Source organism: Cellulosimicrobium sp. GQ32 (assembly GCF_059758455.1).
This window is the reverse complement of sequence record NZ_JCAXEP010000004.1, coordinates 1-57671: the sequence shown is the minus strand read 5'-3', so window position 1 is coordinate 57671 and position 57671 is coordinate 1. Positions and strand designations below refer to the sequence as shown.

Here is a 57671-nt window from a genome sequence, read left to right as displayed (position 1 = left end):
GCGGGCTCGGCCCGTGGCCCGGCGGCGAGGGCGCGGACGTCCTGGAGGCGCAGCTCACGGTGCTCGGTGATCTCGCCGAGGTCCCGACGGGCGTGCGCGGCGTGCCGTTCCTCGTCCAGCTCCCGGGGCGCGGTCCCGGCGCGGACGCGACCGGGCGGACGGCCGCGCTGCTGCCCGGTCTCCCCGTCGAGCTGGGTCCCCACGGGTGGAAGCTCGCCGACCACGGGGGTGCGGACCTGCGCCGCGCCGAGGCCTACCTGCGCGAGGACCTCGAAGCGCTCGCCATCGCGGGCACGGCGTACTCGGGGCCGCTCGCCGTGACCGTCACCGGTCCCTGGACGCTCGCCGCGGACGTGTACCTCGCGCGCGGCGACCGCGTGCTGTCTGACGCGGGCGCGGTGCGCGAGGTCGTGCAGGCGCTCGCCGTGGCCGTCGGTGACCACGTCGCGCAAGTGCGCCGGCAGGTCCCCGGGGCGGACGTCGTCGTGCAGGTCGACGAGCCGCTGCTCGCCCAGGTCGGGGCGGGCGTGCTCCCGTCGTTCTCGGGCTACTCGCGCCTGCGCGCGGTCCCCGGCCCGGACCTCGTGGACGGGCTGCGGCCCGTGCTCGACGCCGCGCGCGCCGCGTCGGCGTCGACGGTCGTCCACGTGGGCCCGGCGTGGGTGGGCGTGGCGCCCGTCGTGCTCGCCGGCGCGGACGCCGTCGGCCTCGCTCTCGGCGCGTGGGACGAGCGGCTGTGGGAGACCGTCGCGCGTGCCGTCGAGCGGGGCGTCGGCCTCTGGGCCGCCCTCCCGCCCGCGACGGTGTCGCAGTGCGCCGGCCCCGCGCTGGGCGAGCTCGCCGACGCGGTGAGCGTGCCGTGGCGCCGCATCGGGCTCCCGCTCGCCGCGCTCGACGACGTGACGCTCCTGGGCGCCTCGCGCGCCGCCGGGGGAGGGCCGGGCCGCGGCGTCGCGGGCACCCCCGACGAGCACCGCGCGCTGCTCGCGAACCTCGGCCGCGTCGCCGACGTCCTGGCCGAGCGGGCCCACGCCTGAGCGCTGCCTGGGCGTCGGCTCGGCGGCTTCCCGCACACCGCTCGTCGTGCGTACGCTTGACCTCGCGCGGCGGTCACGACGGCGACGTGCGGACGGCCGCGCCCCGGCTCTCCGGACGGCGCGGACGTGGCCCGGCGCCGACCCCGTCCCCTCACCGCGAAGGACCCCCATGCCCTTGCTGCGAGCCGTGCTGTTCGACCTCGACGGCGTCCTCACGCCCACCGCCGAGCTCCACATGCGCGCCTGGGAACGGCTGTTCGCGCCCTACAGCGCCGCGCACGGCCTCGCCCCGTACACCGCCGCGGACTACTTCGCGTCGATCGACGGCAAGCCCCGGTACGACGGCGTCGCGACGTTCCTCGCGTCGCGCGGCGTCGAGCTGCCGCGCGGCGAGGTCACGGACGCGCCCGGCGAGGGGACGGTGTGCGCGCTCGGCAACCGCAAGGACGAGATCGTCAACCGCATGTTCGCCGACGAGGGCATCACGCCCTACCCGGGTTCGGTCCGCTTCCTCGACGCCGTGACCGGGGCGGGCGCCGCCGTCGCTGTCGTGTCGTCGTCGCGCAACACGCCCGCGGTCCTCGCGGCGGCGGGCCTGGCCGACCGGTTCGCGGTCGTCGTCGACGGGAACGTCGCGGCCCGCGAGCACATCGCCGGCAAGCCGGCCCCCGACACGTACCTCTATGCGGCGCAGCTCCTCGGCGTCCCCGCCGCGGAGGCGATCGTCGTGGAGGACGCGCTCTCGGGGGTCCAGGCGGGCGCCGCCGGGGACTTCGGGCTCGTGCTCGGCGTCGACCGCGGCGTGGGCGCGGACGCGCTGCGAGCCCACGGGGCCGACGTCGTCGTCACCGACCTGGGCGACCTGGACGCGACGGTCCTCGACCGCCCGCGCACCGCTGCGGCGTCGACCACGACCGCACGACCCGACGAGGAGAGCGCGTGATCCGCAAGACCGCCGACGAGCAGAGCACCGTGGACCGCCTGCGCTTCCCGGCCGAGCCGTGGCGGCTCGTCGAGTCGCAGTTCTCCGCCGAGGACCTCGGCGTGACCGAGACGCTCTTCGCCGTCGCGAACGGCTACCTCGGCATGCGCGGCAACGTCGAGGAGGGTCGGGAGTCCCACTCGCACGGCACGTTCGTCAACGGGTTCCACGAGACGTGGTCGATCCGGCACGCCGAGGAGGCGTACGGGTTCGCGCGCGTCGGGCAGACCATCGTCAACGTCCCCGACGCGAAGGTCATCCGGCTGTACGTCGACGACGAGCCGCTCCTGCTGCCCGTCGCAGACCTCGTCGACTACGAGCGGTCGCTCGACCTGCGCGACGGCGTCCTGCGCCGCGAGCTGCTGTGGCGCACGCCGTCGGGCAAGCGCGTGCAGATCCGCTCCGAGCGCATGGTGTCGTTCGTCGAGCGCCACCTGGCGATCATGACGTTCGAGGTCACGCTGCTCGACGCCGCGGCACCCGTCGCGATCTCGTCGCAGATCCTCAACCGGCAGGACGGCCAGGACGAGTACCACGTGCGCTCCGCGTCGCTCGGGGAAGGGTTCGACCCGCGCAAGACCGACCAGTTCTCCGGTCGGGTGCTCCAGCCGCAGTCCCAGTGGGGCGACGACGAGCGGCTCGTGCTCTCCTACCGCGCCACGAACTCGGGCATGACGCTCGCCGTCGCGGCGGACGACCTGCTCGAGACCGAGAACGAGTGGGACGTCCGGACGCAGGTGGACGAGGACCTCGCCAAGCACGTGTTCCGCGTCCACGCGGAGCCCGGCCGGCCCATCCGGCTCACCAAGCTCGTCGCGTACCACACCTCGCGCGGCGTGCCGTCGCGCGAGCTCGTCGACCGCTGCCGCCGCACGCTCGACCGCGCGCGCGAGACCGGCGTCGAGGGCCAGGTCGCCCTCCAGCGCGAGTGGCTCGACGACTTCTGGGCGCGCTCCGACGTCGAGGTCCCCGGCCAGCCCGGCATCCAGCAGGCCGTGCGCTGGAACCTGTTCCAGCTCGCCCAGGCGACCGCGCGCGCCGAGGGCAACGGGGTCCCCGCCAAGGGGCTCACCGGTTCCGGGTACAGCGGGCACTACTTCTGGGACACCGAGATCTACGTCCTGCCGTTCCTCACGTACACGAGCCCCCGGTACGCGCGCAACGCGCTGCGCTTCCGCTACCAGATGCTCGACGCCGCCCGACGGCGCGCGGCCGAGCTCTCGCAGAAGGGCGCGCTCTTCCCCTGGCGCACGATCAACGGCGAGGAGGCGTCCGCCTACTACGCGGCGGGCACCGCGCAGTACCACATCGACGCCGACGTCAGCTACGCGCTCGTGCAGTACGTGCGCGCGACGGGCGACGTGGACTTCCTGCGCCGCGAGGGCGTGGACATCCTGGTCGAGACCGCGCGCATGTGGGAGGACCTGGGGTTCTGGCGCGCGAACGGCGACGACAACTTCCACATCCACGGCGTGACCGGCCCCGACGAGTACACGACCGTCGTCAACGACAACCTCTTCACCAACGTCATGGCGCGGTTCAACCTTCGCGCGGCGGCGATCGTCGTCGAGCGCATGAAGGCCGAGCACCCCGAGGACTACGCGCTGCTCGTGGACCGGCTCGGGCTCGGCGCGTACGAGGCGGCGGAGTGGGTCCGTGCGGCCGACCACATGTCGATCCCGTACGCCGAGAGCATCGGCATCCACCCGCAGGACTCGCACTTCCTCGAGCGCGAGATCTGGGACCTCGCGCACACCCCCGCGAACAAGCGCCCCCTCCTGCTGCACTACCACCCGCTCGTCATCTACCGCTACCAGGTGCTCAAGCAGGCCGACGTGGTGCTCGCGCTGTTCCTCCAGGGCCAGCACTTCACCGCAGAGGAGAAGCTCGCCGACTTCGAGTACTACGACCCGTTGACCACGGGCGACTCGACGCTGTCCGGCGTCGTCCAGTCGATCGTCGCGGCGGAGGTCGGGTACCACGAGCTCGCGCTCGAGTACTTCGTGTCGTCGCTGTTCGTCGACCTCGCGAACCTCCACGCGAACGCGGCCGACGGCGTGCACGTCGCCTCCGCGGGCGGCACGTGGTCCGCGCTCGTGTGCGGGTTCGGCGGCATGCGCGACTCCGACGGCGAGCTGAGCTTCGACCCGCGCCTTCCCCAGGACTGGGAGTCGCTGACGTTCCGGGTCCAGTGGAACGGCTCGCGCCTGCGCGTCACCGTGCTCCCCGACGCGATCGAGCTGGACGCCGAGACCGGCGACGGCGCGCAGGTCACCGTGCGCGGCGAGCGTGTCAAGGTCGTCCCGGGCGAGGTCGCGCGCGTCGCGCTCGACGGCCAGGGCCCGGTGAGGCCCGGCCGCCCGAGCCTGCGCGCGCTCTCCGGCAACCGCCGCGACGACGGCACCCTCATCACCGCGACGGTCCCGCACTCCTGACCGCACGCCTGCCGAGGTGAGACCCGGGCCTGCCGAATTAGAGCCGTGGTCCGCCGAGGTAGAGCCGTGGTCCGCCGAGGTAGAGCCGTGGTCCGCCGAGGTAGAGCCGTGGTCCGCCGAGGTAGAGCCGTGGTTCTTGTGCCCGACGGCGCGTGGTCACCTTGGGTGGTCGGGGTGGGTGGTGGTGCCGCGTCTACCATCCGCCGCTCGTTCCTCGCGGCTCCCGCCAGGCCCGCCACGACGCGGCACCACCACCCACCCCGCCCTACGGCGTCTCGCCCTCGTCGTCGCTCACCCCGGGGCGACTGCCCGCAGTGTCGGTCAGCTTCGGGAGCCTCGCCGCTCCGGGCCTCGCCGAGGGACCAGGTCGCCATCCGCGACTCCGTCACCTCCGGGTGGCGACGCCGACGACGGCGGGTGTCCGACCGTCGTCGGGCACGAGCACGCTGGGCGGGGACGGCGGACAAGCGACGGATCGCCGTCAGGCACGGTGGCCACGGTTCTGTCTCGGCCGACCAGAGTCCGACCTCGGCGAACCATGGCTTACCTCGGCAGACCACGGCTCTACCTCGGCAGGACGGGGCAGGCGCGGGAATGTCGCGGAACCTCCGTCGCCCGGGGGCGTAGCGGGCCTACGGCGGTAGGTTGCCGACGGAGCGGGCAGTCGGACGATTCGGGGGGACGAGATGGGTGGTCGGACGAGGTACGCGCGTGTGGGGGCCGTCGTGGTCGCCGCCGTCTGCGTCGGGGCGCTGCTGTCGGCGTCGTGCGGGTGTCCGGGGACGAGGAGGTCGTGGACGGGCCGGTGTGCCCGGACGAGAAGATCGTGATCCACGCCGACGAGGTGGTGCTGGTCCCCGTCGACGTGGACGACGACTCCTGAGCAGACGTCAGCCGAGGCGCTCGGCGAGGAAGCGGTAGTGCACCGCGGCCATGTGCGCGGCCTGGGCGTTGTTCGCCGCGCCGCCGTGACCGCCCTCGATGTTCTCGTAGTAGGTGACGTCCTTGCCCTCGCCCAGCATCTTCGCGGCGAGCTTGCGCGCGTGGCCGGGGTGGACGCGGTCGTCCTTGGTCGACGTCGTGAAGAGCACGGGCGGGTACTCGCGCTCGGCGTCGAACAGGTGGTACGGCGAGAACGTGCGGAGGAACTCCCACTGCTCCGGGTCGTCCGGGTCGCCGTACTCCGCGGCCCACGACGCCCCGGCGAGGAGCTTCGTGTACCGGCGCATGTCGAGCAGGGGGACGCCGACGATCACGGCGCCGAAGAGCTCGGGGTACTGCGTGAGCATGTTGCCCGCGAGGAGGCCGCCGTTGGAGCGACCCTCCATGCCGAGGTGCTCGTGGGTCGTGATCCCGCGGGCCACGAGGTCGCGCGCGACGGCGGCGAAGTCCTCGTACGCCCGGTGCCGGTTCGCCTTGAGCGCGGCCTGGTGCCAGGCCGGACCGTACTCGCCGCCGCCGCGGATGTTCGCGACGACGTAGACGCCGCCCTGCGACAGCCACGCGCGGCCGAGCGCGCCGGAGTATGCGGGGGTCAACGAGATCTCGAAGCCGCCGTACCCGTACAGCAGGGTCGGTGCGGTCCCGGTGACGCCGTCGCCCGCGCCCTCGACGAGGTCCGCGCGACCCACGACGAAGTACGGCACGCGCGTGCCGTCGTCGGACGTGGCGAAGTGCTGGGCGACGGTCATGCCGTCGGCGTCGAAGAACGCGGGGTTGGACTTGACGACCTCGGGCGCGCCCGCGTCGCCCGGGTGCTCGCCGAGCGACAGGAGCGAGAGCGTCGTCGGCGTGAGGTAGTCGGTCGTGACGAGCCACAGGTCGTCGGTGTCGACGGGGTCGACCGCCCCGACGGCGACCGTGCCGAGCTCCGGCAGGCCCGGGATCTCGGAGCGCACCCATGGCGCGTCGGCGGTCTCCTGCCCGACGGCGGTCCCCGCGCCCCCGGGGGCAGAGGCGTCCGGAGGCGTCAGCACGTGCAGGCGGTTCTTCACGTCGTCGAGCACGTTGACCACGAGGTGGTGACGCGTCCACGTGGCGCCGGCGAGAGACGTCGTCGCTGTGGGCTCGAAGAGCACGGTGAAGCCGCGGTCGCCCGCGAGGAAGTCGTCGAACCGGGCCGCGAGGAGCGACCCGGCGCGGTACGTGGTGCCGCCGACCGTCCAGTCGTCGCGCAGCTCGACGAGCAGCCACTCGCGCCGCACGCCGACCTCGGCGGAGTCGGGCACGTCGATCTTCGTGAGGCGCTGCTCGGGCGTGCCGGTGCGCTCGGCGAGGTAGAGCTCGTCGGAGTAGAACGCCTTGGAGCGGTGGACGAAGTCGCGCTCGAACCCGGGCGTGTGGGAGCGCCAGGCGGAGATGTACATGTCCTCGTCGGTGCCCTCGTAGACGGGCACCGCGGCGTCGAGCGGGGTGCCGCGCGTCCAGCGCTTGACCACGCGCGGGTACCCGGACGGCGTGAGCGTGCCCTCGCCGAAGTCGGTGAAGACGTAGACGGTGTCGGCGTCGACCCAGCCGAGCGAGCCCTTGGCCTCGGCGCGGTGGAAGCCGCCGTCCTCCGGCGCGACGAACCGCTTCTCGACGAGGTCGAACTCGCGCGTGACGTCGGCGTCGGAGCCGCCGGGGGAGAGCTCGACGAGCGCGTGGCGCCACGGCGCGCCCGCGTCGAGCTGCTCGGGCGTCGGGCGCAGGACGCTCGCGCCGTGCCAGACCCACGACTCGCCCTCGGCCGCGGCGAGCGCGTCGAGGTCGAGCACGGTCTCCCACTCGGGGTCGTCCGTGCGGTAGGACTCGAGGGTCGTGCGGCGCCACACGCCGCGCTCGTGGTGCGCGTCGCGCCAGAAGTTGTAGTACCGGTCCCCGATCTTGGAGACCTCGGGGATCTTGGCGTCGGAGTCGAGCACCTCACGGATCGCGCGCTCGGTCGTGGCGAACTCGTCGGCGGCCTCGAGCGTGTCGGCGACCTCGGCGTTGCGCGCGCGGACCCAGGCGAGGGCCTCGTCGCCCTCGACGGCCTCGAGCCAGAGGTACGGGTCGTGGGGCGCGCCGTCGTCGGGGAGCGCGGTCTCGGCGGGGTTCTGTGGCGCGGGCGCAGGGCTCGTCGTCTGCTCGGCGGTCATGGTCCCCCACCCTACGGCGCGCGGGCGGTGGTGCGGAGGTCACCAGGGGGCCGGGACCTTGGGCCTCGAACGGTCGCCGGGCCTTGTCCGACCGGGTGCCTTGTGAAAACATTCACAAGTAGAGAGACCGCTGAAGGAGCCGGGGCAATCCGGCCCTGGCAGCACCCGCGGCCCGACGCCCGGCCCCGACCGGGCACCGGAGGGGACGCATGAGCGCGAAGAGCGCCGGCACGAAGGTCGAGAACCGCACCGAGGACACCCGCACGACGCAGGAGATCGACGTCCTCGTCGAGCGAGCCCGCAAGGCGCTCGACCAGTACATGAGCCTCACGCAGGAGGACGTCGACCGGATCGTCCTCAAGGCGTCCGTCGCGGGCCTGCACCAGCACGGCCACCTCGCGCAGATGGCCGTCGCCGAGACCGGGCGCGGCGTGTTCGAGGACAAGGCGACCAAGAACATCTTCGCGTGCGAGCACGTGCCCAACTCGATGGCGAACCTCAAGACGGTCGGCATCATCGGCCGTGACGAGCTCACGGGCGTCGTCGAGATCGCCGAGCCCGTCGGCGTGGTGTGCGCGGTGACGCCGGTGACCAACCCGACGTCGACCACGATCTTCAAGTCGCTCATCGCGCTCAAGACGCGCAACCCCGTCGTGTTCGCGTTCCACCCGAGCGCGCAGCGCTCGTCCGTCGAGGCGGCCCGCATCGTGCGCGACGCCGCGGTGGCGGCCGGCGCGCCCGAGGACTGCATCCAGTGGGTCGAGCACCCGTCGATCGAGGCGACCAACACGCTCATGCACCACCCGGGCGTCGCGCTCATCCTCGCGACGGGCGGCAACGGCATGGTCCGTGCGGCCTACTCGGCGGGCAAGCCCGCGCTCGGCGTCGGCGCGGGCAACGTGCCCGCCTACGTCGAGAAGAGCGCCGACCTCGGCCGTGCGATCAACGACGTCGTCATGTCGAAGGCGTTCGACAACGGCATGGTGTGCGCGTCGGAGCAGGCGCTCATCCTCGACGACGTGATCTACGACGACGCGATGCGCGAGCTGGCTCGCCTGCACGCCTACCGCGCGACGCCCGCGGAGAAGGCGATGCTCGAGCGCCTGATCTTCGGGGTCGAGGCGAACGGCACGAACTGCGCCGGTGCCAAGCTCAACCCGAAGGTCGTCGGCAAGTCGCCCGTGTGGATCGCGCGCGAGGCCGGCTTCGAGGTCCCCGACGACACGTCGATCATCCTCGCGGAGATCGACGACGTCGGCCCGGACGAGCCGCTGAGCCGCGAGAAGCTCACGCCCGTCCTCGCCGTGCTGCGCGCGCGCGACACCGAGCACGGCGTCCGCCTGGCGGAGCGCATGGTCGAGCTCGACGGCCTGGGCCACTCGGCCGCCATCCACACGGCCGACCAGGAGCTCGTCGAGCGCTACGGCTCGCGGGTCAAGGCCGTGCGCGTGCTGTGGAACAGCCCGACGTCGCTCGGCGGCATCGGCGACATCTACAACGCGCTGCTCCCGTCGCTCACGCTCGGGTGCGGCAGCTACGGCGCGAACTCGGTGTCGAACAACGTGTCGGCGGTCAACCTCATCAACGTCAAGCGGATCGGGCGGCGCAACAACAACATGCAGTGGTTCAAGGTGCCCGCCAAGACGTACTTCGAGCCGAACTCGATCCAGTACCTCGCGCAGATGCGCGACGTGCACCGCGTCACGATCGTCACCGACAAGGTCATGAGCCGCATCGGCGTCGTCGACCGCGTGCTCGACGTCCTCGCTCGCCGCGAGGAGAAGGTCGCGATCCAGATCATCGACGCGGTCGAGCCGGAGCCGAGCGTCGGCACCGTGAACCGCGGCGCCGAGTCGATGCGCGACTTCGAGCCCGACACGATCATCGCGATCGGCGGCGGCTCGCCCATGGATGCCGCCAAGGTCATGTGGCTGCGGTACGAGCACCCGGAGATCGAGTTCTCCGACATGCGCGAGAAGTTCTTCGACGTCCGCAAGCGCGCGTACAAGTTCCCCGAGCTCGGGGGCAGGGCGAAGCTCGTGTGCATCCCGACGTCGTCGGGCACCGGCGCGGAGGTGACGCCGTTCGCGGTCATCACCGACCCGGAGACGGGGTTCAAGTACCCGCTCGCGGACTACGCGCTGACCCCGACCGTCGCGATCGTCGACCCCGTCCTGACGGACACCATGCCCGCCAAGCTCGCGGCCGACTCGGGCTTCGACGCCCTCACGCACGCGACCGAGGCGTTCGTCTCCGTCTACGCGAACGACTTCACCGACGGGCTGTGCCTCCAGGCCATCAAGATGGTCTTCGAGCACATCGAGGACTCGGTCACGCAGGGGGCGGCGGCCCCGAAGGCGCGCGAGAAGATGCACAACGCGGCGACCATCGCGGGCATGGCGTTCGGCTCGGCGATGCTCGGCATCGTGCACGCCATGGCACACACCGTGGGCTCGACGTTCCACCTCGTGCACGGGCGCACCAACGCGGTGCTCCTGCCGCACGTGATCCGCTACAACGGACAGGTGCCCACCAAGCTCACGAGCTGGCCCAAGTACGAGCGCTACGTGGCGCCCGAGCGGTTCCAGGAGATCGCGAAGCACCTCGGTCTGCCGGCCGCCACCCCGGAGGAGGGCGTCGAGTCGTACGCGAAGGCGGTCGAGGAGCTGCGCGCCAAGGTGGGCATCGAGCCCACGTTCGCCGCACAGGGAGTCGACGAGACGGCGTTCCTGAGCCGCCTGGACGACCTCGCGCTCCGGTCGTTCGAGGACCAGTGCGCCCCCGCGAACCCGCGGATGCCCGTCCTGGAGGACATGCGCGACATCCTCGTCGCGGCCTACCGCGGCAGCAGCCGCGAGGTCGTGCGCGCGGAGCGTCTCGCGGCCCACGAGGCCGCGAGCGCCGAGGACCGGCAGGCGGCCGCCCCGCCTGCCAAGGACGGGCAGGCGGCGACCCCGCCTGCCGAGACCGTGGCGGCCGGCTGACCCTTCCCGGCCCCACGAACCCGGAGCCCGACGGCGCGAGTCCCCTTTCCGCCGTCGGGCTCCGTCGCGCTCGCGGCCGCTCGACATGTGCTATCTATAGGTAGCGTGAGGAGTCGTTCGGGAGCAGGTTGATACCCATAAGTCTGTAGACCGAGGAGTAGCGCTGGGCGACGGTTGCACGCGTGCAAGGAGATCTTCAGCGTGCGTTGGGTGAGAACCTGCGAGCCCTCCGGGTCCGCAGAGGGATGAGCCAGGAGGACTTCGCCGAGTTCCTGGGGGTGCACCGCACCTACATGGGCGGGATCGAGCGCGGTGAGCGCAACTTGACCCTTCGTTCGGTCGAGAAGCTCGCCGAACGGCTGGAGACGGACCCCGTGTCGCTGCTCCGTCCACCGGCTCCCTGACCGCACGGTCGGCCGTGTCGGACGCGCCGGGCATCATGGTCGGCGTCGCCCGGGGGAGGTGAACGGCATGACCGACGTGCTCGACGGCACGACAGGGGGATCAGCAGTGGGGGTTTCGCCGCTCCGCAGGCCGTCCTGGCAGGTGGACGACTGCCCGCCGTGGTGCGCCGTGGTGCACGAGGAGAGCGACCACCCGCACGACCGCAAGCATGTCAGCGCCGAGGTCGCGGTACCTGTCGCGGCGCTCGCCGAGCACGCGCCGCCGGGCGGTGACCGGAGGGACGAGTGGCGGGCGACCGAGCTCGTGCTCTCCCTCCACCGCCGCGACGCCTCCCACGAGACCTGGGTCTACGCGGGCGACGGGTTCGAGCAGCGGATAGAGGTCCTGCTCGGTGACATGTGGCGGGTCGTCGAGGCGTTCGAGCACCTCATGGAGGGTCTGCCGCCGGAGTCATGACGCCTCTCGGGGTCAGCCGCCACCGGGGCGCACGAGTCCGGCCTCGTAGGCCAGGATGACGAGCTGCACCCGGTTGGTCAGCCCGACCTTGGTGAGCAGCGAGCGCACGTGGCTCTTCACCGTCGCCTCGGTGAGGTGCAGCTCCGCGCCGATCTCGCGGTTCGAGAGCCCGCGCGCGACGGCGAGCAGCACCTCACGCTCGCGGGGCGTCGCCGCGGCCAGACCGTTCGCGGGCGCGCCGGTCTCGGCGGCGTCGGGCCCGAGCGGCGCGAGCCGAGCGAGCTCGACGTACGTCGAGATGATGCGCCCGGTGACGGCCGGGTCCAGCAGCGAGTCGCCCGCGCGGACGCGGTGCACGGCGTCGACGAGCGTCTGCGGGTCCGCGTCCTTGAGGAGGAACCCCGCCGCCCCGGCACGCAGCGCGCCGTACACGTACTCGTCGTCGTCGAAGGTCGTCAGGACGAGCGTGCGCACGTCGGCGAGCTCGGGGTCCGCGACGATGCGCGCGGTCGCCTCGATGCCGTCGAGGCGCGGCATGCGCACGTCCATGAGCACGACGTCGGGCCGCAGCGCGCGCGCCATCGCCACCGCGGTCTCGCCGTCCCCGGCCTCGCCGACGACGGTCACGTCCGGCTCGTTGTCGAGGATCATGCGCAGGCCGAGCCGGATCGTCGACTGGTCGTCCACGACGACGACGCGGACCGGGGGGAGCGTGGCGCCGGTCCCGTCGGCGCCCGGCGCGAGGGCGGTCACGCGGTCTCCCGGGGGATGCGCGCCTCGACGGTCCAGCCGCCGCGCCCGTCCGGGCCGGCGGACAGCTCGCCCCCGGCGGCGAGCGCGCGCTCCCGCATGGAGGTCAGGCCGTGCCCCTGGCGCCCCTCGGCGCTCGGCAGGGGAGGGCCCGGGTCGTGGACGCGCAGGCGCAGGTCGGGGGCGTCGTCGGTCAGCGTCACGGTGACGCCGCGGGCGAGCGAGTGGAGCAGCACGTTGGTCAGGGCCTCCTGGGCGATGCGGACGAGGGCGAGGCCGGACTCGGCGCTCGTCGTCGGCCACGGGCGGGGCAGCGTGAGGTCGACGGCGCGGCCCGCGTCGCGCAGGCGGCGCGCGGCCGCGCGGAGCTCGTCGGGCGCGCGGGCGCCGTCCGGCGTCGGCGCGAGGGCCGCCGTCCCGCCGTCGGCCTCGGTGCCGCGGCGCAGCACCTGCACGACCGAGCGCATCGCGGTCAGCGCCTGCTTGCCCTCGTCGCTGATCCAGCGCACGGCCTCGGCGGGAGCCTCGGGCTGGTTCGCCGCGACGCGGTCCGCGGCCTGTGCCCGCACGACGATCGCGGACATGTGGTGCGCGACGACGTCGTGCAGCTCGCGCGCGATCCGCGTGCGCTCGGCGAGCACGGCGCGCTCGGCCAGCTCGGCCTGGAGCGCCTGGAGCTCGGCGTTGCGCTCGCGCAGCCGGTCGGACGTCAGCGCGAGACGGCGGAAGAAGTAGCCCGCCGCGACCGCGCCCAGGACGAGCGCGAGGGCGAGGAGCACGTCCGACGGCGACTGGGCGAGCCCGGTCCATCGGGGGAAGAACGGAGTCGGGGGGAACGTCAGGTGCGGGCGCTCCCAGAGCTGCGTCGCGAACGCCGAGAGACCGCCCGCGAGGCCGGCGAGCGCCCACGGGACGGCGCCCGAGCGGGTCGCGGCGAACCCCGCGACCAGGAGCGGGAGGAGCTCGAACGGCGTCTGCATGGTCCACGGCAGGGCGAGGGGGTAGAGCATCGCCGTCGCCCAGAAGAGCGGCCCCGGCACGACCCGCCGCAGGGCGAGGGTCAGGACGATCCACAGCCCCGCCACGCGGTACGACTCGGGGTGACGGGGATACCAGTAGTCGCCGCTCTCCATCACCATGATGACCGCGAACCACACGAGGCCCGCAGCGAGCGCGGTCACGAGGTCCTGCGCCCACACGGGCAGACGGGTGAGCCGGTGCACCCGACCACGGTAGCCGGGGCCCGACCCGGGCGGCACCGCCCGGGGTGGGAGGACCCGCTGCGAGCCCTCCGCCCTGGGGCGGAGCGGCGTCGGGCCGGGGGCGGACCCCGCGTAGCGCGCGTGCGCCGGACGGCGGGGCCGAGGAGTCGCCGTCGGGCCGATGTGACGAGGGGCCGCGGCGGGCGAGCCTCGACGCATGACCACGACACCCCTGCGCCCCGTCCGCCCCGCCCGCCACGTCCCGGGTCGTCCCGGTCCCCGCCGCGTCGCCCGCGCCGTGGTCGGCGTCCTCGTCGTCGGCGCGCTCGGTGCGGCGGGGGCGTTCACGTACCTCACCGTGACGACGCGCGACGGCGGCGCCGTCGCCGACCCGTCGCCCACGCTGCGCCCGCAGACCGCGACCGGCCTCGACCCGGAGCTCGAGCGCCGCTTCGACGCGGCACGCGCCGCCGCGGACGCCGACGGCGTCGAGCTCACCCTCACGTCCGGGTGGCGCACCGCGGCCGAGCAGCAGGAGCTCGTGGACGCGGCGCTGGAGCGCTACGGAACGGCCGAGGAGGCGCACCGCTGGGTCCTGCCGCCCGAGTCGTCCGAGCACGTCGCGGGGCTCGCGATCGACGTCGGCCCGACCGACGGAGCGCTGTGGCTCGAGCAGCACGGCGCGGAGTTCGGCCTGTGCCGCACGTACGCGAACGAGCTGTGGCACTTCGAGGCCGCCACCGAGCCTGGCGGCACGTGCCCGCCGATGCACGACGACGCGTCCCACGGCTGGGGGTGACCGCCCGACTGCCGGGGGTCACGACCTGACGGCGTCCTCCTGTCGCCGGAGCCACGCGAGGATCAGGCGGGTGGTCTCCTCCGGCAGCTCCTGCTGGATCCAGTGGCCGCAGTCCAGCTCCACGACCTCGACGCGCGGGACGAACGCCTCGAGGTTCGGCGCCCTCATGACGGTGTCCCGTGCGCCGTAGACCATCAGTGCGGCCTGGCGGACGATCGGGTCGACCCCCTTCATCAGCTCCCAGTTGCGGTCCACGTTGCGGTACCAGTTCACACCGGGGGTGAATCCCGACGCCTCGAACGCGTCGACGAACACCGCCAGCTCGGCGTCGCCCAGCACCGGCTCGCCGCGCGGCGTCTCGGCGTGGGCGAGGTCGAGGAGCCACGTGCCCGATGCCGGCTCGGACGCGGGCTCGTCCTTGCGGTACAGGTTGCGCAGGAACCGGCGGGCGTTCGCGTCGAACAGGGCGTCCGCCACGCCGGGCCGGCGGTTGAAGTGGACGAAGTACGAGTCGCTGCCGACGACCGCCTCGATGAACGCGAGGGGCGGCACCTCGCCGCGCTCCAGGTACGGCACGCTGAGCGCGACCACCTGATGCACGCGGGTCGGGTGCAGCACGGCGGCGCTCCACACCACGTTCGCGCCCCAGTCGTGGCCCACGAACGTCGCGTCCTCGTACTCGTAGTGGTCCAGGAGCCCGACGAGGTCGCCGGTCAGGTGCACGACGTCGTAGTCGGACACCTCGGCGGGGCGGGACGACCTGCCGAAGCCGCGCTGGTTGGGGGCGATGACGTGGTAGCCCGCCTCGGCGAGCGCGGCCATCTGGTGTCGCCACGAGAAGGCCAGCTCGGGCCAGCCGTGGCAGAGGACGACGGGTCTGCCCGCGTTCTCCTGCCCCGCCTCGAAGACCTCGAGCTCGATGCCGTTGACGGCGACCATGGTCGGTTCCGGGAAGTCGATGGCGTGTGACACGGGTGTGGGTCCTTCCGGTGACGTGCCGATGCGCGCGGTGCGGCGCTCGATCGGTGCGACCGTAGGAGGCATCGCGGACAGGAGCGGTCCGCGGTGCGCGAGAGGCTGGGAGCATGTCGACGGATCCCACCGGCCGCGCGCTCACGCTGCTCTCGTTGCTCCAGACGCACCGGTTCTGGCCCTGTGCGGAGCTCGCCCGGAGACTCGACGTGACCGAGCGGACGGTGCGCCGCGACGTGGACCGTCTCCGGGGGCTCGGGTACCCCGTCGCCGCCACCGCGGGCAGGTACGGGGGCTATCGCCTCGAGTCGGGAGCGCACCTGCCGCCGCTCGTGGTCGACGACGACGAGACCGTCGCGCTCGCGGTCGGGCTCGGCTGCGCGGCGGTCGCCGCCGTCGACGGGATGGAGGAGACGTCGCTGCGTGCCTTCGCCAAGGTCGAGAGCCTGCTGCCGCACCGACTGCGCAGACGGGTGGCGGCGCTGCGCTCCAGCATCAGGCCCGTGGCGTCGCCGACCGACCAGGACCTGGTCGACCCGGGGTCGCTCAGCGTGCTCGCGGCCGCGTGCCGCGACCACGAGCTCGTGCGCTTCCCCTACCGCGCCGGCGACGGCACCCGCACCCGGCGCCTGGTCGAGCCGCACCGGCTCGTCGCCGCCGATCGCCGCTGGTACCTCGTCGCGTGGGACCGGGAACGTGACGACTGGCGCACCTTCCGCCTCGACCGGCTCGTACGTCCGCAGGCGACCGGGGGCCGCTTCGCGACCCGCGAGATCCCCTGTGGTGGCGCGGCCGCGTTCGTCGCCCACGTCCTCGGCGCGGTGCCCCGAGAACGGGTCGCCACCCTCGTCCTGGACGCCAGGCTCGACGACCTCGTCGAGGTGCTCCGGTGGGTGGACCACGACGTGGTCGACGCCGCGTCGGGGGCCGTGGTGGTCCGGATCCGTGGCGAGGACGTCGGGCGGCTGGCCCTGACGGCCGCACGGTTGGCTCTCAGCGTGCCCGTACGCGTGGTCGAGCCCGACGACCTCGCGGACGCCGTCGAGCGCCTCGGGGCTCACCTCGCGCACCGGAGTCGGCCCTGAGCGTGACGACCGCACCAGGCCGCGCCCGACGGGGAGGGCGGCGGATGTCGGCGGTCCGCGCGATGATGTGCGGGTGACCGAGAGCACCCCGGCGACGTCCGCCCCGACCCCCCCGACCGTGACCGACCAGGAGGTCCCCACGGCCGCGTCCGCCGCCGAGCTCGACGAGGCTGCCGCACAGCGGCGTTGGGCCGAGCTCGTCGCCCAGGTCGAGGCCGACCAGCGCGCGTACTACGAGGAGGACCAGCCCGTCTCCTCGGACGCCGAGTACGACGCCCGGATGCACGAGCTCCAGGCGCTCGAGGCCGCTCACCCCGCGCTCCAGTCGCCCGAGTCGCCCACCCAGCGCGTCGGTGGTCGTGCCGCCGCGGGGTTCGCGACGGTGCAGCACCTCGAGCCGATGCTCTCGCTCGACAACGCGTTCAGCGAGGAGGACCTCGCGGCGTGGGCGGCGCGCGTGCACCGCGACCTCGGCGTGGCCGCCGACGCGGAGGTGGGCTACCTGTGCGAGGTGAAGATCGACGGCCTCGCCATCGCCCTGCTCTACGAGAAGGGTCGGCTCGTGCGGGCCGCGACGCGCGGCGACGGGCGCACGGGCGAGGACGTCACGGCCAACGTCCGCACCATCTCGAGCATCCCGCAGCAGCTCGCGGGCGACCCGGCCACGCACCCGGACGTCATCGAGATCCGCGGCGAGGTCTTCATGGGCGTCGCGGACTTCGCCGCGCTCAACGAGAAGCTCGTCGCCGCCGGACAGGACCCGTACGCCAACCCGCGCAACACCGCGGCCGGCTCGCTGCGGCAGAAGGACCCGGCCGTCACGGCGAGCCGCAACCTGCGCATGTACGCCCACGGCGTCGGAGCGCTCCAGTGGGAGGCGGGCGAGCACGCCGAGCTCACCCGGCAGTCCGACGCCTACGACCTGTTCGAGCGGTGGGGCGTGCCCGTGTCGCCCCACAACCGGGTGGTGCACGGGCTCGACGAGGTGATGGAACGCATCGCCTACTTCGGCGAGCACCGCCACGACATCGAGCACGAACTCGACGGGATCGTCGTCAAGGTCGACGAGCTCGCGCTCCAGCGCCGGCTCGGGGCGACGAGCCGTGCGCCTCGGTGGGCCATCGCCTACAAGTACCCGCCCGAGGAGGTCAACACGCGCCTGCTCGCGATCCAGGTCGGCGTGGGGCGCACCGGTCGAGCGACCCCCTACGCCGTCATGGAGCCGGTCAAGGTCGCGGGCAGCACCGTGCGCCAGGCGACCCTCCACAACCAGGACGTCGTCCGGGCCAAGGGCGTGCGGATCGGCGACATGGTCGTGCTGCGCAAGGCCGGCGACGTCATCCCGGAGATACTCGGTCCCGTCGCGGCGCTCGCGGACGACGGCTACCCGCGCGAGGACTTCGTCATGCCGGCCGAGTGTCCCGAGTGCGGCACGCCCCTGCGCCCCATGAAGGAGGGCGACGTCGACCTGCGCTGCCCCAACGCCGAGTCCTGCCCCGCCCAGGTGCGCGGCCGGGTCGAGCACATCGGCTCGCGCGGCGGTCTCGACGTCGAGGCGCTCGGCGAGGTCACCGCCGCTGCGCTGACGCAGCCCTACGAGCCGGCCGAGCCCCCGCTGCGCACCGAGAAGAACCTCTTCGGGCTCACGGTGGAGCAGCTCGCGCCGATCAAGGTCGTCGTGCGCGACCCCGAGACCGGCCTGCCCCGGCCGTACGAGGGCGTGGGGGAGTCGGGCGAGGTCCCGATGTCCGACGGCTCCGTGCTGCTCGCCAAGGTCGTCCGGCCGTTCCAGAAGGTCGCCGCCCGGACCTACCCGCCCGGGTTCGAGGACGCGACGCCGGCCGAGCGTCGCGCCGCCGGGATCCGCAAGGACTACCCGGTGTACGGGCCGTCGAGCACGGCGCAGACCCTCGTCGACGAGCTGCGGCTCGCGAAGACGAAGGACCTCTGGCGCATCCTCGTGAGCCTCAACATCCGGCACGTCGGCCCGGTCGCGGCGCGCGCGCTCGCGGACTGGTTCGGGTCCCTGGACGCCATCGAGGAGGCGATCCGTGACGGGGGGCGGGAGGCGCTCGCGGCGGTCGAGGGCGTCGGGCCGGTCATCGCCGACGAGGTGATCGCGTGGCTCGAGGTCGGATGGCACCAGGAGATCGTCGAGCAGTGGAAGCGGGACGGGGTGCGGTTCTCCATCCCGGGACACCCCGGTCCGGGGGAACGCCAGGTGCCGACCGGGCCGCTCGCGGGGCTCACCGTCGTCGTCACGGGGTCGCTCGAGGGCTTCAGCCGCGACGGTGCCAAGGAGGCCGTGATCGCCGCCGGCGGCAAGTCTTCGGGGTCCGTCTCGAAGAAGACCGACTACGTGGTCGTCGGTGCGAACGCGGGCTCGAAGGAGACGAAGGCCCGCGACCTCGGCCTGGCTATCCTCGACGAGGAGGGCTTCGTCGCGCTGCTCGCCGGCGGGCCTGACGCCGTCGCGGACCGGGTCGGTGGCGACGCGTCCGGCGTCGGCGGCGAAGCACGTTCGGGCGCGGCCGGCTGAGCCGTCCGACTCGCCGCAGCGCCGCGGGGGGTGGGTCAGGGCGTCGACGGGCGTCGCGCCACGACCTCCCGCAGGCGCGCGACGCCGTCGGGCGGGACGGGCAGCGACGGGCCCCGCGGTGGAGCGGTCGGCACGCCGAGGAGGTTCGCGAGCGCGTGGAACCCGCTCACCGGGCGCAGCGAGGCCAGGACGTCCGTGAGGGCGCCCAGCCAGTTCACGACCTGGGCGTCGGGTGCCGTGCCCGCGGCCCGGGCGCGCCGGAGCGTCACGTACTCGGCGGGCACGAGCGCCGCGAGCCCGGTGTGCCAGGCGTCGGCCACCTCGGCGCCGCCGACGATCGCCGGGTCGCCGCTGAGCCCGACGCTCACGCCGAGCCCGTCGGTCGCCGCCCGGAGAGCGGCGACCCGACCGGCGGGTCGCGCAGGCGTGGACGCGGGGTCCTTGACGGCCGTGACCGTCGTGGTGCGCGCGAGCCGGGCGAGCGCCCCGGGCGTCACGTCGTACGCGGTCTGCACGCTGCGGTTGTAGTAGCAGACCGGCAGGTCGACGGCCGACGCCACGGTCTCGAACACGGCCACGACCTCGTCCTCGTCGAGCGGGAGGTAGGAGAACGGGGCGAGCACGAGCCCGTCCGCCCCGGCGTCCCGTGCCGCGCGGGCGCGCGCGACGACCTCGCGCGTGGACGCGCCGCTCACGGCGACGTGCACCGGGACGCGCGGCGCACCGGCCGCGGAGCCCGCCGCGACGGCGGCCCGCACGACGCCGTCGCGCTCCTCGGGCGTGAACGTCACCCCCGCGCCCGACGACGCGAGGACGACGACGCTGTCGACACCTGCCCGCGCGGCACCGCCCACGACGGCGGCCAGCGCGTCGAGGTCGGGTGCGTCGGCGGAGGTGAGCGGCGTGATCGGGTAGGCGAGGAGCCCGTGGAACGAGGTCACGCGCCGAGTGTAGGGAACGGGGTGCGGGGTGCGCCGTGGCTCAGCGGCTCGCCCAGAGGATCCCGCGCTCCACGATCGTGCGGACGGGCGGGACCTCGAGGTCGGCGAGCTGGTGGCCCGCCGCGCACACGAAGATGCGGCCGGCACCCCAGCGGCGCGTCCAGACGGCGGGGGAGACGATCGGCTCGTGCCAGGGGTCGCCGTCGCGCGGGACGATCGTCGTCGTCGCGAGGACCTCGTTGTACGAGTCGGCGAGCACCCAGTACTGCTCGGAGTGGAGCGCGATGGAGCTGATGCCGGCGACGATGGGGTGGTCCGCGTGCTCGGGGGCGATCTCGATCGTGTGGTCGATGAGGTCGTGCGCGTGGGCGGCGAACTGCCCGCCCACCATCTGGAGGTAGTCGGTCGCGAGCCGGAACGAGTCCACGATCCCGCCGTGCCAGCCGGCGAACCCGGTGCCGTTCGCGATCGCGGTGCGCAGCCCGCGCATCTCGTCGGGCAGGATCTCGCCCATCGTCCAGCACTGCACGACGAGGTCCAGGCTCGCCATGAAGTCCTCGTCGGCGTACGACTCCAACGATCCCTCGAGCGTCACGTCGTAGCCGGACGCCTCCAGGAACGGGACGAAAAGCTCCGCCGCCTCCTCGGGTGCGTGCCCGGGCCAACCGCCCCGGACCACGAGCGCTCGACGGTCCCGCTCGGTCATGACTCCTCCTCGTGCCTCGTCACACTCGTCACGCCCGCGTGTCGCGGGCAGCGGCCCCCGGCGACCGCGCTCAGGCGATGAGCGCGTCGATCGCTGCGGGCGAGAGTACGTGATCCACGGCCATGGCGCTCGCACCGAGCACGCCGGCCTGGCCCCGTGCCTGCGACGTGACGATGCGCAGGTGCTGCGTCGCGAGGGGGAGCGACCGCTGGTACACGATCTCGCGGATGCCCGCGATGAGGTGCTCGCCCGCCTCGGCGACGATGCCGCCGATGACGATGAGCGACGGGTTGAGGAGGCTCACGCACGCTGCGAGCACCGAGCCGATGTCGCGTCCGGCCTGGCGGACGGCCTGGCTCGCGGCGAGGTCCCCGCCACGGACGAGGGTGACGACGTCGGCGCTGTTCGTCGCGTCGAGGCCCGCGGCGGCGAGCGCGGCGGCGACCGCCTGGCCGCTCGCGACGGCCTCGAGACAGCCGACGTTCCCGCAGCGGCAGGGGACGTCGGCCGCGCTCGGGACGGCGACGTGGCCGATGTCGCCGGCGGCGCCCTGCGCGCCGCGTCGCAGCTCGCCGTCGGCGATGATGCCGGACCCGATGCCGGTGGCGACCTTGACGAACAGCATGTCGGTCACCGCGGGCCACGCGGTGCGGTGCTCGCCGAGCGCCATGATGTTCACGTCGTTGTCCACGAGGACCGACGCGTTGAACCGCTTCTGCAGGATCCCGGGGACGTCGACGTCGTCCCACGCGGGCATGATCGGCGGGTTGATGGGCCGGCCGGTCGAGTGCTCGACCGGTCCGGGCAGGCCGACGCCGACGCTCACGAGGTCGTCGAGGCTGCGCCCGGTCGTCGCGACGAGCTTCTCGCCCGTGTCCGCGACCCACGACAGGACGACCTCGGGGCCGTCGGCGATCGCGAGCGCGGCATCGGTCTCGGCGAGCACGTTGGACGCAAGGTCGGTCACGGCCAGACGGGCGTGGGTCGCGCCGAGGTCGACGGCGAGGACGATGCGCGCCTCAGGGCTGAAGGCGAAGGTCACGGGCGGTCGCCCGCCGGTCGAGCTCGCCTCTCCCGCGGGGGCGATGAGGCCCGCCGACATGAGGAGGTCGATCCGGGCGGCGATGGTGGATCGCGCCTGCCCCGTGATCGCTGCGAGGTCCGCGCGCGTGCGCGGCTGACCGTCCCGGAGCAGCTGGAACATGTCGCCGGCGCCGGTCGGGCGCGGCGCGAACTTCAGCAGTTCCTCCATGGGCACAGTGAATCACGGAGCCTCTCGTCGGTCGTCCGTACGTGCCGGACGAGTCATCGGCTTTTGCTTGACGATCGCCAAAAGGTACCCTACTGTCCCCTCCCAAGGCGACACGGACGTCGTCGGAAGTTGTGGAGACCCGAGGGCGGGCCTCCCGTCCGGGCGAAACCCGCCCCACGCGCTCGCGCAGACCCCCGCACCCAGGCCGACACCTCGGTGGTTCGGCACGTCAGTCGGCCGTCGTCCACTGTGTCGACCTGCCTGGGAATCGCGGTCCGCCCGTGGCGTGGGAGCGTTCCCTCGCCCTCGCGGCGCGTGTCCACTTTTGCTGGTAACGAAGTTGTAACAGCGGCAAAAGACCGCGATCTTATGATTGACCGTCGTCAAAAGGTCCGCTAGGTTCACCGCATGGTCACCGCAGACCCTCCCCAGCCGCTCCTGCAGATGCAGGGCATCGTCAAGGTCTTCCCGGGGGCTCGAGCGCTCGACGGCGTCGATCTCGAGATCCTCCCCGGCGAGGTCCACTGCCTCCTCGGGCAGAACGGCGCCGGCAAGTCCACCCTCATCAAGGTGCTCGCCGGTGCTCACCAGCCGACGGAAGGGCAGATCCTGCTCGACGGCGAGCCCATCACCATCTCCGACCCCGTCGCCGCGCTGCGGCACGGCGTCGCGACCATGTACCAGGAGCTCGACGTCGTCGACGGCCTGACCGTCGCGGAGAACGTCTACCTCGGGCACGAGCTCTCGACGCTCGGGTTCTCCCAGCGCCGCGAGGCCGTCCGCAAGACGCGAGAGCTGCTCAAGCGGCTCGGCCACGCGGAGATCTCGCCGACCAAGGAGGTCGAGCACCTGTCGGCCGCGGGCAAGCAGATCGTCTCGATGGCTCGGGCGCTCTCGCACGACGCGCGCGTCATCATCATGGACGAGCCGTCCGCGGTGCTCGACTCCGAGGAGGTGGGCAACCTCTTCCGCGTGGTCAAGGAGCTGACCAAGGCCGGGGTCGCGGTCGTCTACATCTCGCACCGTCTCGAGGAGATCCGCGAGATCGGCGACCGCATCACCGTCCTCAAGGACGGCCGGACCGTCGCGCAGAACCTCGCGGTCTCCGAGACGCCGACGGCGCAGCTCATCACGCTCATGACCGGGCGCTCCGTCGAGTACGTCTTCCCCGTCACGGACGGGCCGGCGGACGACGCGCCGGTCGTGCTCGACGTCGCGGGCCTCGGCCTGCGCGGCGTGTTCGAGGACGTGTCGCTCCAGGTGCGCGCCGGAGAGATCGTCGGACTCGCCGGTCTCGTGGGCGCGGGCCGTTCGGAGATCATCGAGACGATCTACGGCGCGCGTCGAGCGACCGCGGGCACGGTCACGGTCGACTCCAAGAAGCTCCGCGCCGGCTCCGTGGCCGCCGCGGTGGACGCCGGTATCGGCCTCGCGCCCGAGGAGCGCAAGAGCCAGGGACTGCTGCTCGACGAGCCGGTCTACCGCAACGTCACCCTGTCGACGTTCGCCCGCTTCGCGCGCGGCGGCTTCCTCGACGAGCGGGCCGAGCGGCGGGCCGCCAAGGAGCAGGCCGACTCGCTCGAGCTCCGTCCCGCGGGCGTCGACCGCGCGATCCGCACCCTGTCGGGCGGCAACCAGCAGAAGGCGATGCTCGCCCGATGGCTCGTCCACGGCTGCCGCGTCCTGCTCCTCGACGAGCCGACGCGCGGCGTCGACGTCGGCGCACGCGCCGAGATCTACGCACTCATCCGCAGGCTCGCCGACGAGGGTGCCGCCGTCGTCGTCGTGTCCAGCGAGATCCCCGAAGTCCTCGGCCTCGCCGACCGCGTCCTCGTCGTCTCCGAGGGTCGTGTCGTCCACGAGGGGCCCTCGAGCTCCATCGACGAGCACCAGGTGCTCGACATGGTCATGGAAGGAAGTGTCGCGTGAGCGAGCAGCAGGTGTCGGCGTCGGTGCCGACGGAGAAGCCGGGCGCCGACGAGTCGGCCCGAGTCGAGAAGGCCGCGAGCGAACGCCGCAAGAGTGGGTTCATGTCCGGCCCCGCAGGCCGGAACATCGGCCTCGTCGTCGCTCTGCTCCTCCTGTGCGTCGTGGGCTTCGCCACGGGCGGCGAGCGGTTCGCGAGCGTCAGCAACCTCATGACCATCCTCAGCCTGGGCGCGGTCCTCGGGGTGGTGAGCATCGGTATGACGTTCGTCATCACGACGGGCGGCATCGACCTGTCGGTGGGTTCCGTGCTCGGGCTGGCCTCGGTCTGGGCGACGACGCTGGCGACGCAGTCCTACGGCTGGGTCGTCATGGTGATCTGCGCGCTCGCCGTCGGCGTGGGTGCCGGTCTCATCAACGGCCTCATCATCGCCTACGGCAAGGTCGTGGCGTTCATCGCGACCCTCGCGATGCTGGTCGCCGCGCGAGGCCTCGCCGAGCTCATCGCCCAGAAGCGCACCCAGGTCGTCAAGGACTCCGCGTTCCTCGACCTGTTCAAGGGCAACCTCCTCGGCGTCCCGAAGATCGTCTGGATCTTCGCGCTCGTCGCCGTGCTCGGCTGGTTCCTCCTCAACCGCACGACGTTCGGGCGCCGCACGGTGGCCGTCGGCGGCAACCCCGAGGCGGCCCGCCTGGCCGGCATCAAGGTGCAGCGGCACCTCGTCTACGTGTACGCGCTGTCCGGCCTCACCGCCGGCATCGCGGCCATCATGATCCTCGCCCGCACCAGTGCGGGCTCCTCGACCAACGGCACGCTCCTCGAGCTCGACGCGATCGCCGCGGTCGTCGTCGGTGGCACGCTCCTCGCCGGCGGTCGCGGCACGATCGTCGGCACCGTCCTGGGCGTCCTCATCTTCACGACGCTCACCAACGTCTTCATCATCAACAACGTCGACAGCTCGGTCCAGGCCATCGCCAAGGGCGTGATCATCGTCGGCGCGGTGCTGCTCCAGCAGCGCCTGGCGCGGCGGACCACGTAGTCGCGCGACCCCGGCACCCCGGTCCAACCACAGCTCCGCACCATCCGGACCAGCACCCCGTTCCCCCGCAGTTCCTCCCGTAGGACAGCATCGAAGGAGATCCCATGTCCGCACGCACCACCCTCCGTCGTCGGTTCGCGATCGCGACCGTCTCCGCCGCATCGATCGCCCTGATCGCCACGGCCTGCACGTCGAACACCCCGACCACCGAGAACACCGCGGAGGGCGACGGCGGAGGCAGCAGCAACGAGGCCGTCTCCGACAACGACGCCCCCGGCGACCCGATCGTGATCGGTTTCTCGGCCCCCGCCGCCGACCACGGCTGGATGGGCGCCATCACGAGCGCGGCGGAGGCCGAGGCCGAGAAGTACGAGGACGTCGAGCTCCGTGTCGCCGACGGCACGAACGACGTGAACGTCCAGATCAGCCAGATCGAGGGCTTCATCAACGACGGCGTCGACGCGATCGTGCTGCTGCCGTTCGACGGTGCCGCGCTCACCGACGTCGCCACGCAGGCCATGGAGGCCGGGATCCCGGTCATCAACGTCGACCGCGAGTTCTCCAGCCCCTTCGCCGCCCGTACGACGGTGCTCGGCGACAACTACGGCATGGGCGTGAGCGCCGGTCAGTACATCTGCGAGCAGCTGGGCGACAACCCGGACGCCGTGGTCGCCGAGATCGCCGGCATCGACTCGCTGCCCCTCACGCAGGACCGCAGCCAGGGCTTCGCGGACGCGCTGTCCGACTGCGGCCTCGACGTCGACAACCGCGTCGCCGCGGACTTCACCGTCCAGGGCGGCGAGGCCGCGACGGCCAACCTCCTCCAGGCCGCGCCGCAGATCGACGCGATCTGGAACCACGACGACGACCAGGGTGTCGGCGTCCTCTCCGCGATCGAGAACGCGGGCCGCGACGAGTTCTTCATGGTCGGTGGTGCCGGCTCGGCGAACGTGATGGAGCACATCAAGGCCGGTGACTCGGTCCTCCAGGCGACGGTCATCTACCCGTCGACCCAGGCCGCGGACGGCATCAAGCTCGCCCGCCTCGTCGCGCACGAGAAGAACATGAGCGACCTCGCGTCGTCCGGCGTGCCGCGCACCGTCCAGCTCTTCGCGCCGGTCGTGACGAAGGACAACGTCGACCAGTACCTGCCCACGGCGTTCCAGTCCTGACGGACCGCTGACGCCCGTCGTCAGCACGCAGCAGGAAGCACGCGGACCACGTCCACGGTCCGCCCGGGAGAACCCGGCCGGACCGTGGACGTGCTCACGTCACGCGCACAAGAAGGCGCACGGAAGGAACGTCATGGCAGGAAACGACGGCGCGCAGCTCGGCGTCGGCATGGTCGGGTACTCGTTCATGGGGGCAGCGCACTCGCAGGCCTGGCGGACCGCCCCCCGGTTCTTCGACCTCCCCCTCGACCCGCGCATGCGGGTGCTCGGCGGCCGCAACCCGGAGGCGCTGGCCGCCGCCGCCCAGCGGCTCGGCTGGGAGTCCACGGAGACGAGCTGGCAGGCGCTCGTCGCGCGGGACGACGTCGACCTCGTCGACGTGTGCACGCCCGGCGACACGCACGCAGAGATCGCGATCGCGGCGCTCGAGGCGGGCAAGCACGTGCTGTGCGAGAAGCCGCTCGCCAACACGGTCGCCGAGGCCGAGAAGATGGTCGCGGTCGCCGAGGCCGCGGCCGCACGCGGGCAGGTCGCGATGGTGGGCTTCACCTACCGCCGCGTCCCGGCCATCCAGCTCGCGCGCCAGCTCGTCGCCGACGGGCGCATCGGGACCGTGCGCCACGTCCGCGCGCAGTACCTCCAGGACTGGATCGCGGACGAGAACGCGCCGCTGTCGTGGCGGCTCGACAAGTCGAAGGCGGGCAGCGGGGCCCTCGGCGACATCGGCGCCCACGTCATCGACCTCGCGCAGTTCATCACCGGCGAGAAGATCACGAGCGTCTCGGGGCTCCTCGAGACCTTCGTGAAGGAGCGTCCGGTCGCGACGGAGTTCGCGGGGCTGTCCGGCCAGGGCGGCACCGAGCGCGGGCCCGTCACCGTGGACGACGCGGCGGTGTTCCTCGCCCGGCTGTCCGGCGGCGGCATCGGGACGTTCGAGGCCACGCGCTTCGCCTACGGCCGCAAGAACGCGATCCGCCTCGAGATCAACGGCTCGAAGGGCTCGGTCGCGTTCGACTTCGAGGACATGAACGTCCTGCACTTCTTCGACGCCGCGGACGACGCGGCCGTCGCCGGCTTCCGGCGCATCGTCGTCACGGAGCCGGAGCACGCGTACGTCGCGCACTGGTGGCCCGCGGGCCACGGGCTCGGGTACGAGCACGCGTTCACGCACCAGGCGGTCGACCTCGTGGAGGGGATCGCCGCCGGGACGCACCCGGCACCGACCTTCGCGGACGGCCTCGTGGTGCAGCGCGTGCTCGACGCGGTCGAGCGGAGCGCGGCGTCAGGCGGCTGGGTCCAGCCGTAGTATCAGTCCGGGTCGGCCCGCGGGGCGGAGGGTCGACCCGGACACCGGACCGACGGTGTCGGCCGTTGCAGCGCAGCACGGCCGGCCGGGACCGGCTCGGAGGAAAGGAGGATGGGCGCGCAACGTTGGCGCACATTTAGTACGACGGGCAATCAAAATTGTCGGTCGAAAATCCCGGGACGGCGGCCGGCCGATGGCGGCACCCGGCGGAGCGCAGCACTGATTCCCCATCTCGACGAGGAGACCTTGTGAGAAACGTGCTAGGAGGATCGCTCGCCATGAGGCGGACGGTCGCGGCAGCTGCCGCGGCAGCGGTCGCTCTCCCTCTGACCATGGCGGCGGCGACGTCGGCGACGGCCGCAACGGTGCCCACGGGCGTCGCGGCGGCGCCCGTCGTCACGGCCGCGGACACCGAACCGTTCGACGTGCTCGTCTTCAGCAAGACCGGTGGCTTCCGCCACGGGTCGATCCCCGCGGGTATCGCAGCGATCCAGAAGCTCGGTACCGAGAACAACTTCGAGGTCACCGCGACCGAGGACGCGGGCGCGTTCACGGACGCGAACCTCGAGCAGTACGACGCCGTCGTGTGGCTGTCCACGACCGGCGACGTCCTCAACGACGACCAGCAGGCCGCGTTCGAGCGCTACATCCAGAACGGGGGCGGGTACGCGGGCATCCACGCGGCGTCCGACACCGAGTACGACTGGCCCTGGTACGGCGGGCTGGTCGGCGCGTACTTCAGCGCTCACCCCCAGAACCAGACCGCGACCGTCAAGGTCGAGGACCACGTCCACGAGTCGACGGCGCACCTGCCCTCGCGGTGGGAGCGGTTCGACGAGTGGTACAACTTCCGCACCAACCCGCGCGACACGGTGCACGTGCTCGCGAGCCTCGACGAGACCACCTACAACGCAGGCAGCGGCGCGATGGGCGCCGAGCACCCGACGGCGTGGTGCCAGGTCTACGACGGCGGCCGCTCCTGGTACACGGGTGGCGGGCACACCGACGAGTCGTACGCCGACCCGGACTTCCTCCAGCACCTGCTGGGCGGCATCCAGACGGCCGCCGGCGCCGTGGCGTCGGACTGCGCGGCGACGCAGTCCGCGAGCTACGAGCAGATCGCGCTCGACGAGGAGACGCGCAACCCGATGGTCCTGGACGTCGCGGACGACGGCACGGTGTTCTACGCCGAGCGCGACGGCCGCGTGCAGGTCATCGACCCGTCGACCAACACGACGCACACCGCGACCACCCTCCCGGTGACCACTGCCAACGAGGACGGTCTGCTCGGTCTCGTGCTCGACCCGGCCTTCTCGGAGAACGGGTGGGTCTACACCTACTGGGCTCCGGCGAACGTCGGCTCCGACGGCCCGCACAACCGGATCTCGCGGTTCGACTTCGACCCGGCCACGGGCACGATCGACCAGGCCACCGAGAAGAAGGTCCTCACCGTCACGACGCAGCGCAACACGTGCTGCCACGCCGGCGGTGACATGGTCTTCGACGAGGACGGCAACCTGATCCTCGCGACGGGCGACAACACCAACCCGTTCGAGTCGGGCGGCTACTCGCCGCACGACGAGCGCGCCGGTCGTCAGGACTACGACGCTCAGCGTTCGTCGGCCAACACCAACGACCTGCGCGGCAAGGTTCTGCGCATCCACCCGGAGGCGGACGGGACGTACACGATCCCCGAGGGCAACATGTTCGCCCCCGGTACCGAGAAGACCCGGCCCGAGATCTTCGCGATGGGCTTCCGCAACCCGTTCCGCATCGGGGTGGACCCCTACTCGGGCAACATCCTCGTGGGTGACTACGGCCCCGACGCCGGCAGCGCGAGCCCGACTCGTGGCCCGGGCAACACGGTGGAGTGGAACGTCGTCAGCGAGCCCGGCTTCTACGGCTGGCCGTACTGCACGGGTGCGAACGCGGACTACTTCAAGTACAACTTCGCGACCGGCCAGTCCGGCGCGGCGTTCAACTGCGACGCCGGCCCGGTCAACCAGTCCCCGAACAACACGGGCCTGACCCAGCTGCCCCCGGCCATCGAGGCCGAGATCTGGTACAACTACGCCGGCAACCCGGACTTCCGGGAGATCGGCGGCGGCGGTGCGCCCATGGGCGGCCCCGTCTACCAGTTCGACCCCGAGCTCGACTCCGACGTCCAGTGGCCCGAGTACTGGGACGGCAAGGCGTTCCTGGGCGAGTGGAACCAGGGCAAGCTGTACTCGATCCAGCTCGAGGGCGAGAAGCGCGACGACATCGTCGACATCAACCGCGTCATGCCGAAGATCTTCGACCCGAGCGCCGGTTTCGACCGTGCGATGGACTTCGACTTCGGTCCCGACGGCGCGCTCTACGTCGTCGACTGGGGCTCGGGCTTCGGCGGCGACAACGACTCGAGCGGCATCTACAAGGTCAACTACGTCAAGGGCAACCCGTCGCCGATCGCGCGGGCGAGCGCCGACGTGACGAGCGGCCACGCACCGCTCACGGTGCAGTTCTCCTCGGAGGGCACGCGCCACCCGGCCGGAGACGCCCTGACCCTGCAGTGGACGTTCGGCGACGGCTCGGAGCCGTCGACCGAGGCGAACCCGGTGCACACGTACACGGAGAACGGCAGCTACACCGCCCAGCTCGTGGCGACGGACGCCCAGGGTCAGACGGGCGTGGCGAACGTGTCGGTCGTCGTCGGCAACGAGGCGCCGACGATCTCCATCACGTTCCCCGACAACGGCGGGTTCTTCCAGTGGGGCGACCAGGTCCGGTACGAGATCGCGGTCGACGACCCCGACGGCGAGGTCGACTGCAGCCAGGTCGAGCTCTCGACGTCGCTCGGCCACGACTCGCACGCGCACCCGATGGACGTGCTCGACGGTTGTGAGGGCGTCTTCCAGACGGCGCGCGACGAGGGCCACGGCATCGAGTCGAACATCTTCTGGGTGATCGAGGCGTCGTACACCGACGACGGTGGCGCCGCTGGTGCCCCGCTCACGGCGAACGACCTCCAGGTGCTCCAGCCCAAGCTGCTCCAGGCGGAGTTCTTCACGTCGACCGGGCGCCTCGCGGACTCGACGAGCACGGGCGACCCGGGCGTGGTGCGCGAGACGACGTCCGACACCGCCGGCGGTGGCCAGAACATCGGCTACATCGAGCCGGGCGACTGGTGGGCGTACGACCCGATCTCGCTCCACGGCGTCGACTCGATCGCGCTGCGCGCGGCCTCGCCGAGCAACGCGGTGGTCTCCGTCCGCTGGAACGCCGCGGACGGCCCGGAGATCGGGTCCATCCAGGTCCCCGGCACCGGTGACTGGCAGGTCTACACGAACGTCTCGACCGAGCTGACCGACGTGCCCTCGGGCACCGGGACGCTCTACTTCGTCCTGACGTCCGGTCAGGCCAACGTCAACTGGCTCGAGTTCGACGGCCGCGGCGTCACGGACAACGAGCGCCCGACCATCGACTCGTTCGAGGTCACCCCGACGACGGGCACCGCCCCGCTGACGGTCACCGCGACGGCGACCGCCTCCGACCCCGAGGACGACGCGATCACCTTCGCGTGGGACGCGGGACTCGGTGACGGGTTCGTCGACGGGACCGACTCGTTCGAGGTCACGTACGACCAGCCGGGCACGTACCGGCTCCAGGTGCGGGCCTCTGACGAGCGTGGCGCGTACTCGGTCGAGTACACGACCGTGACGGTGAAGGCGTCGCAGACGGGACCGGGGATGTGCTTCTCGGGCCGGTCGGACGACTTCCTCGGCACGGACCTCGACGAGAACCGCTGGTCGGTGCTCAACCGCGACCAGAACCTGGTCGTGCGGGACGGCAACCTCGTCATCCCGACGACGGCGACCGACTTCTACAGCACGGACAACACCACCGTGCCGAACATGGTGCTCCAGGACCTTCCGGACGGGCCCTTCACGGCCACGGCCAAGCTCACGCTGCCGGCTCGCCAGCAGTACCAGCAGGCCGGTCTGGTGATCTGGGAGGACCAGGACAACTACGCGAAGATGGTGCTCCAGGGACGCTCGTCCGCGGCTGACCCGGCGACCCGCATCTTCCAGTTCATCCGTGAGGAGAACGCCCAGCCGAACGAGGTCTCCGCGTCCAACTCGGCGAACCTCGGCGCCGACTACCCGGACACGGTCTACGTCCGGTTCGTCAGCAACGGCGAGAACCTCCAGGCGGCGTACTCGGCCGACGGCGTCGACTTCACGACGATGCCGGAGACCAAGTCGATCGCTGACCTGGAGAACGCGAAGATCGGCCTCGTCTCGTTCAAGGGGAACAACACCGCGTCCCCGGTGATCGAGGCTGCGTTCGACTGGTTCTCGATCACGCCCGACGACACGGCGTTCGCCCCCGGGCCGGACGACGAGTTCGACGGCAACGCCCTCGACGCATGCCGCTGGTCGATCGTCCGCGAGGACCCGACCGGCTACCGCGTGGCGGACGGCTCGCTGCAGATCGACACGACGCCGACGGACATCTACGGGACCGACAACCGTCCTGTGCCGAACATCGTGCTGCAGGACCAGCCGGGCGAGGAGTGGACCATCGAGACCGTCGTCGACGGCTCGGCGCTCGACCGTCAGTACCAGCAGGGCGGTCTGATCGTCTACGGCGACGACGACAACTACGTCAAGCTCGACTACGTGGTCGACAACCAGGCGGGCCAGGCCAAGAACGCCCGGATCGAGCTGCGCAGCGAGGTCGCCGGGGTCGTGCAGAACCCGCAGCCCCAGTCGTCGAGCCTCACGGGCGACGTGTGGCACCTGCGCCTGACCCGCTCCGGTGACACGTTCACCGGCGCGTACAGCGCCGACGGCGAGACCTGGACCACGTTCGACCAGAGCGTGACGAACGCTCCCGCGTCGGGCGCCCAAGTCGGGCTCTTCGCTCTCGGGGCCTCGGCCGACACCGGTGCGCCGGCGTCGTTCGGCCACTTCCGGGTGGTCGGTGACGAGGTCGAGCCGATCGCGGTGACCATCACCGCGGAGACGCGCTGCATGGCCGGCAAGGTGTTCGTCGCGGTCCGCGCGACGAACGACGACGCGGTCCCGGTCGCGATCACTCTCGAGACCCCGTACGGGTCGAAGGAGTTCGCGGACGTGGCGCCGGGTGCGAACGCCTACCAGTCGTTCGCGTCGCGTGCCGTGGGGATCGACGCCGGCACCGTGACGGTGACCGCGACCGACGCCGAGGGGAGGACGTTCTCCGGGACGGCGGACTACGCCGCCCGGGCCTGCTCCTGACAGGTTCCGGCGGGCCGGTGCTCTGAGCACCGGCCCGCCGGGCACCGCGCTCGGCGTGCGGGCGCTCGGCGGACGGGCGGCCCATCGGCCGGGCCGACCGTACGCTGCCCGCACGACGAGCACGACGGAGACCTCCGGGTCTCCGGCCCCGGCGCCCGGGAACGGGCGCTCCGGCCCGGCGCCGGGGCACCCCGGGGACCGACGACCGCTGTCGGCCCCGGAGCCACCACACGGACCACGACGAGGTGATGACCCGATGTCCCGAACGTCTGCGCAGCCCAGCGGCACCCGCAGCGGCACCAGCTCCAGCACCCGACCCCGGGTCGGGGTGCGCGCTCTTCTCACCGCGGCGCTCGGCGTGCTGCTCGGCGCCGTCCTCGCGCTGCTGGGCGTCGCGGCCCCCGCGGCCGCGCACGGCGGCGACGTCGTGATCTCCCTCGGCACCGACGGGGAGGGCGGCATCTCCGCCAACCTCACCTACAAGATCGACGGCCACCCGGTCGAGGAGGCGGCCGACGTCTCCGTGACCGCGGAGTCCGCGGACGGCGAGACCGTCGGACCGCTCACCCTCTCCTCGGCGTCGGAGGGCGTCGGCTGGTACACGTCCGAGCCCGGCGTCCTCGCCGAGGGCAACTGGACCCTCACCGCCACGATCACCCACCCGGCCGAGGCGACCGCGTCCGCGCAGGTCGACGTCGTGCCCCTGCCCGAGCCGGCCCCGGACGCGGACGACGAGGCCGCGGCCGGCGCGGAGGACGGGTCGGGCGACGAGGCGGACGGGGCCGCCGGAGACCCCGACGCCGCGACCGACGGGTCCGGCACCGCGGACGACGAGTCGACCGGGAGCGGCGCGGGCGTGTGGATCGCCGTCGCCGTGGTCGCCGTGCTCCTCCTCGCCGGCGGCTACGTCGTCCTCCGCCGCCGCTCGCGCGCCGCCGCCGACGAGTCGTCGGACGGCAAGCCCCGCTCCCTGACCAGCACGTCCGCCCGGTGACCCCGGGCGCGATACCGAGAACGACCGAAGGAGACACGACCATGGCACGACCGATCACCCTCTTCACGGGGCAGTGGGCAGACCTGCCGTTCGAGGAGGTGGCGCGGCTCGCGTCCGGCTGGGGCTACGACGGCCTGGAGATCGCCTGCTGGGGAGACCACCTCGACCCGTGGCGCTGGGACGACGACGAGTACGTCCAGGGCAAGCTCGACCTCCTCGCCAAGTACGACCTCAAGGTCTACGCGATCTCGAACCACCTCAAGGGCCAGGCCGTCTGCGACGACCCGATCGACCAGCGCCACCGCGACATCCTGCCGGACGTCGTGTGGGGCGACGGCGACCCCGAGGGCGTGCGGCAGCGCGCCGCGGAGGAGATGAAGCACACCGCGCGGCTCGCCGCGAAGCTGGGCGTGAAGACGGTCGTGGGCTTCACGGGCTCGGCGATCTGGAAGTACGTGGCGATGTTCCCGCCGGTCTCGCAGGAGGCGATCGACGCCGGCTACCAGGACTTCGCCGACCGGTGGAACCCGATCCTCGACGTCTTCGACGAGGTCGGCGTGAAGTTCGCCCACGAGGTGCACCCGAGCGAGATCGCGTACGACTACTGGACGACCGTCCGCACGCTCGAGGCGATCGGGCACCGCGAGGCGTTCGGCCTCAACTGGGACCCGAGCCACATGGTGTGGCAGGACCTCGACCCGGTGAGCTTCCTCTGGGACTTCAAGGACCGCATCTACCACGTGGACTGCAAGGACACGAAGAAGCGGATGCACAACGGTCGCAACGGCCGCATGGGCTCGCACCTGGCCTGGGCGGACCCGCGCCGCGGCTGGGACTTCATCTCCACGGGCCACGGCGACGTGCCCTGGGAGGACGCGTTCCGGATGCTCAACACGATCGGCTACGAGGGACCCATCTCCGTGGAGTGGGAGGACGCCGGCATGGACCGCCTGGTCGGCGCGCCGGAGGCCCTCGAGTTCGTCAAGAAGTACGCCTTCGACGCCCCGGACGCGGCGTTCGACGCCGCGTTCTCGACCAAGTAGCACACACAGTCTCCCGCCGGCCGGTTCTGCCGGTCGGCGGGTGGGGGAGAACAGTCCGACACGCCACCGCCCCCGGCCCCTCGACGGCCGGGGGCGGTGGCGTGCCCGCGTCCGGTGCGCGCCGGTCGCCGCCTCACCGCTCGACCGATCGGCACCACCTGTGGGGTCGTGTGATCCTTCACATTTGTTTCGCGGCTTGGGTTATACAACCGTGACGATCGATGTTCGGCTTTTGCTTGACGCTCGACATAAGTACCCCTACGTTGTCATCCATGCGAGCCGACGACGTCGCGCAGGACGTGCGCACCCCGGTGCTGGAACCGGGTGCGCACCTCCCCGGAGCGACCACGACAGGGGCCCCTGCCGCCCGTTCGACCTTCCCCGCCAGCGCGCCCGACGAGGACGGTCTGCCGGCCTCCGGCTACCGCGCGGGGATCCTCGGCGCCGGGTTCATGGGCGGCGTCCACGCGCGCGCCGTGCGCACCGGTGGCGGTCGGGTCGTGAGCGTCGCGGCCGCTGACCTCGAGATCGCCCGCGCGGCGGCGCCGGGCCTCGGGGCCGAGCGTGCCGTCGCCAGCGCGGAGGAGCTGCTCGCCGACCCCGAGGTCGACGTCGTCCACGTGTGCACCCCCAACCACCTGCACGTCCCCCTCGCCCGGGCCGCGCTCGCGGCGGGAAAGCACGTGGTGTGCGAGAAACCGCTCGCGACCGACGTCGCCGGTGCGGTCGAGCTCGCGGGACTGGCGGCCGAGGCGCGCGTCGCCGACGGGCGGGTCGCGGTCGTGCCGTTCACCTACCGCTTCCACGCGATGGTGCGTGAGGCGCGCGAGCGCGTGCGCCGGGGCGAGGTCGGCACCATCTCGCTCGTGCACGGCTCGTACCTCCAGGACTGGCTCCTGCGGGAGTCCGACGACAACTGGCGCGTCGACCCCGCGCTCGGTGGCGCGAGCCGGGCCTTCGGCGACATCGGCTCCCACTTCTGCGACCTCCTCGAGTTCACCACCGGGCACCGCATCGCCCGGCTCGTCGCGCAGTCGGCCACCGTCAACCCGCGTCGCCGGGGGGCGGACGGTGTCGTGCACGAGGTGGCGACCGAGGACGCCGTCACGCTCCAGTACGCGACGGACCGCGGGGCGCTCGGGACCGCGGTCATCTCCCAGGTGTCGGCGGGCCGCAAGAACCGGCTGTACCTCGAGATCTCGGGCTCGGAGTCGACGCTGTCGTTCGACCAGGAGCAGCCCGAGACGCTGTGGGAGGGCCGCCGCGACGTGTCACGCCTCCTCGTGCGCGACCCCGAGGCGCTCTCCGCGGCCGCCGCCCGCTACTCGCGCCTGCCCGCCGGGCACGCGCAGGGCTACCAGGACTGCTTCGACGCGCTCGTCTCCGACACGGCGACGGCGATCCGCGGCAGCGTCCCGGACGGCCTGCCCACGTTCGACGACGGCCTGCGCGCCGCCCGACTCGCCGCCGCGGTGGCCGAGTCGGTGCGCTCGGGCGGCTGGGTGGAGGTGCCGGCATGACCGCGACGACCACGCGCGAGCCCCGTCCGCCGGCGACGGGGGAGGGCGGCGACGAGCCGATCCTGCGCCTGCGCGGCATCGGCAAGGAGTTCTTCGGCAACTCCGTGCTGCGGGGCATCGACCTCGACGTGCGGCCGGGAGAGGTCCACGCGCTCGTCGGCGAGAACGGCGCCGGCAAGTCGACGCTCATGAAGATCATCGCGGGCGTGCACCGCCCCGACGCGGGCACGATCGAGCTCGACGGCGAGACCACGAGCTTCGCGTCGCCGCTGGCCGCGCAGCACGCCGGCGTCTCGACCGTCTTCCAGGAGTTCAACCTCCTGCCCGAGCGCTCGGTCGCCGAGAACGTCTACCTCGGCCGAGAGCCGCGCCGCGCGGGTCTCGTCGACCGCCGCCGCATGCACGCGGACACGACGGCGCTCCTCGCCGACCTGGGCCTCACCGGCCTCGCGTCGTGGACGCGCGTCGGGTCGCTCTCGGTCGCGCAGCAGCAGATCGTCGAGATCGTCAAGGCCGTGTCCTACGACGCGCGCATCATCTCCATGGACGAGCCGACGGCCGCCCTCGCCGACCAGGAGGTCGAGCTGCTCTACGAGCTCGTCCACCGGCTGAAGGAGCGCGGCGTCGCGATCCTCTACGTGTCGCACCGCCTCAAGGAGATCTTCGACCTCTGCGACACCATCACGGTGCTCAAGGACGGCAACCACGTCCTGACGACGCCGACGGCGGACATCGACCCCGACCGGCTCGTGCGCACCATGGTCGGCCGCGACTTCGCCGGGTACTTCCCGGACAAGGACCCCTCGACCGTCCCGGGCGAGGTGCGCCTCGCGCTCGAGGGCGTGGGCAACACGCAGGTCGACGACGTGTCGCTCGAGGTCAGGGCTGGCGAGATCGTCGCGCTCGCCGGCCTCCAGGGCTCGGGCCGCACCGAGATCGCGCACGGCATCTTCGGCATCGCGGGCTTCACGCGAGGCCGCGTGCTCGTCGGCGGCAAGCCGGTGGACGTGCGCTCGCCGCGCCAGGCGGTGCGCGCCGGGCTCGCGCTCGTGACCGAGGACCGCAAGGCGGAGGGCCTCGCGCTCGGTCAGTCGATCCTCGCGAACGCGCGGCTCGTGCTCGACGCCGTCGTGCCCGGCCAGGCGGACCGGCGCGCGAGGCGCATCCCCGGCATCCTCTCCTCGCTGGAGCTCGTCGCGAGCTCGCAGGAGGCCGAGGTCCAGTACCTGTCCGGCGGCAACCAGCAGAAGGTCGTCCTCGCGAAGTGGCTGGTCACCGACCCGCAGGTGATCGTGCTCGACGAGCCGACCCGCGGCATCGACGTCGGCGCCAAGCGCGCTGTCTACGACCTCATGCGCGAGCTCACCGCGAGCGGCGTCGCCGTCCTGTTCATCTCCTCCGAGCTCCCCGAGGTCGTCGCGATGGCGGACCGCGTGCTCGTCATGCGCGACGGCCGCCTCGCGGGCGAGCTCCCCGCCGGCAGCGACGAGGAGACCGTGATGGCTCTCGCGACCGGCGCGGGGGAGGACACGTCGGGCGAGCACGTCCAGGTCGACCTCGGCGCGCTCGCGGACGCGGACGACCTCCCCGGCGCCGAGCCCGGCGCCCCGCACGACACCGACACCGACGGCCCGCAGGAGGACCGATGAGCACCGCGGTCGCGACCGCCGCCCCCACCGCGCGCCGCGCCCCCGCGCGCCGGCGCCGCCTGGGGTCGACGGAGATCGTCTATCTCGCCCTCGTCGGGATCCTCGTGATCGCCGGCGTCCTCGTCGCCGTCGGCGGCGGCAACCTGTTCAGCACCGCGAACACGGCGTACATGCTCACGCAGACGAGCCTCCTCGGTTTCGTCGCGATCGGGCAGACGTTCGCGATCCTGTGCAAGTCGCTCGACCTGTCGGTCGGCTACGTCGTGGCGCTCAGCTCGATCGTCGGCGCGACGACCATGGCGGGCGACCCCTCGCGCGTCTGGCTCGGCGTCCTCGCGGCGGTGGGCGTCGCGGCGGTCGTCGGCCTGGTCAACGGGCTCGTCATCGCGAAGCTCCGCGTCAACGCCTTCATCGCGACGCTCGGCGTCGGCCTCATCATCAAGGGCTACCTCGACACGCAGTTCAAGGGCCCGGCGGGAGAGGTGCCGGCCTCGTTCCAGATGTTCGGGTACACGCGCGTCGGCCCGGTGCCGGTCTCGACGATCGTCATGCTGCTCGTCGCGGCCGTGGGCGTCGTGCTCCTGACGCGCACCCGTCCCGGCTACCACATGTTCGCCGTGGGCGGGAACACCGACGTCGCGCGGCTCTCGGGCATCCGGACCGACCGGACGCTGATCCTCGCGCACGTGCTGTGCTCGGTCTGCGCCGGCGTCGCGGGTCTCCTCATCGCCGCGCGCTTCGGCACCGGCAACGCGCTCGTCTACTCCTACGGGCTCGACCTCGACTCGATCGCCGCCGTCGTGCTGGGCGGCACGCTCCTCATGGGCGGGCGCGGCTCGATCGTCGGGACCGTGGGCGGCGTCCTCATCCTCGCCGTGCTCGACACGGTGTTCAACGTGCTCGACGTCGACCCGTTCTTCAAGGACGTGCTGCGCGGCGTCATCATCATCGCCGCCGTCGCGCTGTACGCCCGGCGCCAGATCGACCCGGCGAGCAGCCGGGCCCGCTTCCGCCCGACCCGCACCGGAGGTGCGTCCGCATGACCACCGACACCACGCGCCGGACGATCCCGGCGCGCGCACCGCGGGCCGGCTGGCTCGAGCGCCTCACCGCGGGCGGGAGCTGGACCGTGTTCGCGCTGCTCGTGCTCGTCTTCGCGGTCATCCTCGTGATGAACCCGTCGTTCGGTGAGCCCATGTCGCTCATGGCCTTCGTCAAGAAGGCGGCGCCGCTCGTCATCCTCGCCATCGGGCAGTACTTCGTCATCGTCTCGGGCGAGTTCGACCTCTCGGTCGGCTCCCTCGTCGGTGCCCAGGTCGTCATCGCGGCGAAGCTCATGGACGGCGAGGACTCGATGACCTGGCCCGTCATGGCACTCATGATCGTGTTCGGCCTCGCGGTCGGGCTCGTCAACGGCCTCGTGACGACGCTCCTCAAGGTGCCGTCGTTCATCACGACGCTGGGCATGATGCTCGTGCTCTACGGCGCGATCCGGCTCTGGACGGGCGGTGCCCCCACGGGCGCGCTGACCGACGGCTTCCGGCAGTGGGGTCGCGGGGGCATCCCCGACAACCCGGGCCAGTTCCAGGTCCCGTACGCGCTGCTGATCGTCGTGGTCCTCGGGGTCCTGGCCGCCCTGCTCATGCGCCGGCCGTTCGGCCGCACGCTCGTCGCCACGGGCGACAACGACGTCGCAGCCGGCTACGCCGGGAGCTCGGTCTGGTGGGTGCGCACGCGTGCGTTCCTCCTCTCGGGCTTCATGGCGACCGTCGCCGCGATCCTCATCGGCGGCTACGCGGGCGTCACCGCGCAGGTCGGGCAGGGCCTGGAGTTCATGGCCATCACGGCCGTCGTGCTCGGGGGCGTCGTGCTCGGCGGCGGGCGGGGCACCGTGATCGCCGCGATGGCCGGCGCGCTCACGCTCGAGGCGCTGTTCACGCTGTTCAACCAGCTCAGCCTCCCGTCGACGATCCGTCCCGCGGTCCAGGGCGTGATCATCATCGCGGCCGTCGCCTACGCCGCGCTGCCGCGCCGGTCGCGCCGCCGCGCGTCCACCCCCGGCGTCCCGCCTGCCGCGGGCCCGACCCCCGCACCGAAGGAGCCCGCCCCCGCGAACGCCTGAGCACCGGCGCCCGGCGGACCCCCGCCCGCGCGACCTCGACCACGCCCGAAAGACCCCCTTCCGAGCTGTACCCCTTCCCCGCACGCTGCGGGACGACGACGTCTCACCCCCAAGGAGAGAAGGACATGCGACGTACACGAGCACTCCTGGCCGGCGCGGCGGTGGCCACGCTGTTCCTCACGGCCGCCTGCACGACCGACACCCCCACCGACACCGGCGAGGGTGGAGAGACCTCGGCCGAGGAGAGCCCCGCGGGCGAGGAGTCCGGCGGCGCCGACTCCGAGTGGTTCGTCCAGGCGGACTACGACCGTCAGCTCGCCCAGCGCGAGGTCGTGCCCGAGGGCCCGGCCGACCAGCCGTGGCTCCAGGCGATCGAGCCCGAGTACGTGGACACGGCCGAGTACGCGAGCGAGGGCGGCGGCAAGACGCTGTGCTTCTCGAACGCCTCGGTGTCCAACCCGTGGCGCGTGACCGGCTGGATCACGATGCAGCAGCAGGTCGACGTCCTCACCGAGGAGGGCGTGATCGGCGAGTTCCGCGTCTCGGACGCGGCGGACGACGACAACAAGCAGATCTCCGACATCCAGGCGTTCGTCGAGGCGGGCGACTGCGACGCGATCGTCATCTCGCCGTCGACGACGGCGACCCTCACGCCCGCGGTCGAGGCCGCGTGCGAGTCGGGCAAGCCGGTCATCGTGTTCGACCGTGGCGTGAACACCGACTGCATGGTCACGTTCATCCACCCGATCGGCGGCTACGCGTACGGCGCCGACGGCGCCGAGTTCCTCGTCGAGAACCTGGAGCCTGGCTCGAAGGTCCTGGCGCTGCGCATCCTGCCCGGCGTGGACGTGCTCGAGAACCGCTGGGCCGCGGCCGACAAGATCTTCTCGGAGTCCGAGCTCGAGGTCGTGGGCGCGGAGTTCACCGGCGGTGACGGCGCGAAGATCAAGGACATCGTCACCCAGTACCTCCAGCGCGGCGACGTGGACGGCATCTGGATGGACGCGGGCGACGGTGCCGTCGCGGCGGTCGAGGCGTTCGAGGACGCCGGCAAGCCCTACCCGGTCTTCATGGGCGAGGACGAGATGAGCTTCCTGCGCAAGTGGAAGGACACGGACATGACCGCCCTCGGCGCCGTGTACTCGAACTTCCAGTGGCGCACCCCGATCCTCGCGGCCCAGATGATCTGGGCCGGCGAGCAGGTGCCCTCGGAGTGGGTCCTGCCGCAGGCGCCGATCGAGGCCGAGGAGCTCGACGCGTACCTCGAGGCGAACAAGGACATGCCGTCGCTGCACTACGCGAAGTTCGGCGGCGAGGACCTGCCGGGCTTCCCGGAGGCGTGGACCGACCGCTGACCGGACCGCTGGCCGGGCCTCTGACCGGTCGTGCGCACCGGACCTGAGAGGGTCCGCAGAACCACCCGGTCCGACCTGCGCGGTCGGGCCACCCAGGGGCCGCCCGGTCGCCGTCCGACCGGCCGGGCGCCCCGCCCGCCAGCCCGACGACGCGGCGCACCTCCCGTGCGGAGGTGCCCTGCGGCGTCGGGCACGCGGGCGGGACGGCCGAGCGCTCGGACCCGACGAGAGAGAGCGACGTGGCTCTTCCTTCCCCGACCCCGCCGCCGCGCCGACGTGCGCTCGGCGTCAACACGTGGGTCTGGACCTCCCCGCTCACCGACGACGCGCTGCGCGGCATCGCGCCCCGCGTCGCGGGGTGGGGCTTCGACGTGCTCGAGCTGCCCGTGGAGAACCCGGGGGACTGGGACCCCGCGACCGCAGCGACGGTCCTCGCCGACCACGGCCTGCGCGCGAGCGTCTCGCTCGTCATGGGCGAGGGCCGCGAGCTCGTCGCCGCGGACGCCGCGACGGTGCGCGCCACGCAGGACTACCTGCGGCACGTCGTCGACGTCGCGCGCACGGTCGGCGCCCCGGTGATCGGCGGCCCGGCCTACGCGTCGGTCGGGCGCACGTGGCGCCTGAGCCCCGCCGAGCGCGAGGCGGCGTACTCCGAGCTCGCCGAGAACCTGGCCCCGGTCGTCGAGCACGCGATGGCGGCGGGCGTCGTGGTCGGGCTCGAGCCCCTCAACCGCTACGAGACGAGCCTCGTCAACACCGTCGACCAGGGGCTGGAGGTCGTGCGGCGCCTGCCCGCGGCCGGCATCGGCCTCATGCTCGACGTCTACCACATGAACATCGAGGAGACCGACCTGCCCGCCGCGGTCGCACGCGCGGGCGAGCGCATCGCCCACGTCCAGGTGTGCGGGAACGACCGGGGCGCACCCGGCAACGACCACCTGGACTGGCCCGCCCTCCTCGCCGCGCTCGACGCGACCGGCTACGACGGACCCCTCGTCATCGAGTCCTTCACGGCCGACAACGCGACGATCGCCACGGCCGCCTCCATCTGGCGGCCGCTGGCCCCGACCCAGGACGCCATCGCCGTCGATGGCCTGGCCCACCTGAAGGGACTGATGCCCACGCCGGAGCACCCGTAGCCGTAGTCGATCCACGACCGCAGCGCCGGCACGCCGCGGGATGACGACCACCCTTCCCGGACGACGACGTCCGGGTCCGCACGTCATGCCCCTGGAGGCAGCACGATGACCGCACGACGCCCACGCAGGGCGAGGTCCGTCGCGGCTCTGACCATCGGAGCGCTCGCGTTCACGCTCGCGCCCGTCACGATGGCCAGCGCCGCCGACGACCCCGTCCCCGCGGACGAAGAGCACAAGGTGCTCATCTTCACCAAGACGACCCAGTTCCGGCACAGCGAGGCGATCACGCAGGGCACCCCGGTGCTCGAGGCGGCGTTCGCCGAGGTCGGCATCGCGTCCGACCACACGGAGGACTCGACCGTCTTCAACGACGAGACCCTCGCGCAGTACGACGCCCTGGTCATGTTCCAGACGTCGGGCGACCCGTGGAACGCCGACGAGAAGGCGGCGCTCGAGCGCTACCAGCAGGCGGGCGGCGGCATCGTCGCGATCCACAACGCCACGGACATGCGCGGCAGCTACGGCTGGTGGGACGACATGATCGGGGCGCTCATGCCCGGTCACGCCGCCACCGGCAACAGCCCGGGGCTCCCGGGCACCGTCCGCGTCGAGGACCGCACGCACCCGTCGACCGAGCACCTCTCCCAGCGCTGGACGCGCGCGGACGAGTGGTACAACTACTCGGCCAACGTGCGGGGCAGCGCGCACGTGCTCGCCACGATGGACGAGTCCACGTACGACGCGGGCAGCAACAAGATGGGCTACGACCACCCGATCTCGTGGTGCAAGCCCTACGACGGCGGCCGTGCCTGGATGACGGGCATGGGCCACTTCGGGGCGCACTACACGCAGGAGCCCGACCTCGTGCAGCACATCGTCGGCGGCGTGCAGTGGGCTGCGGGCCTCGTCGAGGGCGACTGCGGCGGCACCGACTGGGGCTCGTTCGAGAAGATCGCGCTCGACTCCAACACGAGCGCGCCCTTCGGCATGGACGTCGCGCCCGACGGCCGTGTGTTCTACACGGAGCTCGTGCGCGGGCAGATCCGCGTGTACGACCCGCGGACGCAGAACACCACGACCGCCATCACCATCCCGGTGTACTCCGGTGGCGAGGACGGCCTGCTCGGCATCGCGCTCGACAAGGACTTCGCCGAGAACGGGTACCTGTACCAGTACTACTCGCCGGCGAGTAGTAACGACTCCGACCCGGCGAACTTCTTCAGCCGCGTCTCGCGGTTCACGGTCTCCTCCGAGGGGCCCGGCTCCACGGTGATCGACCCGGCGTCGGAGAAGGTGCTCCTCGAGATCCCGGCCGGGCGCCTGCCCGACGAGCCGGGGCACACGGGCGGCGGCCTCCTCGTCGACCACGAGACCGGTGACCTGTACATCGGCGTCGGCGACGACGTGAACCCGCACTCCGAGCCCTCGGGCGGCTACGCGCCGATCTCGGAGCGGGACGGCACGTGGCACGACGCGCGCGCGACCTCCGCCAACACGAACGACCTGCGCGGCAAGGTCCTGCGCATCCACCCGGAGGCCGACGGCACGTACTCGATCCCCGAGGGCAACCTGTTCGCCCCGGGCACCGAGAAGACGCTGCCGGAGATCTACGCGATGGGCTTCCGCAACCCGTTCCGGTTCACGATCGACGCGAAGACGGGCAACCTCGGCGTCGCCGACTACTCGCCGGACAACGGGTCGGACAACCTCGCCAACCGCGGCCCGGCCGGCATCGCCGAGTGGAACCTCATCAAGGAGCCCGGCTTCTTCGGCTGGCCCCTGTGCATGGGCAACAACGAGCCGTTCCGTGACGTCGACTACCGGACGAACCCCGTCACCGTCGGCGACTTCTTCGACTGCGACAACCCGGTCAACGACTCCGTGAAGAACACGGGCCTGACCGAGCTGCCCCCGGCCCAGCCGGCGGACCTCTGGTACGGCTACCAGCGCTCGTCCGTCCCCGGCGCGATCAACGCCGGCGGCGGCCTCGCGCCCATGGGCGGCCCGTTCTACCAGTTCGACCCGGAGCTCGACTCGGACACGAAGTTCCCGGAGTCCTACGACGGCAAGGCCTTCTTCTACGAGTGGGCCCGCAACAAGATGTACACGATCGACCTCAAGGACCCCGAGGCCGCGCCCGGCGTGACCGACGTCGAGAAGGTCAACCCGTTCCTCCCGCAGGAGCAGTTCCTCGCGCCGATCGACTCGAAGTTCGGCCCCGACGGCGCGATGTACGTGCTCGACTGGGGCGGCGGCTTCGGTCGCGACAACCCGAACTCGGGCCTGCACCGCATCGACTACCTGTCGGGCTCGCGCTCGCCGGTGTCGAAGCCGGTCGCGACGCCGGACTCCGGCATCGCGCCGCTCGAGGTGACGTTCGACGGCACGGGGAGCACCGACCCCGAGGGCGAGGAGCTCACGTACGCGTGGGACTTCGACGGTGACGGCACCACGGACTCGTCGTCCGCCGCGCCCAGCCACACCTACACCGAGAACGGCGTCTACGACGCGCGCCTCACGGTGACCGACCCCGCCGGCAAGGTGGGCACGGCGACCGTGCCGATCACGGTGGGCAACACGCGGCCCGAGGTCGACTTCGGCCTGCCGCCCACCGGCGCGTTCTTCAACTTCGGCGACGACATCACGTGGGACGTGTCGGTGACGGACGCGGAGGACTCGCCCGACGGCGAGGCGATCGACGACGAGCAGGTCATCATCCAGCCCGCGCTCGGTCACGACGCGCACGCGCACCCCGCCGAGCCGCTGCACGGCCGCACGGGCACCGTGGCGACGAGCCTCGGTGGCGGCCACGGCGAGGACATGAACGTCTTCTACGTGATCGACGCGCGCTACACCGACCGCGGCGGCGAGGGCGACGTGCCGGCGCTCACCGGGTCGGACACCACGCTCATCTTCCCGAAGAAGCGCGAGGCGGAGTTCCACGCGGCCTCCGACGGCACCACGACGATCCCGAGCCGGGACGTCGAGGGTGGCGGGTCCGTCATCACGGGCTCCAACGGGTCCTGGGCGTCGTACGACCCCGTGAGCCTCTACGGCGTGCAGGCGCTGAACCTGCGCGTCGCGGCGGCGGCCGAGGGCACGATCGAGCTGCGTCGTGACGCGGCCGACGGCGAGCTCCTCGGCACGGCCGAGATCCCGCAGACCGGTCTCGGCACGTTCACGGACGTCACCGTCGAGGTCACCGACCCGATGGAGCCGTTCACGCTCTACGTCGTCTTCCCGGGCGAGGGCGAGCGCCGCCTCAACTTCATCGAGGCGGACGGCAAGGGCGTCTCGGGCACGACCCGTCCCAAGGTCCGCATCACGTCCCCCGAGGCGGGAGTCCGTCTCGAGCAGGGCGAGATGACGGTCGTCGCGGAGGCGGACGACACCGAGAACACCGTGACGCAGGTCGAGTTCTTCGTCGACGGCGAGTCCATCGGCGTCGACGACACCGCTCCGTACGAGGCCACGTGGAACCCCACGGCGGACAACTACTACGAGCTGACCGCCGTCGCCACGAACGACAAGGGCCTGTACACGCGCTCGCGCGTCGTCCTCGCCCAGGTCGGTGACCTCTTCGCCGGGATGAAGACCTTCACGAACGCGAACGGGACGTTCGAGCAGCTCGCCGAGGGCAAGTACCTCGTCACGTCGGGCGGCGCGAACATGTGGCAGGGCACCAACGAGTACTCGACCATCTACCGCGAGCAGGGCGCCGACGAGAACTGGTCGGCGACCGTGAAGATCAACAGCCAGGGCAACTCCAACGGTTCCGCCAAGGCCGGGATCATCGTCCGCAACGACGTCACGCAGACCGCGAACTCGCAGGGCTACGCGGCCCTGGGGATGCGTCCGAGCGGCGGGTTCGAGTGGCTGCGCGGCAACTCGAGCGGTCAGCTCGCGACGTCGAGCAGCGCCAGCTCCACGAGCTACCCGGCGTGGGTGCGGATCGTGCGCGACGGCGACCTGTACACGGCGTCCTGGAGCAAGGACGGCGAGAACTTCACGCAGATCGGCGAGCCGCAGGCCCTGCCGGGTGCGGCGTCCGTCCAGGACGTGGGTCTCTTCGTCACGGCGCACAGCACGACGGCGACGAGCGCGGTCGAGTTCCAGGACTTCGCGTTCGACGACGACCCGCAGACCGAGGAGCCCGGCGGGGAGAACCCGCCCCAGTGCCTCGCGGACTCGTCCGACGAGTTCGACGGCGACACCCTCGACCCGCGGTGGACGGTCGTCCGCCAGGCCGACGGCAAGCCGATCACCGTCGCCGACGGCCACGCCGTCCTGCCGGTCGTGCAGGGCGACATCAACGAGGCACAGTCCGGGCCGATCAGCTACCTCGGTCAGCCCGCGCCCGCCGGGGCGTGGACGCTCGAGACCAAGCTCGACGTCCCGCTCGCCCGGCACTGGCAGCACGCCGGCCTCCTGGTCCACGTGAACGACGACGAGTACACCAAGCTCGCGTTCACCAAGAACCAGAGCGGCGCGCGCTTCCTCGAGTTCCAGACCGAGACCGGCGGGTCCCGGACGTGGCACGGCCAGACGGACGTCGCGACGGGCTTCCCGTCGACGATCCACCTGCGCCTCGTCTCGGACGGGTCGGCGATCACGGCGGCGTACTCGGCGGACGGCCAGGCGTGGACCGCGCTCGCGGGCTCCGCGCCGGTCAAGCCCGACGCGACGTTCGGCGTCATGGCGGGCGGCGACACGGCGACCGCGAACACGGTCGCGAAGGTCGACTACGTCCACGTCACGGGTGCCGAGCCCGACGACGGCGTGCGCGAGCCGAGCGACGAGTTCGAGGGCGACGCCCTCGACGGCTGCCGCTGGGACGCGATCGTCCGTTACGACGGGTCGAAGGTCGCCGTCGCCGGCGGCGAGCTGCGCATCACGACCCAGCCGGGCGACATCAACGCCGGGAACAACGGCGACCCGCGCAACTTCGTCCTCCAGACCGTTCCGGAGGGTGACTGGGTCGTCGAGACGCGGTTCAAGGCGCCGCTCGTGCACCGGTGGCAGCTCGCGGGCCTCATCGCGTACGGCGACGACGACAACTACGTCAAGGCCGACGTGCTCGCGAAGAACGCCCCGGGTGCGGCGCTGAACCTCGGCGCCGAGCTCGTCTCGGAGAAGGGCGGCCAGTTCGGCAACGGCGGCAACCGCCAGCTCGAGCTCGCCGACTCGACCGAGTCGGGCTACTGGTACGTGCGCCTCGAGAAGGTGGGGAGCACGTACCAGGGCTGGGTCAGCGACGGCGGGGTGAACTGGACGCCGCTGGGCGCGCCGGTGACCAACGACGCGGCGCTGACCAAGGTCGGCCTCATGGCGATCGGCCCGGAGCAGGAGACGCCGGTCACGGTGGCGTTCGACTGGTTCCGTCTCACGACGGAGTCCGAGCCGGAGCCGACGGTCGACGTCGAGGTCACCGCGTCCGCCCGCTGCCTCGCGGGCAAGGCCTACCTCGCCCTCCGCGCGACGAACGCCGACGAGGCGCCCGTCGCGATCACCCTGACCACGCCGTTCGGCTCCAAGGAGTTCGGCGCGGTCGAGGTGGGCGGCAACGCCTACCAGTCGTTCGCGTCGCGTGCGACGTCGTTCGACGCGGGCACGGCCACGGTCACGGCGACGCTCGGCGACGTCACGACCGAGATCGAGGTGCCGTACGACGCCGTGAGCTGCGGCTGACGGCGGGCCGGTGACGGGCGACCCGCTCCCGTCGCCGGCCACCGCGCCGGCCCGGCCTCGCGGCCGGGCCGGCGCACACCGAGCGGGACGACCCAGGACAGGAGCGACAGGTGGCACAGCGCACCGCAGGACGGACGTCCACGACCCGGACGCCGACGGCGAGGGACGCCCGGAAGGGCTCCGGCCGTACGGGTGGCCCGTCGACGCCGCCAGCCCGCTCCCGTCCAACAGACCGGGGCGGTGCCGGCCGCCCCGAGCCCCGACCGCCGGCGCGCGTCCGCGCGCGCCGGTGGTTCGCGGGCCTCGACCCTTGGCGCCGGGTGCTCCTGGCCCTCGCCGCGCTCGCCGTCGTCGCGGTGGTGGTCGCGCTCGTCGTGGTGCTGACCCGCGAGGCTCCGGGCACGGCCGACGAGGGTTTCGCCGTCGACCCCGCGCGCGTCGCCGAGCTCGAGGCGGCCGAGGAGGCGCGCGACGCCGACAACCTCGTCGCCTCGATCGAGCACGCCGAGCACGTGCAGACCGAGCTCGTCCCCGTCCTGCACGGGCTGCACGCGGTGCTCCCCGTCGACGGCTCGAGCGCCGTCCCGGCCGACCCGGCCGAGGTCGCGGAGTGGCGAGCGACCGTCGACGGCCTCGTGGCCGAGACCGAGTCGCTCCAGAGCGGCTCCTCCGAGCACAACATCGTCCGCAACGGGATGCTCACCTCGCTCCAGCTCGTCGGCGACACGCTCGACGCCGTCGGCCTCGCGGCCGCCGCGGACGCGAGCGACCCGACGGCCGCGTCCGACCTCTACGCCCTCGCCGGTGACCTGCGCACGCGCGCCGTCGACGCGTGGGGCCTCGCGGCGATCCAGCTCGACCTCCGCTCGACCGCCGGGGGCCAGGGACACGTCCACGTGTTCCTGCCCGTGCACCCGGACGACTCGCTCGACGGCGGCATGGACCTCGGGCACGAGGGCGGTCCCGCGGACGACGAGGACGCGCACGACGACCACGACCACTGACCGACGGCGGCCCCACGGAAGGCCGCCCCACCGACCTCCCGGTCGGGCGCCCTCCGGGGTGCAGGCCGAGCCCGACCGGGACCTGACCGGAGCGCCCCGCGCGACGACGCGCGGCACCGACGACGCACCACGAGGAAGGAGCGCAGGACCTGCGGCTCGGCAACGGCGCCGAGCCGCACCGATCAGTTCTCAAGGAGGAGAAGTGACAGCACGACCTTCGAGAGGTCGGCGCCAGGGGGTCGCGGCGGTCACCGCCGCGGCCCTCGTCGCGCCGGCGCTCACCCTCGCGACGGCGGCCCCCGCCGCCGCGCACGACGAGTTCTCCGTGATGGTCTTCAGCAAGACCGCCGGGTTCCGGCACGGCTCGATCCCCGCGGGCGTCGCGGCGATCCAGCAGCTCGGCACCGACCACCACTTCGCGGTGACCTCCACCGAGGACGCGGGAGCCTTCACGGACGAGAACCTCGCCCGGTACGACGCCGTCGTCTGGCTGTCCACCACGGGCGACGTCCTGAACGACGAGCAGCAGGGCGCGTTCGAGCGGTACATCGCCGCCGGCGGCGGGTACGCCGGCGTCCACGCGGCGTCCGACACCGAGTACGACTGGCCCTGGTACGGCGAGCTCGTCGGCGCGTACTTCAACAGCCACCCGCAGAACCAGGACGCGACGATCGTCGTCGCCGACGACGAGCACCCCTCGACCGCGCACCTGCCGGCCGCCTGGGACCGGTACGACGAGTGGTACAACTACCGCGAGAACCCGCGCGGCCAGGTCCACGTGCTCGCGAGCCTCGACGAGTCCTCGTACTCCCCGGGGTCGGGCGCCATGGGCGCCGACCACCCGATCGCGTGGTGCCAGGAGTACGACGGCGGCCGGTCCTGGTACACCGGCGGCGGCCACACCGACGAGTCGTACACCGACCCGGCGTTCGTCCAGCACCTGCTCGGCGGTATCCAGACCGCCGCGGGCGCGGTCGACGCCGACTGCGGCGCGACGGTCGACGCCTCGTTCGAGCAGGTGACGCTCGCCAAGGGTGCGGCCAAGACGGGCGAGCCGATCGCCATGGCCGTCCTGCCCGACGGCGACGTCCTGCACACCTCGCGCGACGGGCGCGTCTGGTACACGACGGCGGACGCCACGACGGCGCTCGCGGGCACCGTCCCCGTGTACACGCACGACGAGGACGGCCTCCAGGGCGTCGCGATCGACCCGGGCTTCGCCGAGAACCGGTGGGTCTACCTCTACTACGCGCCCAAGCTCGACACCCCGCCGGGCGACGCGCCCGAGACGTCGGCCGACCCGGCCGCGTTCGAGGCGTTCGAGGGGTACAACCAGCTCTCGCGGTTCCGGCTCACGGAGCAGAACCTGCTGGACCTCGCCAGCGAGCAGAAGATCCTCGAGGTCCCGGCCGACCGCGGGTTGTGCTGCCACGCGGGCGGAGAGATCGACTTCGACGCCGAGGGCAACCTCTACCTGTCGACGGGTGACGACACGAACCCGTTCGCGTCGGACGGCTACGCGCCGATCGACGAGCGGGCGACCCGCAACCCGGCGTTCGACGCGCGCCGCAGCTCGGGCAACACCAACGACCTGAGGGGCAAGCTCCTGCGCATCACGGTCGCCGAGGACGGGTCGTACACGGTCCCCGAGGGCAACCTCTTCCCCGAGGGCGAGCACGAGGCCGGCAAGACCCGCCCCGAGATCTACGCGATGGGCTTCCGCAACCCGTTCCGCTTCGCCGTCGACAAGGCGACGGGCGAGGTCCACCTCGGCGACTACGGCCCCGACGCGGGCGGCGCGAACGCGAACCGTGGCCCCGGCGGCACGGTCGAGTTCAACGTCATCTCCGAGGCGGGCAACTACGGCTGGCCGTACTGCATCGGCGACAACCTCGCGTACAACGACTACGACTTCGAGACGAAGGTCTCCGGGCCGAAGTTCGACTGCGCGGCGCCCAAGAACACGAGCCCGCACAACACGGGCCTCGTCGACCTCCCGCCCGCCGTGCCGGCGTGGCAGCCGTACGACGGCGGGTCCGTGCCCGCGTTCGGGACGGGCGGCGAGTCCCCGATGGGCGCCGTCGTCTACGACTACGACCCCGCGCTCGAGTCGGAGACCAAGTTCCCCGCGTACTACGACGGCAAGCCGCTGCTCTACGAGTGGGACCGCGCGTGGATCAAGGAGGCGATCCGCGCCGAGGACGGCAGCCCCGCGGGCTTCGTGCCGGCGCTGGAGTTCATGGACCTGCGCCGGCCGATGAACCTCGAGTTCGGCCCCGACGGCTCGCTCTACGTGCTCGACTACGGCGGCGGCTACTTCGGGGGCGACGCGCTCTCGGCCGTCTACCGGATCGACTACGTGCGCGGGGGCCGCTCGCCGGTCGCGCAGATCGACGCCTCGCCGACGAACGGCCAGGCCCCGCTCGCGGTGTCCTTCGACGGCACCGGGTCCTCGCACCCGGACGGCAAGGAGTTCACGTACGCCTGGGACCTCGACGGTGACGGCGAGACCGACGCCACCGACGCCCAGGTCTCCCGGACGTTCACCGAGAACGGTCGGCACGAGGTACGGCTCACCGTCACCGACGCCGACGGCAAGCAGGGCGTGGCGACCACGACCATCACCGTGGGCAACACCGCGCCCGAGGTGACGCTCGAGCTCCCGGCCGACGGCCAGTTCTTCGACTTCGGCGACCAGGTCCCGTTCCGGGTCACGGTCACCGACGCCGAGGACGGCGCGCAGGTCGACTGCAGCCGCGTCGTGGTCGAGTACATCCTCGGCCACGACAACCACGGCCACCCGCTGTCCAGCGCCACCGGCTGCGAGGGTGTCCTCACGACCGCCAAGGACGAGGGGCACGGCCTCGACGCGAACATCTTCGGCGTCGTCAACGCGACGTACACCGACGGCGGGGGCGCCGACGGCGTGCCCGCGCTCGCGTCCGACGACGAGGCCGTCCTGCACACGCGCACCAAGCAGGCCGAGTACTTCACCGACAGCCAGGGCGTGCAGGTCGTCGCGAAGGAGGTGTCCGAGGGCGGCAAGCAGATCGGGTACATCGCGGCCGGCGACTGGTTCGCGTTCGACCGGATGAACCTCGCGGGCATCGACTCGATCTCCGCGCGGTACAGCTCGGGCGGCTCCGGCGGCGTGCTCGACGTGCGGGACGGCGCCGCGGACGGCCCGGTCCTCGCGACGCTCACGCTGTCGCCGACCGGGAGCTGGGAGACGCCGGCACGCACGCAGGCCGTCCCGGTCACCGATCCCGGCGGCACGCGCACGCTGTACTTCGTCGCGCGCTCCACGACGGGGGCGACAGGCGACATGTTCGACGTCGACTCGGTCACCTTCACGGGCCGCGGCGCGGCGAACAACGTGGCCCCGGTGGTCACCTCCGTGACCGCGACGCCCGCCACCGGCGACGCGCCGCTCGACGTCGCGTTCGCCGCGCAGGCCTCCGACGCCGACGGCGACGCGCTCACGTACGCGTGGGACTTCGGCGACGGCGGCACGGCGACGGGCGCGACCGCGCAGCACAGGTACACGGCGGCCGGGAGCTACACGGCCAAGGTCACCGTGAGCGACCCGGCGGGCGCGCGCGCGACGGGCACCGTCGCGGTGTCCGTGTACGGCACGCTCGAGTGCACCGAGCCGGACCCGCAGCGCGGGCCCGAGGACGAGTTCGAGGGCGAGGCGCTCGACGGCTGCCGCTGGGACGTCGTCGACCTCCGCCCCGACCTCGCCCAGGTGCGGGACGGGAAGTGGGTCGTGCGCACGACCGACGCCGACTTCGCGGGCACCGGCAACCAGCGCGTGCCGAACATCATCACGACCGACCAGCCGGGCGACTCCTGGACGGTCGAGACGAAGATGACGGCCGCGTTCGCGAACCAGTACCAGCAGGGCGGCCTCATCGTGCGCGCCTCGGAGTCCGACTACGTCAAGCTCGCCGTGGTCCAGCACCCCGGCAGCCTGCGCGTCGAGCTCCGCAGCGAGATCGGCGACGTCGTCCAGTCCACGAACGGTGACGTCCTCGACATCGCGAAGCCCGTCTACGGCGAGTACCTGCTGCGGCTGTCGCGCGACGGGGACTCGTTCACCGGGTCGTACTCGCTCGACAACGGCCAGACCTGGGTCCCGACCACGCGCGCGGTCACGCACGCGGGGCTCGGCGACGCGGGCGTCGGCGTGTTCGCGCTCGGCAAGGGCGCGGGCGCGAACCAGATCGACGTCGCGTTCGACCACGTGCGCGAGGTCGACGGCAGCGGCGTCCCCGTGTGCGAGGACGTCGCCGCGAGCGACACGTTCGACGGCAGCGGCTCCGGCCTCGGCCTCGACCCGTGCCGTTGGTACGTCGTCGACGCCGACCCGTCGCGGCTCGCCGTGACGGACGGCGCGCTCCGGCTCACCACGACCGACGACGACGTGTACGGCGCGACGAACTCCACCGTGCCGAACATCGTCCGCTCGAAGGTCGTGACTGGCGACGAGTGGACCGTCGAGACGACGGTGCGCGCCGACCTCACGCAGAACTACCACCAGGGCGGCCTCATGGTCTACAAGGACCAGGCCAACTACGTGAAGGTCGGCGTGATCCACAACGGTGGCACCGCCGGGACGGTCGGGTTCGAGCTCCGCAGCGAGAAGGGCGACGTCGTGCTCCAGCCGCAGCCCGGCGTCGGCTCCCTGCCTCGCGAGGCGGACGGGACGTACCACGTGCGTCTCGCCCGGTCCGGCGACACGTTCGTCGGCTCGTGGTCGCTCGACGGCGAGCAGTGGACCGCGCTCGCGGCCGTGACGAACGACCAGCTCGACGGGATCGGGGTCGGGCCGTTCGCGCTCGGCAAGAACCAGACCCAGCCGACGGTCGTCGCGTTCGAGGACTTCGTCCTCGAGGGCGAGGTGATCGAGCAGCCGCTCGACGTCACGACCGAGGTCCAGGTCCGGTGCCTCGCCGGCAAGGCGTACGTCGCGGTGCGCGCGACGAACGCGGACGGCGTGCCGGTCGACGTCACGCTGACGACGCCGTTCGGCACCAAGGCGTTCGCCGGCGTCCGGCCGGGCGCCTCGGCGTACCAGTCGTTCGCGGCTCGTGCGACGTCCGTCGAGGCGGGCGTCGTGGGGATCGCGGCGACCGGCGACGGCCGCACGTTCGCTGCCGACGTCGCGTACGACGCCACGAGCTGCGGCTGACGCGCGAGCTCGGCAGCAGGCCGAGGGCCGGTCAGGGACGTCCCGACCGGCCCTCGGTCGTGCGGCTCGTCGCGCCGCGTCAGGCGCGGGGGAGCGCCATGACCACGTCGGTGTGCGTCTCGCCGCCGACGACGTAGGTGCGTCCGCCGACGACGTCGAACCGGTGCTTGCGGTAGAACGCCTGCGCCCGCGCGTTGAGACCGTTCGTGCCGAGCCACACGCGCAGTCCGGGCCCGAGCCGCGCGGCCGCCTCGGCCGCGGCGGTCATGAGCACGCCCGCCACGCCCGTGCCCTGGGCCGCGGGGAGCACGTAGATCTTCGAGAGCTCGACCGTCTCGCCGGGCCCGACGGCCGCCGCGACGTCGGGGTCGTCGGGCTCGCCGCGGACGAGGAGCGCGTACCCGAGGAGGCCCGGGGTGCCCTGCGCGTCGGGGGCGCCCTCGGTGACGTCGTCGGGCACCGGCTCGACGAGGAGGAGCGCGTGCGAGGCGCTCGCGGCCCAGGCGCGGAACCGCTCGGGCGAGAGCTGCGTCGCGACGTGCTCGGCGATCGCCTCGGGCGACGTGCCCGGCGGGCACGCGAGCGGGAAGGTCAGGGCCGCGAGCCCGGCGAGCGCGGCTGCGTCCTCGGTCGTGGCGGCGCGGACGCGCACGGTCGTGGGGGCGGTGGGGAGGTCGTCGGGCATGCCCGCGAATCTACGCCCCGCCGCTGGGGACGCGATCGGCCCCGCGCCCGGGCGTCGGCCCGTTCCGGGCATGATGGTCCGGTGACGCGCATCGACCTCAACGCCGACCTCGGCGAGGGCTTCGGCCGGTGGACCCTTGCCGACGACGAGGCCCTGCTCGGCCTCGTGACCAGCGCGAACGTCGCGTGCGGGTTCCACGCGGGCGACCCGGCGACGATGCGAGCCGTGACGCGCGACGCCGTCGCGCGCGGCGTGCGCGTCGGGGCGCACGTGAGCTACCGCGACCTCGCGGGCTTCGGGCGTCGCTTCATGGAGGTCGACCCCGTCGAGCTCGCCGACGACGTGCTCTACCAGCTCGCCGCGCTCGACGGCTTCGCGCGCCTGGCGGGGGAACGGGTCCGCTACGTCAAGCCGCACGGCGCGCTCTACAACGCGATCGTCCACCACGAGGCGCAGGCCCGCGCCGTCGTCACCGCCGTCCGCGCCTACGACCCTGCGCTCTCCGTGGTCGGTCTCCCCGGCTCCGCGGTGCTGCGCCTCGCGGACGCCGCAGGGCTGCCGACGGTGCGCGAGGCGTTCGCCGACCGGGGCTACCTCCCCACGGGCGAGCTGGTCCCGCGCGGCCTGCCGGGCGCCGTCGTGCACGACGCCGAGCAGGTCGCCCGGCGCGTCGTGGAGCTCGCGACGTCGGGCACGGTGACGGCCGCGGACGGCTCGACCCTGCGGGTGGAGGCGGACTCGGTGTGCGTCCACTCCGACACACCGGGCGCCGTCGGGCTGCTGGGCGCCGTCCGCTCCGCCCTCGACGACGCCGGAGTCGAGGTGCGCCCGTTCGTCGACACGGGAGCCGGACCGGCCGAGGGCGCGGTGTCGTGACGGGAGCGGTCGGCGCCGTGCACCGGTACGGGGAGACGGCGCTGCTCGTCGACGTGCCCGACCTTGCGGCCGTGCGGTCGCTGCACCGCAGGCTCGCGACCGACGCCCCGGACGGGGTCGTCGACGTGGTCCCGGCCGCGCGGACCGTGCTCGTCCGGTGCGCTGCGCCCGCCGACGTCGCGGACGCGCGGGCCTGGGTCGAGGACGCACTGCTCCGGGCGCCGTCCGACGACGGACCGACGCTCGCCGGGGCCGTCGTCGAGATCCCGGTGCACTACGACGGCCCCGACCTGGAGGACGTCGCCCGCTGGGCGGGGGTGAGCGTCGAGGAGGTGGTCGCCCGGCACACGGGACGGGAGTACGAGGCCGCGTTCGGCGGATTCGCGCCCGGATTCACCTACCTCGCCGGCGTCGACCCTCGCATCGCGGCCCCGCGCCTCGCGACACCGCGCACGCGCGTCCCGGCGGGGTCGGTCGCGCTCGCGGGCGAGCTCACCGCGGTCTACCCCGGCGAGTCCCCCGGCGGGTGGCGGCTCCTGGGCCGCACGGACGCGCGGATGTTCGACGTCGACCGCGATCCGCCCGCGCTCGTCGCGCCCGGTGCGCGGGTGCGGTTCGTGCCGTCCCGAGCCGGTGCCACGGCGCTCGCGGTGCTCGCGGACGTGGGCCGGGGCGACAGCCGCGGCACCGCGGCGCCCGGCGCGACGACGGGGGAGGACCCCGCGCTCCGGGCGCCGAGAGCTTCGTCGAGCAGCCGCGCGGGTGCCGGCCCCGGGACGACGCCCGCCGTCGAGGTGCTCGCGACAGGCCCGCTCGTGCTCGTCGAGGACGAGGGGCGCCCGGGCCTCGCGGCGATCGGTGTGGGACCGTCGGGGGCCGCCGACCGTAGTTCTCACGCGCTCGCGAACCGGCTCGTCGGCAACCCGGCGGTCGCCGCGACGCTCGAGGTCGCGCTCGGCGGGCTCGCGCTCCGGTTCCGGGAGCGCGCGGTCGTCGCGCTCGCCGGGGCGGCGGTGCCCGCGACCGTCGACGGGGTGCCCGTGGGCATGAACGCACCCGTCCCGGTACCGACCGGTGGCGTGCTGCGGCTCGGGCTCGCGGCGCGGGGCCTGCGGACCTACGTCGCGGTGCGGGGCGGCGTCACTCCGGACGTCGTCCTCGGGTCGCGGTCGCGTGACACCCTCGCGGGGATCGGCCCCGTGCCGCTGCGGCCGGGGGACGAGCTGACCGTCGGAGCTCCGGTGGTGGGCCGCTGGCCCGTCCCAGGCGTCGCACCCGTGCGCCACGTCCCCGGGGAGCTGCGCCCCGGCGAGCGGGCGGGCGCCGTGCTCGAGGTCCTGCCCGGCCCGCGGGCGGACTGGTTCCTCCCCGGCGCGTGGCAGGCGTTGCGGGCTCTGCGGACCGTGAGCGCGGACAGCGACCGGGTCGCGATCCGGCTCGACGGGCAGGCGGTCACGCGCCGTGCGGGGGAACTGCCCTCCGAGGGGCTCGTGCGCGGCGCGGTGCAGGTCCCGCCCGACGGCCGTCCCGTCGTCTTCCTGGCGGACCGCCCGGTCACCGGGGGTTACCCGGTCATCGGGGTGCTGCGTGCCGACGACGTCGACCGTGCGGCTCAGCTCCGGCCGGGGGACCGCGTGGTGCTGCGGGCGGCGCGGCCGTCGTGAGGGGTCCCGGACCTGTCGTCGCGCGGCCGGCCCGGGGAGCGAGACGCGTCGCGATGCGCGCGGACCGGTCCTGGACCTGCGGCGGGACCTGCGGCGGGACCGCGGACAGCGGGTCGAGCGGCTGTGTGCCGGGTCACCCGAGCCCGGCTTGACCCTGGCGCGACGGGCCGCGTAATGTTCTGGATGTCGGCCCGACAGGGAGGAACAGACACCGCCTCGAACGATCGAGGGTGGCTGGTCCCGGGGTCGAAACCCTTCCACCGCATGGCGTAGGATGTTCTCCTGCCCGCGACGAGGAAGACCACGGTGACTAGACCACGGCGAACCGCCGGGGTTGAGGAGCCGGGGAAGACCTGGTAAGGTTGAAGG

Annotated in this window: 35 protein-coding genes (1 of these 35 running past the window's edge); 27 read left to right on the top strand and 8 right to left on the bottom strand. The window is 72.7% G+C overall.

All coding sequences use genetic code 11. The features are described 5' to 3' along the window. From AC6CH9_RS08415 to AC6CH9_RS08405, 3 genes are all read left to right on the top strand, one after another. Window positions 1-1037, top strand: partial view of a uroporphyrinogen decarboxylase/cobalamine-independent methonine synthase family protein gene (locus tag AC6CH9_RS08415; RefSeq protein WP_498154473.1) — the 3' portion only. 13 nt of this gene lie to the left of the window's left edge; only the last 1037 of its 1050 coding nucleotides appear in the window; its start codon lies off the left edge, out of view; the stop codon is at window positions 1035-1037. Window positions 1038-1206: 169 nt separating this feature from the next. Then, entirely contained in the window at window positions 1207-1980 is a 774-nt protein-coding gene (locus AC6CH9_RS08410) for an HAD family hydrolase (protein ID WP_498154472.1), read from the top strand. Beyond that, window positions 1977-4454 (top strand): glycoside hydrolase family 65 protein, encoded by a 2478-nt coding sequence (locus AC6CH9_RS08405; RefSeq protein WP_498154471.1) that lies wholly within the window; start codon window positions 1977-1979, stop codon window positions 4452-4454. The genes AC6CH9_RS08410 and AC6CH9_RS08405 overlap by 4 nt, the downstream gene beginning before the upstream one ends. Window positions 4455-5344: 890 nt before the next feature. Here the strand turns inward: AC6CH9_RS08405 and AC6CH9_RS08400 are convergent. Then, a complete protein-coding gene (locus AC6CH9_RS08400; RefSeq protein ID WP_498154470.1) occupies window positions 5345-7573 on the bottom strand; it encodes a prolyl oligopeptidase family serine peptidase in 2229 nt (742 codons plus the stop codon). Between the two features lie 209 nt (window positions 7574-7782). Here AC6CH9_RS08400 and adhE point away from each other — a divergent pair, with 209 nt between their 5' ends. The 3 genes from adhE to AC6CH9_RS08385 all read left to right on the top strand — a co-directional run bounded on the left by adhE (window position 7783) and on the right by AC6CH9_RS08385 (window position 11418). Continuing rightward, window positions 7783-10557 (top strand): bifunctional acetaldehyde-CoA/alcohol dehydrogenase, encoded by a 2775-nt coding sequence (adhE, locus tag AC6CH9_RS08395; protein WP_498154469.1) that lies wholly within the window; start codon window positions 7783-7785, stop codon window positions 10555-10557. A gap of 182 nt (window positions 10558-10739) precedes the next feature. Further along, a complete protein-coding gene (locus tag AC6CH9_RS08390) occupies window positions 10740-10961 on the top strand; it encodes a helix-turn-helix domain-containing protein (protein WP_141389377.1) in 222 nt (73 codons plus the stop codon). A 67-nt stretch (window positions 10962-11028) separates the two neighbouring features. Continuing rightward, complete coding sequence (locus tag AC6CH9_RS08385) at window positions 11029-11418, top strand: DUF6907 domain-containing protein (protein ID WP_498154468.1); 390 nt, start codon at window positions 11029-11031, stop codon at window positions 11416-11418. Window positions 11419-11430: 12 nt separating this feature from the next. On the opposite strand, the gene AC6CH9_RS08380 is transcribed toward AC6CH9_RS08385, so the two are convergent. Both AC6CH9_RS08380 and AC6CH9_RS08375 read right to left on the bottom strand, forming a co-directional pair. Continuing rightward, window positions 11431-12171: a response regulator gene (locus AC6CH9_RS08380; protein WP_498154467.1), complete on the bottom strand. Its 741-nt coding sequence runs from the start codon at window positions 12169-12171 to the stop codon at window positions 11431-11433. Then, window positions 12168-13391: a sensor histidine kinase gene (locus tag AC6CH9_RS08375; protein ID WP_498154466.1), complete on the bottom strand. Its 1224-nt coding sequence runs from the start codon at window positions 13389-13391 to the stop codon at window positions 12168-12170. The genes AC6CH9_RS08380 and AC6CH9_RS08375 overlap by 4 nt, the downstream gene beginning before the upstream one ends. A gap of 196 nt (window positions 13392-13587) precedes the next feature. Between AC6CH9_RS08375 and AC6CH9_RS08370 the strand changes: the two genes are divergently transcribed. After that, window positions 13588-14169 carry a M15 family metallopeptidase gene (locus tag AC6CH9_RS08370; RefSeq protein ID WP_498154465.1) on the top strand — a complete coding sequence of 194 codons (582 nt, stop codon included), beginning with the start codon at window positions 13588-13590 and terminating at the stop codon, window positions 14167-14169. Between the two features lie 18 nt (window positions 14170-14187). Here the strand turns inward: AC6CH9_RS08370 and AC6CH9_RS08365 are convergent, their stop codons facing one another. Continuing rightward, window positions 14188-15141 carry an alpha/beta fold hydrolase gene (locus AC6CH9_RS08365; RefSeq protein WP_498154464.1) on the bottom strand — a complete coding sequence of 318 codons (954 nt, stop codon included), beginning with the start codon at window positions 15139-15141 and terminating at the stop codon, window positions 14188-14190. 113 nt (window positions 15142-15254) lie between these two features. Between AC6CH9_RS08365 and AC6CH9_RS08360 the strand changes: the two genes are divergently transcribed. Together AC6CH9_RS08360 and ligA are read left to right on the top strand one after the other, a co-directional pair. Next, entirely contained in the window at window positions 15255-16226 is a 972-nt protein-coding gene (locus tag AC6CH9_RS08360) for a helix-turn-helix transcriptional regulator (RefSeq protein ID WP_498154463.1), read from the top strand. 73 nt (window positions 16227-16299) lie between these two features. After that, a complete protein-coding gene (gene ligA, locus AC6CH9_RS08355) occupies window positions 16300-18765 on the top strand; it encodes an NAD-dependent DNA ligase LigA (protein ID WP_498154462.1) in 2466 nt (821 codons plus the stop codon). A gap of 35 nt (window positions 18766-18800) precedes the next feature. Here the strand turns inward: ligA and AC6CH9_RS08350 are convergent, their stop codons facing one another. The 3 genes from AC6CH9_RS08350 to AC6CH9_RS08340 form a co-directional block, all read right to left on the bottom strand. Further along, window positions 18801-19706, bottom strand: coding sequence for a dihydrodipicolinate synthase family protein (locus AC6CH9_RS08350; RefSeq protein ID WP_498154461.1), 906 nt, complete (start codon window positions 19704-19706; stop codon window positions 18801-18803). A 40-nt stretch (window positions 19707-19746) separates the two neighbouring features. Then, a complete protein-coding gene (locus tag AC6CH9_RS08345; protein WP_498154460.1) occupies window positions 19747-20412 on the bottom strand; it encodes a ThuA domain-containing protein in 666 nt (221 codons plus the stop codon). A gap of 70 nt (window positions 20413-20482) precedes the next feature. Continuing rightward, entirely contained in the window at window positions 20483-21664 is a 1182-nt protein-coding gene (locus AC6CH9_RS08340; protein WP_498154459.1) for an ROK family protein, read from the bottom strand. 408 nt (window positions 21665-22072) lie between these two features. Here AC6CH9_RS08340 and AC6CH9_RS08335 point away from each other — a divergent pair, with 408 nt between their 5' ends. From AC6CH9_RS08335 to AC6CH9_RS08260, 16 genes are all read left to right on the top strand, one after another. Further along, a complete protein-coding gene (locus AC6CH9_RS08335) occupies window positions 22073-23593 on the top strand; it encodes a sugar ABC transporter ATP-binding protein (protein ID WP_498154458.1) in 1521 nt (506 codons plus the stop codon). Continuing rightward, window positions 23590-24630 carry an ABC transporter permease gene (locus AC6CH9_RS08330; protein WP_498154457.1) on the top strand — a complete coding sequence of 347 codons (1041 nt, stop codon included), beginning with the start codon at window positions 23590-23592 and terminating at the stop codon, window positions 24628-24630. Before AC6CH9_RS08335 ends, AC6CH9_RS08330 begins: the two co-directional genes overlap by 4 nt. A 104-nt stretch (window positions 24631-24734) precedes the next feature. Then, window positions 24735-25802, top strand: a complete 1068-nt coding sequence (locus AC6CH9_RS08325) for a substrate-binding domain-containing protein (protein WP_498154456.1) — start codon at window positions 24735-24737, stop codon at window positions 25800-25802. A gap of 133 nt (window positions 25803-25935) precedes the next feature. After that, the gene (locus tag AC6CH9_RS08320; protein ID WP_498154455.1) at window positions 25936-27108 is read left to right on the top strand and encodes a Gfo/Idh/MocA family protein; all 1173 of its coding nucleotides are present in this window, start codon (window positions 25936-25938) and stop codon (window positions 27106-27108) included. Window positions 27109-27386: 278 nt separating this feature from the next. Beyond that, window positions 27387-32369: a ThuA domain-containing protein gene (locus AC6CH9_RS08315; RefSeq protein WP_498154454.1), complete on the top strand. Its 4983-nt coding sequence runs from the start codon at window positions 27387-27389 to the stop codon at window positions 32367-32369. 256 nt (window positions 32370-32625) lie between these two features. Beyond that, window positions 32626-33363, top strand: coding sequence for a hypothetical protein (locus AC6CH9_RS08310; protein WP_498154453.1), 738 nt, complete (start codon window positions 32626-32628; stop codon window positions 33361-33363). Window positions 33364-33404: 41 nt separating this feature from the next. After that, on the top strand, window positions 33405-34406 hold the full coding sequence (locus tag AC6CH9_RS08305) for a sugar phosphate isomerase/epimerase family protein (protein WP_053369958.1): 1002 nt from the start codon (window positions 33405-33407) through the stop codon (window positions 34404-34406). Window positions 34407-34678: 272 nt separating this feature from the next. Further along, complete coding sequence (locus AC6CH9_RS08300; protein WP_498154452.1) at window positions 34679-35926, top strand: Gfo/Idh/MocA family protein; 1248 nt, start codon at window positions 34679-34681, stop codon at window positions 35924-35926. Further along, window positions 35923-37575: a sugar ABC transporter ATP-binding protein gene (locus AC6CH9_RS08295; RefSeq protein ID WP_498154451.1), complete on the top strand. Its 1653-nt coding sequence runs from the start codon at window positions 35923-35925 to the stop codon at window positions 37573-37575. Before AC6CH9_RS08300 ends, AC6CH9_RS08295 begins: the two co-directional genes overlap by 4 nt. After that, entirely contained in the window at window positions 37572-38618 is a 1047-nt protein-coding gene (locus AC6CH9_RS08290) for an ABC transporter permease (RefSeq protein WP_047234093.1), read from the top strand. Before AC6CH9_RS08295 ends, AC6CH9_RS08290 begins: the two co-directional genes overlap by 4 nt. Continuing rightward, on the top strand, window positions 38615-39697 hold the full coding sequence (locus AC6CH9_RS08285; RefSeq protein ID WP_498154450.1) for an ABC transporter permease: 1083 nt from the start codon (window positions 38615-38617) through the stop codon (window positions 39695-39697). Before AC6CH9_RS08290 ends, AC6CH9_RS08285 begins: the two co-directional genes overlap by 4 nt. 125 nt (window positions 39698-39822) lie before the next feature. Further along, window positions 39823-41052 carry a substrate-binding domain-containing protein gene (locus AC6CH9_RS08280; RefSeq protein ID WP_053369957.1) on the top strand — a complete coding sequence of 410 codons (1230 nt, stop codon included), beginning with the start codon at window positions 39823-39825 and terminating at the stop codon, window positions 41050-41052. Between the two features lie 239 nt (window positions 41053-41291). Continuing rightward, entirely contained in the window at window positions 41292-42191 is a 900-nt protein-coding gene (locus AC6CH9_RS08275) for a sugar phosphate isomerase/epimerase family protein (RefSeq protein WP_498154449.1), read from the top strand. Between the two features lie 105 nt (window positions 42192-42296). Beyond that, complete coding sequence (locus tag AC6CH9_RS08270) at window positions 42297-47879, top strand: ThuA domain-containing protein (RefSeq protein WP_498154448.1); 5583 nt, start codon at window positions 42297-42299, stop codon at window positions 47877-47879. Between the two features lie 320 nt (window positions 47880-48199). Beyond that, window positions 48200-48883: a hypothetical protein gene (locus tag AC6CH9_RS08265; RefSeq protein WP_498154447.1), complete on the top strand. Its 684-nt coding sequence runs from the start codon at window positions 48200-48202 to the stop codon at window positions 48881-48883. Between the two features lie 202 nt (window positions 48884-49085). Next, on the top strand, window positions 49086-54077 hold the full coding sequence (locus tag AC6CH9_RS08260) for a ThuA domain-containing protein (protein ID WP_498154446.1): 4992 nt from the start codon (window positions 49086-49088) through the stop codon (window positions 54075-54077). 79 nt (window positions 54078-54156) lie between these two features. Here the strand turns inward: AC6CH9_RS08260 and AC6CH9_RS08255 are convergent, their stop codons facing one another. After that, window positions 54157-54762, bottom strand: a complete 606-nt coding sequence (locus AC6CH9_RS08255; protein WP_498154445.1) for a GNAT family N-acetyltransferase — start codon at window positions 54760-54762, stop codon at window positions 54157-54159. An 81-nt stretch (window positions 54763-54843) separates the two neighbouring features. Between AC6CH9_RS08255 and AC6CH9_RS08250 the strand changes: the two genes are divergently transcribed. After that, entirely contained in the window at window positions 54844-55638 is a 795-nt protein-coding gene (locus AC6CH9_RS08250; RefSeq protein ID WP_498154444.1) for a LamB/YcsF family protein, read from the top strand. Next, the gene (locus AC6CH9_RS08245; RefSeq protein WP_498154443.1) at window positions 55635-57302 is read left to right on the top strand and encodes a 5-oxoprolinase subunit B/C family protein; all 1668 of its coding nucleotides are present in this window, start codon (window positions 55635-55637) and stop codon (window positions 57300-57302) included. Before AC6CH9_RS08250 ends, AC6CH9_RS08245 begins: the two co-directional genes overlap by 4 nt. Window positions 57303-57671: the final 369 nt, after the last annotated feature.

Bases quoted from the DNA above. Each gene is read 5' to 3' on its own strand.
- AC6CH9_RS08400 (WP_498154470.1), bottom strand. From the start codon at position 7,573: ATGACCGCCGAGCAGACGACGAGCCCTGCGCCCGCGCCACAGAACCCC.
- AC6CH9_RS08280 (WP_053369957.1), top strand. From the start codon at position 39,823: ATGCGACGTACACGAGCACTCCTGGCCGGCGCGGCGGTGGCCACGCTG.
- AC6CH9_RS08300 (WP_498154452.1), top strand. From the start codon at position 34,679: ATGCGAGCCGACGACGTCGCGCAGGACGTGCGCACCCCGGTGCTGGAA.
- AC6CH9_RS08320 (WP_498154455.1), top strand. From the start codon at position 25,936: ATGGCAGGAAACGACGGCGCGCAGCTCGGCGTCGGCATGGTCGGGTAC.
- AC6CH9_RS08255 (WP_498154445.1), bottom strand. From the start codon at position 54,762: ATGCCCGACGACCTCCCCACCGCCCCCACGACCGTGCGCGTCCGCGCC.
- AC6CH9_RS08385 (WP_498154468.1), top strand. From the start codon at position 11,029: ATGACCGACGTGCTCGACGGCACGACAGGGGGATCAGCAGTGGGGGTT.
- AC6CH9_RS08305 (WP_053369958.1), top strand. From the start codon at position 33,405: ATGGCACGACCGATCACCCTCTTCACGGGGCAGTGGGCAGACCTGCCG.
- AC6CH9_RS08360 (WP_498154463.1), top strand. From the start codon at position 15,255: ATGTCGACGGATCCCACCGGCCGCGCGCTCACGCTGCTCTCGTTGCTC.
- AC6CH9_RS08335 (WP_498154458.1), top strand. From the start codon at position 22,073: ATGGTCACCGCAGACCCTCCCCAGCCGCTCCTGCAGATGCAGGGCATC.
- adhE (WP_498154469.1), top strand. From the start codon at position 7,783: ATGAGCGCGAAGAGCGCCGGCACGAAGGTCGAGAACCGCACCGAGGAC.
- AC6CH9_RS08290 (WP_047234093.1), top strand. From the start codon at position 37,572: ATGAGCACCGCGGTCGCGACCGCCGCCCCCACCGCGCGCCGCGCCCCC.
- AC6CH9_RS08410 (WP_498154472.1), top strand. From the start codon at position 1,207: ATGCCCTTGCTGCGAGCCGTGCTGTTCGACCTCGACGGCGTCCTCACG.
- AC6CH9_RS08310 (WP_498154453.1), top strand. From the start codon at position 32,626: ATGTCCCGAACGTCTGCGCAGCCCAGCGGCACCCGCAGCGGCACCAGC.
- AC6CH9_RS08325 (WP_498154456.1), top strand. From the start codon at position 24,735: ATGTCCGCACGCACCACCCTCCGTCGTCGGTTCGCGATCGCGACCGTC.
- AC6CH9_RS08340 (WP_498154459.1), bottom strand. From the start codon at position 21,664: ATGGAGGAACTGCTGAAGTTCGCGCCGCGCCCGACCGGCGCCGGCGAC.
- AC6CH9_RS08285 (WP_498154450.1), top strand. From the start codon at position 38,615: ATGACCACCGACACCACGCGCCGGACGATCCCGGCGCGCGCACCGCGG.
- AC6CH9_RS08315 (WP_498154454.1), top strand. From the start codon at position 27,387: ATGAGGCGGACGGTCGCGGCAGCTGCCGCGGCAGCGGTCGCTCTCCCT.
- AC6CH9_RS08370 (WP_498154465.1), top strand. From the start codon at position 13,588: ATGACCACGACACCCCTGCGCCCCGTCCGCCCCGCCCGCCACGTCCCG.
- AC6CH9_RS08270 (WP_498154448.1), top strand. From the start codon at position 42,297: ATGACCGCACGACGCCCACGCAGGGCGAGGTCCGTCGCGGCTCTGACC.
- AC6CH9_RS08345 (WP_498154460.1), bottom strand. From the start codon at position 20,412: ATGACCGAGCGGGACCGTCGAGCGCTCGTGGTCCGGGGCGGTTGGCCC.
- AC6CH9_RS08295 (WP_498154451.1), top strand. From the start codon at position 35,923: ATGACCGCGACGACCACGCGCGAGCCCCGTCCGCCGGCGACGGGGGAG.